We start from the raw sequence: 57,604 nt of genomic DNA, 5'->3' as shown, positions 1-57,604 counted from the left end.
GAACGTGACTCAGTCGTTGAGATGGCGTCGATCGGCGCAAATAAACAGCCTCTGGCTGCATGAGTGAGGCGACAACCTGCTTGACGCGCGCCGGACTGGCAGCGGCTCACTTTTTGCCGCTGGGACGGACGGGAGCCCACTATCGCCGTTGGCGGCATTGCGACCGGCTGGCTCGTCGGAGGCATCGCCTGAATGATTTCGCTGGCTGACACTCATCCCGTTCGCTGCTACGGAATCGGCGGAAACAGGTGAGGCGCTTTCCAGAGCGCTCGCGACACCCCTGCGCGGGCGTGAGCCGCGCACCTTTGCCTTCGCATCTGCCGCCTTTTCCCGCAGGATTTCGCTGGATGCGTTGGCGAGCGGCTCCTGTCGTTCAACAGGCTCGCGACCGCGCGAAGCAGGGGTCAGCAAACGCGACACCGATTCCGGAATCTCCGCTTCGGATCGCGGCGTATCCAGCCAGCCAGCGGGCAGGCCAAGCCGCTCATGGACATCACCACACCCAACCTTGCTTTCGATCCGTTGCGACCCGTGAGAACGTGGAGGTTAACCGGTCGAACTTTTGCGACCGTGGCCTCGTCTTCCAGCGCCAGCGGTTGCTGCTGGATTGGTCAGACGCTGCTTTCTGTTTCGATTGCGAAGCTTTGTGCGGTACAGCGAGCTGCAGGGTCGTTTCGCGTCTACTGCTCCTGGCGTTCCCCGGCGACCCGCCAGTTGCTTTCTTCGGCATTTCCGTTTCCTTGGACAGGTTATCTTCAGTAGATGATGGTTGGCCGCCGTCCGGTGCAAGCACCGTGTTGGATTCTTCAGTCACGATTTCCCGCTCATCATCCAGGCTCGCGAAATCAAGCGGCGACTTCAGGCGCGCTATGGTTTCGACCGAGAGAACCGGATGGGGCTGGTCAAAGAAGCCGTGCGGTAGCCCAAGCGTGGTTTCCATGTGAAATGCGGTCTCGGGCGTGAACCGTTCACCTTTTGTCAGTTCAGCCACTCGCGTCATGCTGGATTGAAGTCCTAACGCGATGTTCTCAGCGCCGACAGCATCGACGAGGAACTGGAAGGAACGTGTTTTGAAAATCGAAGCGGTTTGTGCGGAGTCTCGAGGCGGCGCTTTCGCGTACGGTTGCCCCTGCCGGTTGGCTGGAGATTTTTTCACGTGACGGGGCTGACGTTGCGCGCTGTCCCGAACTCCCGCATATCGTCCGCGGGTTTGACTCATATGGGCCTGTCTCGCGGTGATAACCGCGCGTCCCTGTCTTGTAGCACATCCACACTGAGCGATCACATTGCGGCGCAGCACGTCAGGGGCGTGAGACGAACGTCTCAGAGATGAGTGAGACGCTGGTCGCATCGAGCAAACCCTTGTCTGGCGCGGTACCGCGCAAGCGTCGCGACGTGCTGTGAGCCGCGCACCGCGTCGCGGGACGGGCCCGTGAGACACAGTGAACTGCGCAGCGCAGGTCTGATGAAAGCGGCCGCGAACGTCCGACTTCCGCGTCCACCCCGTGAATACGGCGCTTTCGGCGTGTGCGCACGGCGCGCAAGCAACTGGCCCGACCTTTGCGGTATCGCTGGCAGACAAGCAAACGCGAAAGCAAGCGCGCTTCATCACAGCAAGTCGCTTCGCTACTCGCGCACAGGAGACAAGCCAGTGTCATCAGCCATCACCGTCGGCGTGATCGCGAACCCGGCATCGGGCCGTGATATTCGACGCCTCACCACGCACGCTTCGGTGTTTCCCACCGCCGAGAAGGCGAACATGGTCGTGCGCCTGCTCGCGGGCCTCGGCATGCTCGGCGTCGCTCGCGTGCTGACCTTGCGCGACCGGACCGGTGTCGCTGCACCGGTACTGCGTGCGCTTGAATCGCACGCGGCCGTGGCCGAGCCGCAGCCTTGGCCGACCGTCGAATTTCTCGAACTGCCGATCACGGACAGCGCGGCCGACACCGGACCTTTGATGGCGCAATCCGATGAATACCTCCCCGTAACCGCGGCTTTTCGAACGATTGACCGCCGGGGAAGTGCTCGACAATTCGTAGGTATGCGAGGCGAGTCCCAGCGCGGGGCCGCCTCCCGAACGACGAAACGGTATTCGTCACCACGTGCACTTTGTCGAGGCAGGCATGTCAAGCAACATTACGATCACGGACGAGCTCGTCGCTGAAATCGCAAACCGGATGGCCGAAGAGGGCGAGAAGGTTTCTCCGGTAGCCATCTGGTCCGAAGTCCATACAGGCTCGGTGGTCGCGGTGGCAGCGGCATTGCGCAAGTGGCGTGAAACGCGCGCCCCGCGGGTGCCGCAGGTCGTCGAACGTCCTGCGTTGCCTGAAACCGTGACCGACACCATGCGCGATGCGCTCGACCGGCTGTGGAGCTCAGCGCAGGATGAAGCTGAACGCGCAGTGGCGCGACGCCTCGCCGCGATGCGCCAGCGTGTCGACGACGCCAGCAACGAGCGCGACGACGCGCTCGCGGAACTGCAAGCCACCGTCCAGGAACTCGATGCGCTGCAAGTCCAACTGGATAAGATGACGAGCGCCTACGACGAGAAAGTCGACGCAGTAGCCGGGCTCGAAGAGGACATTGCGCTCGCGGTGCAACGGACCGACGCGGCGGAGAAGCGCGCGCAGGAACTTGCAGAGCGCGTTTCGCTCCTCGAAGCGGAACTGCAGAGCGCGGAACTGGCCGCGGAGCGCGGAGCGGTTTCGCACGAGGAGACCGACGCCGTGGGCGAGGGCGAGGTGGCGAACGAGTCGGCTGGGTCAGTCGTCGAAACGCCGGCCGACGAAACGGAGCGTGCGACGCTGGAAGCGGCGCATTCCGAAGCGGTCGCTCGTCTTCAAAGCGAGCTCGAAGCGATTCGCGCGGAGCTGCAGGCCGAGCAGGAAGCGCACGCGGCCCGCCGGGAACAGGTCGCGGGCGCGCAGGCGGAACGGAATGCCGCCGCACTTGAATTGCAGAATGTCCAGACGCGGATCGCCAGCCTGACCGATGAGCGCGATGCGGGCGCCTCCGAAATCGCGAGACTGTCGGCCAGCTTGTCCGAAGCGCAGGAGCGTGCCGACGCGGAGCAGCAGCGCGCGGCCGAACTGGCCGAAAGCGCGATGGCGAGCGAGAACGTCGCGGGCCTGGAGTCGGCGTCGCCGGTCAGTGCCGACTCTCAGCAGCTCGAAGCATTGAAGGAGCAGATGACGCGCGACGCGGACACGCATGCCGCCGCAATTGCCGAAGCGCGGGAGACCGTCAGGAAATGGTCCGACTACTCGAACGCACTGAAGCAGCAACTGGCTCAGGCGAATGAAAAAATGGTGGTCGTCCTTGCCCGCGGCGCAGGCGAAGCGACATTGAGCCGCCGGCTTGCCGCTGAACTGGCCCAGCTCAAGCCGGAGCATGAATTGCTGCGCAAGGAGATTCAGCAGCAGGTGATCGTCGAAACGATCAGCGCTCAACTCGAGAAACAAGGCTACCGCTACGACGAGAAGACGGGTGCGGTGTCGAAGCTGAACACCGAAAGCTCGCCAGCGTGACGGGATCGTTGATGGGGTGGCGCGCGTCGCGAGCATGGCGACGCGCAATGGGCTCGTAGGGAGGGCCGGGATGTTGGGTCGTTCGCATCGGCGATACGGCTCGGCAGCGCCGATTGGCTTTCCATCGCCGCGAAATCGCGCCGTTTGGCGGCGTGAAGCAGTCGGGTCTCGGCAGGGAGGGCTCGCACTACGGGATCGATGATTACCTCGTGATCAAGTACCTGTGCATGGCGGTTTGACGCCGGTCCCATAGTCAGCGTGCGGCACGGCCAGGCGTAGAATCGCGGGCGCAGCGGCGAGTCCATTCGTCGCCGGACCGGAGACCGATGGCTGATGGAAATCAAGTGGATCGAAGACTTCATCGCGCTCGCCCGCTATCAGAGCTTTTCCCGGGCAGCGGAGTTTCGCAACGTCACGCAATCGGGTTTCAGCAGACGGATCCAGTCGCTCGAACAATGGGTCGGCGCCGATCTCGTCGATCGCAGCGGCTTTCCGCCGACCCTGACCCCGGCAGGGCAACTATTTCGTGACGCGGCCGAAGACATCCTCGACAAGCTGTTCGACACGCGCGCCATCATTCGCACCGAACGGCGCATCGCCGGCACGAGCCTGCAGATCGCAGCCGGCCACACGATCGCGCTCAACTTCCTGCCCCCGTGGCTGCGCACGCTATCGAAGCATGTCGGCGAAGTGCGCGCGCGCGTGATTCCGGCGAACGTGCACGATTCGATACTGATGCTGGTCAACGGCAACTGCGAGCTGATGTTCGCTTATCACCATCCGCAGCTGCCGTTGCATCTCGATCCGACCAGGTACGAATGCGTGACCGTGGGCGTCGATACTTTCATGCCGGTATGCAGGCCCAATCAGCGGCTTGCGCACGTGTACCGTCTGCCCGGCGTGATCGAACATCCGATGCCGTTCATCGCCTATACGGAGACGAGCTACTTTGGGCGCTGCTTCGCGTTGCTGATGGAGCAGAGCAAAGCGTCGCCCGCCTTGCATCTTCACTACGAATCCGACATGGCCGAGGTCGTGAAGAAGCTCGTGCTGGAAGGCGAGGGTGTCGCCTGGCTGCCGAAGAGCTCGATCGCCGCGGAACTCGACAGTGGCCAGCTTGTCTCGGCCGGCCGCTCAGAATGGCAACTGGAGCTGGAGTTGCGCGTGTATCGCGACCTCACGAACCGCACTGAACTGCTCGATACGCTGTGGCGGCATCTGCGGGCCTCGTCGGGGTCAGCCGAATAGCGCCGATAGGGTTATCCCGCGTTATGCGAAACTTGCATAGCCGTATGCAACACTAGCATTCACGTCTTTTCTGCCGTCTCTAGAATTCCGTCCAGTCACAAATAATCTCAGGACGGAGACACATGAAGAATCGGCTTACCCTCTACATCCTCGCCGGCATGCTGCTCGGCGTGGCCGTCGGTTATGTCTGCCATCGCACGGCGGCCGATGCCGCGCAGGCGAAGGAGATCGCCGGCTACTTTTCCATCGTCACCGATATCTTCCTGCGGCTCGTGAAGATGATCATTGCGCCGCTGGTGTTCGCCACGCTCGTGTCAGGTCTCGCCGGCATGGAGGGTACGAGCGACGTGCGCCGCATCGGTCTGCGCTCGATCGCGTGGTTCCTGTGCGCGTCGCTGTTCTCGCTCGCGCTCGGCCTCGTGCTCGCGAACCTGCTGCAACCGGGCGCGGGCTTGCACATGACCCAGACGAGCGCTGACGTGGCCACCGGCCTCAACACGTCGAGCCTGAACTTCAAGGACTTCGTCACACACGCGTTCCCCACCAGCATCGTCGATGCGATGGCGCGCAACGATATCCTGCAGATCCTCGTCTTCTCGGTGATGTTCGGCATCGTGCTCAGCGTGATCAAGTCCGACCCGCGCGTCGCGCCGCTGATCGCGGGCGTCGAAGGGCTCGTGCCCACCATGCTGAAACTGACCGACTATGTGATGCGTCTCGCGCCCGTCGGTGTGTTCGGCGCGCTGGCATCGGCGATCACGGTGCATGGCCTCGACGTGCTGACGACGTACGGCAAGCTCGTCGCCAGCTTCTATACGGGGCTCGCGCTGCTGTGGGCGGCGCTGATCCTCGCCGGCTACGCGTTTCTCGGCAAGCCGGTCTGGGCTTTGCTCAAGGCGATCCGCGAACCCGCGATGCTGGCGTTCTCCACCGCGAGCAGCGAGGCGGCGTATCCGCGCCTGACGGAGAAGCTGGAGGAATTCGGCGTCGACAAGAAAGTGGTCGGCTTCACGTTGCCGCTCGGCTATGCGTTCAATCTCGACGGCTCGATGATGTATCAGGCCTTCGCCGCGATCTTCATCGCGCAGGCGTTCGGCATCGACATGCCGATCGGCACGCAGATCGTGATGCTGCTCGTGCTGATGGTGAGCAGCAAAGGCATGGCGGGTGTCGCGCGCGGCTCGGTGGTGGTCGTCGCGGCCGTGGCGCCGATGTTCCATTTGCCGCCATCGGGCGTCGTGCTGGTGCTCGCGATCGACCAGATTCTCGACATGGGGCGCACGGCGACCAACGTGATCGGCAACAGCATCGCGACGGCAGCCATCGCGAAGTGGGAGGGCCGGCGCGTGACGCGGCAGGAACGCCGCACGGCGATGGCGACGGCTTCGTTCGGCCAGCTCGAAGGCGAGACGAAATGAGCGGCATGGACGCAACGGCTGCCACGAGCGCGCGCAAATTCGGCGTGGTGGGCGGGCTCGGCCCGCTCGCGAGCGCGGACGTGTTCTTCAAACTGATCAAATCGACGCCGGCCACGCGCGACGCCGAGCACTTCGATGCGATCTTCGAGCAGCAGCCGTTTCGCAGCGCCGATGCCGACAGCGAGACGTTGACGCAGCGCAAGCTGTACGTCTTCGATCTGATCAGCAGCTTCGAGAAGCGCGGCGTGACGACGGTCGTGCTGCCGTGCTTCCTGAGTCACACGTTCATCGACGAACTGAAAGCCAATTCGCCGCTGCAGATCGTCGACATGATCGATGCGGTGCGCAGCCACGTGCGCAGAAGATTTCCCGCGGTGCGCCGCGTGGGCGTGCTCGCGTCGGCGCATACGCGGCGCAGGCGCCTGTTCGAGCAGTACTTCGCGGCGCCCGAGTTCGAAGTGATCCACCCGCGCATCGGCGACGGCATCGATTTCGTCACCGAGGCCGTTTATGGCGAGGATGGCGTGAAGAGCGGCAATCTGCGTGGCCGTCCGGCCGAGTTGCTGCGGGCGGCGTGCGAGGACCTGATCGAACAGGGCGCCAACGTCATCGTGCCGGGGCTCACCGAGATCGCGCTGGTCGCGGACGAACTCGGTGCGTTGCGCGTGCCGCTCGTCGATTCGAACCTGGCTTATGCGCAGTACGTGGTGTGCGGCCAGTACCACACGCCCGAGACGATCTTCAAGGTCGGCGTGGTGGGCGGCGTGGGTCCGGCGGCCACCGTCGATTTCATTCACAAGATCGTGCGCGCGACGCCCGCGCGGCGCGATCAGGACCACATCAAGCTGCTCGTCGAGCAGAACCCGCAGATCCCGGATCGCACGGAGAATCTGATCGGCGATGGACCCGACCCGACCATCTCGCTCTATGCGACCTGCAAGAAACTCGAAACGGGCGGCGCGGATCTGATCGCGATCCCGTGCAATACGGCGCATGCCTTCGTCGAGCGGATACAGCCTTATCTCGGCGTGCCGATCGTCAATATGCTGACGGTGACGGTGCGTTATCTGCGCGAGTCGTTTCCCGCGCTGCGCTCGGTCGGCGTGCTCGCGACTTGCGGCACGCTCGCGAGCGGCGTCTACGAAAAGGCGCTCGAATCGCACGGCTTGCGGCAGGTCGTGCCGGCACCCGCGCTGCAGGCGCGCGTGATGGACGCGATCTACGGCAAGGAAGGCGTGAAGGCCGGATTCACGGCGGGGCGGTGCCAGCAAGACCTCGCCGCGGCGATCGACGGGCTTGTCGCCGACGGCGTCGAAGTGATCGTTCTCGGCTGCACGGAACTGCCGCTGCTGATTCGCGAGCCGTATGTGATCGGCGCGAACGGCGCGCGCGTGAGCGTGGTCGATCCGACCGACGTGCTCGCGAAGCAGTGTGTCGCCTGCGCGACAGTGCCGCCTCGATAACCCAACCGCATCACCCAGTCAATGCGACGGACCTGCACACGAGGTGTGCCGGATGACCCCGCTCGCCTGTCGATTTCAGAACCTGAGAGGTAATCATGCTTGCACCGACCGAACGTATCGAACACGACCTTCTCGGCGATCTCGCCGTGCCCGCGACCGCGTACTACGGCGTACACACGCTGCGCGCGCTGCAAAACTTTCCCATCACGGGTATTCCGATCTCCGTGTATCCGAACCTCGTCAACGCACTGGCGAGCGTGAAACAAGCCGCCGCGCTCGCGAATTACGATCTCGGCCTGTTGAGCGCAGTGAAGATGCAGGCCATCGTGCACGCATGCAGGCAAGTGCGCTCAGGCACCGCGCACGAGCATTTCGTCGTCGACGTGATTCAGGGCGGCGCGGGCACGTCGACCAACATGAACGCGAACGAGGTCATCGCCAATCTCGCGCTCGAACATCTCGGGCAACAGCGCGGCGAATATGCGGTTCTCCATCCGAACGAGGACGTGAATCTCGGCCAGAGCACCAACGACGTCTATCCGACCGCGCTCAAGATCGCCGCATACGCGGGCATCATGCAACTGGTCGACGCGATGGGCGTGTTGCGCGCATCGTTCGAACGCAAGGCGGTGGAATTCGGCAACGACCTGAAGATGGGCCGCACGCAGCTTCAGGACGCCGTACCGATGACGCTCGGCCAGGAGTTCAGCACCTTCGCTGTGATGCTCGGCGAAGACGAAGAGCGGCTGAAGGAAGCGGCCCAGCTCATCTGCGAGATCAATCTCGGCGCGACGGCGATCGGCACCGGCATCAATACACATCCGGAATACGCGCAGCTTGCATGCAGGCACTTGAGCGAAATAACCGGTATCGCGTTGACCACGTCGCCTAATCTGATCGAAGCGACGCAGGATGTCGGTTCGTTCGTGCAGCTCTCCGGCGTACTGAAGCGCGTCGCCGTAAAACTCTCCAAGACCTGCAACGATCTTCGCCTGCTTTCGAGCGGTCCTCGCGCGGGCCTCGGCGAAATCAACCTGCCGCCGGTGCAGGCGGGTTCGAGCATCATGCCGGGCAAGGTGAATCCGGTGATTCCGGAGGTCGTCAACCAGATCGCGTTCGAAGTCATCGGCAACGATGTGACGGTGAGCTTCGCCGCCGAAGCGGGGCAGCTCCAGCTCAACGCGTTCGAGCCGATCATCGCGCACAGCCTGTTCAAGAGCGTCGCCCATTTACGCGCAGGGTGCCTCACGCTCGCGTCGAAATGCGTCGACGGCATTACCGCGAATCGCGAGCGGCTGCGCGCGATCGTCGAGAGCTCGATCGGCATCGTGACCGCGCTGAACCCGTACATCGGCTATACGCACTCGACCGAAGTCGCGAAGGAAGCGCTTGCGTCGGGCAAAAGCGTCGCGCAGATCGTGATCGACAAAGGGCTGTTGAGTCAGGCGCAGCTCGACGAGATTCTTCAACCCGCCATGCTGACGCAACCAAGAAAGATGTCGTCGGCGGCGTGAGCGACGAAGGTTGTTCCGGTCACAGGTCGCGTGCATACGCACGCGACTCTTTTAAACGATGGAGGAGAGCAAGATGAACGGCAACACGATCGATAGAAAAGCAAGGCGGCTGTGCGGTTCGGCGGCACTGCTGATCGCGGCACTTGCCGCGGGTACCTGCGCACAGGCTGCCGACGCGCCATCGCAACAGGCCAACGCCGTCACGGCAACGCCGCGTGTTCTGGTGCTGGCCACCGGCGGCACGATCTCGGGAACGGCCGATCCCCGTTCGGCGATCGGCTACAACTCGGGCAACGTGAAGGGGCAGGAACTGGTGCGCGGCGTGCCGGGCATCGAGAAGCTCGCGAGCATCAGCGCGGAGCAGATCTCGAACGTCGGCTCGCAGGACATGAACGACAGGATCTGGTTGCAGCTTGCGCGGCGGATCGACGAGGTCTTCGAGCGGAACGAGGCCGACGCCATCGTGATTACGCACGGCACCGATACGATCGAGGAAACGGCGTTCTTCCTGAGCAACGTGCTGCGCTCCGACAAGCCGGTGGTGCTGGTCGGCTCGATGCGACCGGGCGGTTCCGCGAGCGCCGACGGCCCCGGCAATCTGTACGAAGCCGTCGAAGTGGCGGCGAGCCCGCAGTCGAGTGGCCGAAGCGTGATGGTCGTGATGAACGACCAGATTCACGCGCCGCGCTGGATCACCAAGACCAATACCACGGCGGTACAGGCGTTCGCGTCGCCGAATGCCGGCGCGATCGGTTATGTCGATCCGGCCAGCGTGCGCTTCGTGATGCCGGCGGTGCAATCGAGGCGCGCTGCGCTGAGCCTGCCCGCGAGTGGGCAATTGCCGCGCGTCGATATCGTCTACGCGCATAGCAACATGGATGGCCGCCAGATCGATCATGCGATCGCCGATGGCGCGAAGGGCATCGTCGTCGCCGGCGAAGGCGATGGTGACATGTCGAAGGAAGCCCTCGCGGCGCTCGACCGCGCGGCGGCAAAAGGCATCGTGGTGGTTCGCTCGACGCGCCTGGTGTCGGGGTTCGTGAACCGCAACGTCGAGGTGGACGACGACAAGCGCGGTTTCGTCGCATCGCTCGATCTGAATCCGCAGAAGGCGCGATTGCTGACGCAATTGCTGGTGGCCAACGGCGTGACCGATCCCGTCAAGGTACAGCAGGCATTTCGCGGGACGTGGTGACGGGTTGGGGGCGCCGCCGGTCAGGGGCGCTGCCGCTTATAAGGCCGCGCGTAATGCCTCGTCGGCAACGGCAAGACGCAACGCAATGGTCTTCACGAGAAACCGATGCAACTGTTGCGCTGTCGCCGGATCCTGCTGTTCGAGTTCGAGCAGCCGGGAGATCGACAGGCGGTACACGCGCGTCGGTGCCTCGGCAATCACATCCGCGCTGCGCTGTTGCTGCGTGTACACCGCCATTTCCCCCACGACCGTGCCCGGGCCGAACGAGCGCAGACGCGCCGAGCGGCCGTCGGCGAGCGGCAGCGAGATCGCGACACGTCCTTGCTCGACGAAATACAGCGCGTCGCCCGGCTCGCGATGACGAAACAGCGCCTGCCCCGAAAGCAGATCCTGCACCTCCAGACACGCGATCAAGCCGTTCAACGCGCCGGCCGTGAAATGCGGCTCGAGCATCGCCCGCAAATCGCCGCCATGCGCGATCGCGAGCGAGTTCGACGCGAGCAGTTTGTCTTCGATCCATTCGAGACCCGCATCGAGCGTATCGAATTCATGAATCTTCAGATTGAGCGTGCCGGTCTTCACGAGCAGATCGCGCGAGCGCGGCGGCAGCGCTGTCAACACGAGGTCCACGCTTCTTGCGGCGCAGAGCTGCCTGAGTTTGACGAAGCTGATGGATACGGATGCATCCATGCCATGTGTCGCCGCAAAGTCGAGCACGACGAAGCGGACCTGCGACGGATTCCCGGCGCCGAATCGCTCGCGAAGGCGCTGCAGAATCGAATTGGCCGTGCCGAAGAACAGAAACCCTTGCAGGCACATTCCGCATACCTGGGGGCCGATTGCGCGCAGAGCCTGGGTGTCTTCGATGCTGCGCTCGACATTCGAGGTCCGCGCGCGCAGGTCGAACTCCATGCGTATGCAGCCGACCCGACCGTAGAGCAGCGTGAACATCACACATGCTGCAACGACGCCCACCCCTACGCCGACGATCACGCCATACGCCGCGATAGTGCCGAGAATCACGGGCACGAGCAGATACTCATACCAGTTGAGCTTGGTCCAGGCGCCCGCGAGCCAATGCACGAGCAAGCGCAGCCCCATGAAGAGCTGAAGGCCGACCAGCACCGGCACCGGAAAGAGCGCCACGATGCCCGGCGAAGTGGCGAGCACGACCACACACGCCAGCGAGGCGAACACGCCCGCCACCCGGCTCGTCGCGCCCACCCGCGCGTTGAGCATCGAGCGGTTGAACGACTGGTAGCCGACCATGCCGCCCAGCAGTCCGCTCGCGAGATTGGCGAGGCCGGCGGCGCGCATTTCGCGATTGAGGTCGACGTCCTCCCCGGTGGCCGCGCCGATCGCCGTCGAATTCATCAGGATCGTCACGGCCGACACCGAGGTCACCACCAGACTCTCGGGAAGATGCGCGCCGACCGCCGACCAGTCGATGCCGCCCCGTCCGAGACTCGCGGCCAGGTGCAACTCCGGCAGCCCGGATAGGTGTAGCTTGACGCGCGGCAGCAGCAGACCCATGCCGCGCGCGTCGTCGATCGAAACTCCGGCAACCTGCAACAGAACGTAGAAAAGCACGACGCCGAAGGCCAGCGTGAGCGGCAGCGCGGCAATGTGCTGCCACGTGCGCATCAATACCGTGGCCAGCACGCCGACGACCAGCGCCGGAACCCATGTGAGCCAGTGAAGGTGCGCGAGCAACGCGAGCGTGTGCCACTGCAGCGGCTGGCCCGTCAGCACGCGGAACGCCCCGGCGAGCAGCAGGTAGCCCGTGCCTGCGAGAAATCCGCCGAGCACCGGATAGGGCAGGAACTGCAACGAGCGGCTGCGCTTCGACGAGCCGATCGCATAGAGCACGATGCCCGTCATGAGCGAACAGAGCGCGATGGCGATCAGCACAGTGAGGATCAGCGTCTGCGGTGAACCGCCGTCCGCGCGCACGCTGCTGGCCACCCCCGCCGCCACGCCGGCGAGAAAGGCGGCGGCGTTGCTGTCGGGACCGCCAATATTGACGCGCATCGAACTCGTCAGGGCGATCACGAGCGCCGTGACGACGCAGCTCACGAGCGCGGTGGGCACGCCCAGCATCGCGTAGCGGGCAAGATCGGCGCTAAAGATCATCGTGCCGAGGCTCATCGCATAGCACAGCATGACGAGCGCCGAAACGGCGCCCGCCGCCACGTCGCCTGGCAGACCCGCCAAACGCGAGCGCAGCGGGATCTCGGAGACGGAAACGGTCTTGCCCGGCTTCACGTGGATTCCCGGTCGAATGCAAGGGCGCCGTGGGGCGCGCCAGCCAGTATCCTGCGCGGCTCGAACGGCTGTCAAACGCGATGCAGCGTGCTTATCGGACACCTACACTGGTTATTCATCGGCCCCGTACCTGGCGAGCTCCATGCAAAGGCCGTGCAACTCCGGGCCGTTCACGCCAGCGGCCGGCACGCGCGCTATTCGTCTGAGCTTTTGCCCGCGGGGCCACGCATCGGAGGCGGGGCGACGAACATGGATATCGAGAAATGGCTGCGGGACCTCGGGCTCGAGCAGTACGCCCACGCGTTCGCGGCAAACGACATCGACATGTCGCTGGTCGGGCAGCTGACCGACGTCGACCTGAAAGAGCTGGGGGTACAGTCGCTCGGCCACCGTAAACGCATTCTGGCCGCGGCGGCAGGCGCGCTAACGGCGGCCGCGCCGCTACCGCCCCGGACGTTCGCCGACAACGACGTGCCCGCGGACGAGCGCAGGCAGGTCACGATTCTGTTCGCCGATCTCTGCGGCTACACGACGCTGTCGCGCTCGCTCGATCCCGAAGACTTGCGCGCGCTGATCGGACGCTACACGGCGCTGGTCGACGGGATCGTGCTCGCCTATGGCGGCACGATCGACAAGCACATCGGCGACGCGGTGATGGCGCTGTTCGGCGCGCCCCGCTCGCACGAGACGGACACGCTGCGCGCCGCCCGTGCCGCTCTCGACATTCACGACGGCCTGGCGCGGCTGGCCGCGCAGACCGGGCGGCCGTTGCAGGCGCATATCGGCATTGCGAGTGGCGAGGTCATCGCGGGCGCGCTGGGCCGCGCCGACGCGCAGGACTACACCGTGCATGGCGATCCGGTGAACCTGGCCGCCCGGCTCGTGGCAGCCGCGGCCGCCGGCGAAACCTGGATATCCGACGACGCGGCGCGCACGCTCGGCGACGCCGCCAGTTGCGAAGCAATCGGCGAGCGGCGCTTCAAGGGCATCGACACGCCGGTGCGGGCATGGCGGCTCGTCGCGCTTGGCAGCGAGCCCGTCAGGACGAGCCGCAGCCGCTTCGTCGGACGCGAAGCCGAGCTCGAACAGTTTCACGGCATCCTTCACGCGTGCATGGCAAGGCGCGCAGGGCATGTCGTTCATGTGCGAGGCGAAGCCGGGATCGGCAAGACGCGGCTCGTCGACGAGATGCGCCGCCATGCGCAGGCACAGGGCTTCACGCTCCATCGGAGCCTCGTGCTCGATTTCGGCGTCGGCAAGGGCCAGGATCCGGTGCGGACCATCATTGGAAGCCTGCTCGGCTTACCGGCCGGTGCATCGAGTGAAGCGCGGCAGGCCGCCGCCGCGCAGGTCGCGACCCAAGGTATCGTCAAGGCCGAGCAGATCGTGTTTCTGTACGACTTCCTCGACCTCCCGCAGGCCGCCGAATGGCAAACCATCTACGAGGCCATGGACCACGGCGCGCGCAAGCGCGGCAAGCAGGCGCTCGCCGTGAGGCTGACCGAGGACGCTTGCGCCCATGCGGCGACGCTCATCGTCGTCGAAGACCTGCATTGGGCCGATTCCGAAGTCATCGGCTACCTGTCGGCGTTCGCGTCAGGCATTGCCGACGGCACAGGCCTGCTGGTCACGACTTCGCGCGTGGAAGGCGATCCGATCGATGCAGGCTGGCGCGCACGTTGCCGCGACACCCCGTTCGCCACGATCGATCTCGGACCGCTTCGCAAGGACGAGGCTTTGAGCCTGGCGGGCAATTTCATCGATGCGACCCAGCGCGTCGCGCTCGCCTGCATCGAGCGCGCGGGCGGCAACCCGTTGTTTCTCGAACAACTGCTGCGCAACGCTGAAGAAGGCAGCGGCGGCAACGTGCCCGCGTCGATCCGCAGTCTCGTGCTCGCGCGGATGGACCGGCTCGCGCCCCGTGACCGCCTGGCGTTCCAGGCGGCCGCCGTGATCGGCCAGCGTTTCGACCTCGCGCTGCTGCGACAGCTGGTGGACGATCCAGGCTACGTCTGCGACGGCCTGCTCGTCAATGCACTCGTGCTGCCGGAAGGCGAGGACTTCCTGTTCGCCCACGCGTTGATCCAGGAGAGCGCCTACTCGACGTTGTTGCGCGCGCGCCGCCGTGAACTTCATCTGCGCGCGGCCGAATGGTTCGCACAGAGCGATGTCACGCTGCACGCCCAGCATCTCGACCGCGCCGAAGACGAGCACGCGCCGCACGCCTACCTGGGCGCGGCGGCCGCGCAGCGTGCCGCCCATCGTTTCGAAGCCGCGCTGCGGCTGGCCGAGCGCGGCATCGAAATCGCGCAGTCGGACGCGGACCGCCATGCACTGAGCTGCTGCAAGGGCGAACTTCAGCGCGACCTGGGCGACATCGCAGGATCGATCCTGACGTATCGCACCGCACTCGCCGCCGCGGCCGACGACGCCGCCCGTTGCGACTGCCAACTCGGGCTCGCGGAAGGTCTGCGTGTCAGCGAGGGGCTCGACGAAGCACTCGGCTTACTCGCGCAAGCGCAAAAGATCGCAGAGCGAGACAACCGGCTGACCGAGCTTGCAAGCCTCCACTATCTGCGCGGCAACATTCTCTTTCCGCTCGGCAAGATCGACGCTTGCAGCGCCGAGCATGAGCGCGGTCTTGGCTACGCGCGGCGCCTCGGTCTGCCCGAGGCAGAGGCTCGCGCGCTCGGCGGCCTGGCGGATGCGGCGTATGCGCAGGGGCGCATGCGGACCGCGTTCCATCATTTCAGCGAATGCGTAGCGATGAGCCGCGAACACGGGTTCGGCCGCATCGAGGTTGCCAATCTGTCGATGCAGGGCTTCAGCCGCATTTATCTGAACGACGCAAGTCAGGCTCGCGAGGACGCAATCGCCGCCGCCCGCGCCGCCGAGTTGATCGGGCAGCCTCGCGCCCAATTGCTGGGGGAGACGCTGGGGGTGTTCGCCTGCCAGGAACTGGGCGATGCGCAGGCGGCCAGCAAGCATCTGGTGCAGGAAATGCGTGTGATCCGGCAATTGGGTGCGCGCCGCTTCGAAGCGCAGAATCTGGAGATGCAGGGTCGCCTGTTACTGGACGAAGGATGCCGTAGTGAAGCGGTGAAGGCGCTGCGCGAAGCACTCGCCATCTCACGCGAGGTAGGGACTCAGTTTTCCGGGCCAAAGGCCTTGAGCGCACTGAGCCGTGCGGTTGACGACGAAGACGAGCGTACGCGGCTACTGGCTGAAGGCGAGGCGCTGTTGCGCCTCGGCGCGGTCGGCCACAATCACCTGTGGTTTTACCGCGACGCCGTCGAAGCGATGCTGGGGGCGGGCGATCCCGCTGGCATGCTGCACTACGTGGACGCACTCGAGGCCTATACACAGCGCGAACCGTTGCCGTGGTCCGAGCTTTTCGCGGCGCGTGGCCGTGCGCTTGCACTCGCGCTTCAGGCGCCGCTCAGCGAAGCCACGCGACATGAACTCCTGCGACTGCGAGAGGCGCTGCAGCAGGCCGGCTTTCGCAATTACGTGAGCGCCGTCGAAGCGGCCCTTGCGGCTTGAGGCACGCGCGTAGCCGATCCTCAGCGTGGCGCGGAATCGTCGTCGGGCGGGTCCTTGTGGACGACCTCCATGTCGATGGTGCGGGCGTCGTCGCCATACGCGACCGTCTGCCGGCGCAACGCGCGCATCTTCCACCACAGATACCCGACGACGATCGTGCCGACCGCGAACAGCACGGCGAACAGCACGATCGACAGCATCGCGGCCACCACGAACAGGATCGCGCTCAGGGCGACGGCCAGCAACCGGCCGAACCAGCCGGGGCCGCCGATCCGGATCCCTTTCTCATATGTCACCCGCCGCGGCGGCGGTCTGTCGTTTTGCATCGCTCGTCTCCCGGCCGCCGTCCGGCGGATGATGCGGGTAAATCCTCATGCGTGGTCATTATGCAGGATGCGAACCGCTAACGTCGTCGGCGCGGCTCAGCGTATAGTCGACTGACGTCGTTAAGAAGCCCGCGCGTTGGCTCGTTTAACTTCGGTAGTAAGTTGCCGCTCGCGAAGGCTGACAGGCGTGGTGTTTAGCGTGCAGGCCTTCTCTGTCTACCCGGTTGCACACTGCCAGGGCACGTTATGAAATCCGCCGGTTTTCAGTTACCTCGGTTGCCCGCGTGATCATGCGGCGCCTGCATCTGCTCGAAATCGAAGACCAGCCGTGGTGCCCACGGGCGATCCGTGACGGCGGGACGGACTGGCTGCATTTCCTGGCGAATACCCTCAAGGGCTTCAACGTCATCGCGGACAAGCTGCGCGAAGCGATGCGGCGGGTCGGCAACGACCGGATCGTCGATCTGTGTTCGGGCGGGGGCGGCCCGTGGCAGACGCTTGCACCGTTGCTCGCGCAGTCCGGACGCGTGACGGTGCAGCTGACCGACTTCTATCCCAATCGCGCCGCGTACGAGCGCGTATCCGCCGGGGCAACCGGCCGCGTCGCCTATGTGAGCGAACCGGTGGACGCGACGGACGTGCCATCGAGATTCGACGGCGTGCGCACGATGTTCAACGCTTTCCACCATTTCCGGCCGGACGATGCGCGGGCGATCCTCGCCGACGCGGTGACGAAGCGCCGCGCGATCGTCATCGTCGAAGGTGCCGACCACCGGCTGCTCGGTGTCGTGTTCATCCTGCTGATGCCGCTGATGATGCTCGCGCTGACTCCGCTGATCCGACCGTTTCGCTGGTCGCGACTAGCGCTCACTTATGTGCTGCCCGCTATCCCGCTGCTGTGTCTGTTCGACGGCATCGTGTCGATGCTGCGCATCTACAACCCCGACGAATTGCGTGAGATGGTGGCGAGTATCCCGGACCAGCAGAGCTTCGAATGGGACATCGGCACACTGCCGGTGCACGGTTCGCCGATCGGTCTGACCTACCTTGTGGGCGTTCCGCGGGGACGCGCCGGCTGAACGCAAGCGGGCGCCGTCGGCAGCGGCGGGCCGATCACTTGCCGGCCAGATGGTCAGGTGTCTGGTTGCTGCCCGCCGGCAGTTCGCCCATCGCGTGAAACAGCGTCGCCGTATCGGCCAGGCGCCGGCCGATCAGGCGGATTTCTTCGAGCCTCGCTGCTTCGTACTGCTGCTCGCCGCCGCGGGCGGATGCAGCGGGCAGCGCGCCGAGCCGGTGACGTGACGTGGTATCGTCGAACGCCTCGCGTGCCTCACGGGCAGCGCCGCTCGCGGCGTCGAGCGCCTGCGCGTCGTGTTCGAGCGACGCAAGCGTGTCCGCGACGTTTTCGAACGCCGCCAGCACGGTCTGCTTGTACTCGAACACGGCGGCCTCGTAGGCGTCGATTGCCGCGCGCCGCTGCGCGACGAGCGCGCCGCCATGAAAAAGCGCTTGCGACATCGTCGCGGCGATGCTCCAGATCGCGCCTGCGCCCGACAGCGCGAGCGGCCAGTTGAACCCCCCTTGTCCCATCGAAGCGTTCAGCGTCAGGCTCGGAAACAGCTGTGCCGTCGCGACGCCGACGTCGTCTGCCGCGGCTCTCAGCGCCGACTCGGCGGCCGCGATATCGGGCCGCGCGCGCAACAGGTCCGATGGCAGCACGACCGGCAGGTCCCGCGGCAAGTGCAGGCTCGCCAGCTCGGGCTCGGGCGGCGCCGCGTCGGGCGTGCGGCCGAGCAGCACCGCAAGCGCATGTCTCGTCACGGTCAGCCGTTGCCGCAGATCGGCCCCGCTGACCTCGAGCGCGGCGATGCTTTGCCGGGCAGTCGACACGTCGACGCGCGTCAGCGATCCGAGTTCGTAATGCCGTTCGGTATCGTGAGCCTGATCGCCCGCAAGCGCGATCAATCGCTCGGTCGCGTCGATCTCGGCGCGCAACATCGCCGCCGCGATCGTCGCCGTGACGATGTTGGTGGCCAGTGCGCGGCGCGCGGCTTCGCGTTGATATGCGTCGATCTCGACACGCGCTGATCGGGCCGCGTTGGCTTTACGCACCGCGCCGAACAGGTCGAACGTATATTGCGCCTGGACTACGCCGATGAACTCGTTGTAAAGCAGCGTGTTCGGGCCGCCGGGGACCGGAATGCCGAGATCGCGCCCGCGCGAGGCCTGCCCCACCAGATCGACCGACGGCAGCAGCGAGGCGCCGATCTGCGCCCGCAGTTGTTCGTGCGCGGCGGCCAGGTGCCTGTCGGCGGCAGCGAGGGTTGGGCTGTTGCGCAAACCTTCTTCGACGAGGTCATTCAACGCTGTCGATTCGAACAGCCGCCACCATTGCGGCACAGGCTGCGCGCCGGTGCTGAAGTGCTGCGCGACACCGAGCGCGGCGACCGTTTGCGCGGGCTGAGGCTCGACGCCGTAATGGGCGGGAGAGGGCATCGCGGGCGGCTCGCCGCCCGGACCGAACGAGCATGCGCCTAGCGCGATCGTCGCGGCCGCGCCGAACGCCGCGCGCCAACCGTGGATCGCCGCTGCCCGCGCTCGACCCGGCGCGCCGGCGAAATGCGGCACGCTCGCGAGCGCCGGCCCGTCGACGGGGTTGCAGTCTGTGCCCACGATCAGCTCCACGTAGATTCGATTGTCGGGGTCGCGGTTCGCACACCGCGTTCGAAGTGCCGCACCTTGAACGCGGTCGCGTACAGCGCGGGAACGAAGAACAGCGTCAGCACGGTGGCGCCCGTGATGCCGCCCATCAGTGCGGTCGCCATCGGTCCGAAGAAGGCCGATTGCAGCAGCGGGATCAGCGCGAGCACGGCCGCCGCGGCGGTCAGCATGATCGGGCGGAAGCGCCGGACCGTGGCACCGACGATCGCATCGAAGCGCCCCTGGCCCGCGGCGATATTGCGTTCGATCTGATCGACCAGAATCACTGAGTTGCGCATGATGATGCCGGACATCGCAATGACGCCGAGCATCGCCACGAAGCCGAACGGCTTGCCGAACAGCAGCAGTGCGGCGACCACGCCGATGAGCCCCAGCGGCGCGGTGAGCAAGACCATCAGCACGCGCGCGAAGCTGCGCAGTTGAATCATCAGCAGCGTCAGCACCACGACGAGCATCAGCGGAAGCTGCGCGATCACCGACGCCTGCGCCTTGCCGCTGATCTCGCCGGCGCCGCCGGTCTCGATCCGGTAGCCGATCGGCAGCGACGCGCGTAGCGGCGCGAGCGTGCGATCGATCGCCTGGGTCACGTCGATATCCAACGCGTTGCCGCGCACGTCGGCCTGGACCGTGATCGTCGGTTGACGGTCGCGGTCCCAGATCACCGCGTATTCGAGTTCGTTGTTCAGGTGGGCGAGCGCACCGAGCGGCACCGGGCCGTTCGGCGTCGGCATCGCGAGGTTCACGATCTCGTCGGGGTCGACCCGCTCGCGCTGGGGCGCGCGCAGATCGACGCTGATCAAGCGGTCGCGGACCCGGTACTGCGTGAACGTATAGCCCGACAGCGTCATTGCGAGGAAGCTCGCCACGTCTTCCGAGGTGACGCCGAGCTCGCGCGCCTTCTGCTGGTCGATCTCGAAGCGCACCGAGCGTTCGCCGGGTTCGTCCCAGTCGAAATGGACGCCCGTTGTGCGGGCATCGGCTTTCATCGTAGCCGCGACCTTTTCCGCGATCTCCCGCACGGTGGCGAGGTCGCTTCCGCTGACGCGAAACTGCACCGGATAGCCGACCGAGGGGCCCGTCTGGAGCGGCGAAACGCGCGCGCGCACGGCGGGAAAGCTGTTTTGCAGCGTGCTCGCGAGCCAGCGTTCGAGCTTTGCGCGGTCGTCGACGGACTTCGCGGTGATCACGAGCTGGGCGAAGTTGGGCTGGGGCAACTGCACGTCGAGCGGCAGATAGAAGCGCGGTGCGCCCGCGCCGACGAAGTCGACCAGATGATCGATCTCGGGCCGGCCGGCCAGCGTCTTTTCGAGGCGCGCGGCTTCGCGCAGCGTCGCTTCGAACGACGCGCCTTCGGGCAGCCGCATGTCGACGAGCAGTTCGGGCCGCTCGGAGCTCGGGAAGAACTGTTGCGGCACGAGCGCGAAGCCGGCCAACGCGGCAACGAACAAGGCGGCCGTGACGCCGAGCACGACGAGGCGCCGCTTCACGCACCACGCGATGCAGTCGCGCAGACGGTCATGAAAGCGGCTGGCGCGCGGCGCCGCGACCGGGGTCCGGCGCGTCTGCGCGTCGTCGCGCCGGCGGAGCTTGCGAAGCGCGCGCCGAGGCGTCTCGCGTGCGGTCGTGTCCTTGCGTTCGGGTAGCAGGTGATAGCCGAGCAACGGAATCAGCATGACCGCCGCGAACCACGAAGCGATCAGCGCAATCGCGGACACCTGAAAGATCGAGCGCGTGTATTCGCCGGTGGCCGATTTTGCCAGCGCGATCGGCAGGAATCCCGCCACCGTGACGAGGGTTCCCGTCAGCATCGGAAATGCGGTACTGCTGTAGGCGAACGCCGCGGCCCTCGCGCGGCCCCAGCCCTGCTCGAGCTTCACGGCCATCATCTCGACCGCGATGATCGCATCGTCGACGAGCAGGCCCAGCGCGAGGACCAGCGTGCCGAGCGAGATCTTGTGCAGGCCGATGTCGAAGCCGTTCATGCATAGCGCGGTGACCGCGAGCACGACCGGGATCGAGATCGCCACCACCACGCCGGCGCGCCAGCCCAGTGAGATGAGGCTCACGGCCAGCACGATCACGATGGCTTCGGCGGCGGCCCGCAGAAAGCCGTTGACCGAATGCGAGACCGCGTGCGGCATGCTCGACACCTCGACGAGTTCGAGCCCCGCGGGCAGACGCGCACGCAATTCCGCTGTCTGCGCATCGAGCCGCTTGCCGAGCTGAATCACATCGCCGCCAGCCTGCATCGTGATGCCGATGGCGAGCACCGCACGGCCGTCGGTGCGAACCTGCGAGACCGGCGGATCGTCGTAGCCGCGCCTGATCGTGGCAATGTCACCGAGACGAACCAGGCGGTGATTGATGTCGATCAACGTGTCGGCCATCGCCTTCAGGTCGGTGAACTGGCCGCTCGGACGCACGTACACGCGGTCGAACGCGGTGGTCAGCGTGCCGCTCGGCGTGACCGCGTTTTGCGCGTTGATCGCCCGCGCGAGCTGTTGCGGCGTGATACTGAGCCGCGTCAATTGCGCGTTGGGAATCTCGATCGTGATGTGCTCGTCGGGGTCGCCGAAATAATCGACTTTTGCGACCCCGGGCACGCGCAGCAGCACGCCGCGCAGTTCGTCGGCATAGTCGTGCAATTGCGCCGGCGAGAATCCGTCGCCGGCGAGCGTATAGATGTTCGTGTAGACGTCGCCGAACTCGTCGTCGAAGTACGGCCCCCGCACGCCGGGTGGAAGCGTATCCGCGATGTCGGCCATCTTCTTGCGTACCTGGTACCACGTCTCGCGCACTTCGTTCACCGGCGCGGAGTCTTTCATCGTGAAGACGATCAGCGATTCGCCGGGACGCGAGTAGCTGCGCAGATAGTCGAGATGAGGCGTTTCCTGCAGCTTGCGGCCGATCCGGTCGGTCACCTGCTCCTCGACCTGGCGTGCGGTCGCGCCGGGCCAGAAGGTCCGGATCACCATCGCTCGGAACGTGAACGGCGGGTCCTCGGATTGTCCGAGCCGGGAATAGGCGAGCACACCGAACAGCGTCGCGAGCACGACGGCGAAGATGACGAGCGCCTGGTTACGGATCGCCCACGCGGACAGATTGAAGCGGCCGGTATCGTCCGCTGCCGGCCGCCGCGGTCCGCCCGCTCCACCGGGTCCGCCCGCTCCGTCGGGCCCCTGGCCGAACGGCGCTCTCATGATGCGAAGTCCTCGGGATGCAACGGCGCTACCGCGCGCACGGTTTCGCCGGCGCTGACGGTATGCACCCCTTGCAGCACGACGCGCTCGCCGTCGGTGAGGCCTCGCGCGACCGAGATCGTGCGGTCGTCGTAGCGGCCAACCTGGACCCGGCGCAGTTCCAGCGCTTGGTCGCCCGGCCGAACGACCCAGACGGCCGGCGCGTTGCCGTCGTGAAAGAGCGCGCTGGCGGGCAGCGTGATCGGGTCGTCCGCTTGCGCCTCGCCGGCCGCGGCGAACGTGACGGTGGCCGTCATGCCGAGGCGGACCTCGGGGCCTGGCGCATCGAGCGTCAGTTTCGCGCGATAGGTGCGGCTGCCGGGGTCCGCGGCCGGCGACAGCTCCCGCACGTGTGCCGTGAAGCGTCTGCCCGTGGCGGCCGGCAGCGAGACGCTGGCCGCGCTGCCGATCGCCAGCGCGTTCAGCAGACTCTCGGGCACGTCGCACAGAATATCGACCTCGCCGGACCAGGCGAGATGGTAGACCGCTTGTCCCGCCGCGACGTTCTGCCCGGTATCGGCGTCTTCGGCGGTGATGACGCCGGCATGGTCCGCCGTGAGGACCGTGTACTGCGTCTGATTCTTCAGCAGCGCGAACTGTTGAAGCGCCTGATCGCGCTGCGCGGCGGCCGCCACATACGCATCCTGGGTCTGCTCGAGCTGCGCTGTCGAGATCAACTGTTCCTGCGCCTGCGCCCGGTCGCGATCGAGTTGCTGCTCGGCGAAGGTGAGCCGATGCTGCGCCGCCATCAATTGGGCTTGCGCGCTCGCGAGGCTGCGTTGCGCGTCGTCGGCATCGAGCCGCGCGATCGCCTGGCCGGCCGTGACCGTATCGCCGAGCCGCACCTTCCGCTCGATCAGCTTGCCCGCGATGCGAAACGACAGCGGCGTCGCATAGCGTGCGTTGACTTCGCCCGGCAGCGTCGCGAGCACGGGCTTGCTGTCCCGATGCACGACCACGGCGATGACCGGGCGCGGCAGCGTCACCTCGGCTTCTTTCGCGTGACAGGCGGCGAGCGTGAGCGCGCCCGACAGCGTCAGCATGATCTCGCGCCAGCGCTTGCTCACGAGTGTTCCTCCAACTCGCCGGCTTCGAACTGTGCCTTGGTCCGGCGGCGCTGCACCTTGCCGCTCGAGGTCCGCGGCAAGCTGCCCGCCTGCACGATCGCAACGTGACCGACCTGCAGGCCCGCGCATTCGGCGACCTTATGCGCGATCGCACGCCGCAGCGCCGTGGCCTCCGCCGGCTTGCCCTCGGCACAGACGACCAGTGTCTCGTCGCCGTCGCGCATCACGCTGAACGCGATGACACCGCGGCTTTGCACGCTCGGCAACTCGGCCACCGCCCATTCGATGTCCTGCGGATAGAGGTTCGAGCCGTGAATGACGATCAGGTCCTTGCTGCGGCCGCAGATATACAGCTGGTCGCCGGCGAGGTAGCCGAGATCGCCGGTCTGCAGCCAGCCGTCGCGGTACGCGTCGGCGCTCGCGTCGGCCTGGCCGTAATAGCCCACGGTGATGCTGGGCCCGCGCGTGACGATTTCGCCGACGCAGCGTTCGGGCAACGCGCGCCCGGATTCGTCGACGATCCGCAACTCGTGGCCGGGAAAGCAATGGCCGCAGCCGACCAGTTCGATCGTCCGTAAGCCGTTATCACGCGCAGCCGGTATCGCTCGACCAAGCCCCAGCGCGGCCGCATAGACGACGTCGGTGACGAGCGGCTGGCCGTGGTCGTGAAACGTGATCGCGAGGGTTGCTTCGGCCATCCCGTAGCACGGCAGCAGCGCTTCGGCACGAAAACCGGCCGGCTCGAAGCGCGCGCAGAACTGGCGCAGCGCTTGCGCGTTGATCGGCTCGGCACCGCAGCCGGCGACGCGCAGTCGCCGCAGATCGAGGCCTTCGAGGTCCTGGTCGCGGGTACGGCGAGCGGCGAGCGCGTACGCGAAGTTCGGCGCGAAGCTGATGGTGCCGCGGTATTTCGTGATCGCCTCCATCCAGAGGCCGGGCCGGCGCACGAACGCTTCGGTTGCCAGCAGCACGCACGGCAAGTCGCAGATCAGCGCGCCGAGCACGCTGATGAGCCCCATGTCGTGGTGCAGCGGCAGCCAGCTGACATAGACGTCCTGCTCGCGCAGATCGATGCCGCGGGGTCCGAGGAACGCTGTCGCATTCGCGACCAGATTGCGATGCGTGACCATCACGCCTTTCGGCAGCGACGTGCTGCCCGACGTGTATTGCAGGAAGCACAGGTCATCGGGACGCAGCGTGGGCAAATCGCACGCGGGCGGCTCGCCGTCGAGCAGCGCTTCAATGGTCACGATACGTTCGAGGCCGGTGTCGACGGCGAGCACGTCCTCGATGGTCTCTCTTGTCGAGTTCGACGTGAGCAGCATCCGGGCGCCTGCCGAGCGCACGATGTGACTGACGGTTTCGGCGTAACGTGTGCGGGTCCTGAAGTTCAGGCTTCCGCGCGGAAATATCGGTACCGGGACGAGACCGGCGAACGAGGCGCCGAGGAAGCTCAGGATGAACGCTTCCGGATCGAGGACCACGAGCGCGACGCGGTCGCCCTTGTTCAGCCCCAGTGCCACGAGCTTTTTCGCGTGGTTGCGCGCCTCGCGTTCGAGCGCCTCGTAAGGATAGTAGTGCTCGTCGCCGTGCGTGGAGACGAAGCGAAGGCCTCGAGCGTCGCCGCGCGGCAGCGCTGCAACGGCATCGACTAGCGTCTGGTTCATGGTGACGGGTCCCCGGTCAATTAATCGAGATTCAGCGATCGAGCGAAGCAACGGGCGTCCAGTCGCGGATCGGCTGCAGACGGCGACGCAGCAGCGCGATCACCTCGTCGTCGCTGCGCACCGGCGCGCCCGGCAAGCGCACGAAATGCGTGGCGAGCTTGCGGTGCTGGCGCGTGACGAGCAGCAGCCAGATCTGCGCGATGTCGATGCGATCGAACACGGCCGCGTCCTCGCGACCGTACTTCTCGAGGTTCGCTGCGAATTCCTTCGTGAGCTCGCTGAAGTGCGTGCCTTTGCGGACGTGGTGGTAGATGTGATAACCGGCGTTGAAGACGCGCGCATTGAAACGCAAGTCGATCGTATTGGTACTGCTCGTGTACGGGTTGTCAGGCTGATCGGGGTCGATGAACGCGTGCTGGACCCAGTTCCCGATCATCATCATCAGCCGCACGAACACGAACGGAAACACGAACACGACGAGCGTCGCCCGCAGGTTCCAGTACGCGGCGGCGGCAACCGCCGCGTAGAACGCGACCTCACCCACGAGCAGTTGCCTGATCAGCTTCGTATTGCGCGAGCGCCACAGATAGACGGACAGATCGAGCGGCACCAGCGCGGCGAAGCGCAGGTAGTAGTGCAGAAAGCCGATGACGCTATCGCGCTGAAACCGCATCGTGGAGCTCAGGTCGCGTGGCAGGTTGTCGTCGATGTGATGCATGCCCATGTGATGGACATAGAACGTCCCCGGCGTCTGACCGAAGAACGGACACAGCACCCAGTCGAGCAGGATCTCGAGCGCGCGGTACTGCTTCCTGAAGAGCCGCCGATGCAGCGTGCAGTGGTAGCTCATCGTGAAACGGTCGCCGAACGCGTTCCAGACGACCACGTATGCAACGCCCAGCCACCAGGGAAAGCGGCCGAGCCCAAACAGCACGGCTGCGGCGGGAATGAATATCAGCGCGCACTGGAGGTAGAGCCGCAGATGCGGCAGGTCGCGACGATCGTTGAGCAGGCGGTACATGGTGGTTTCCTTCAGGGGCGGTTTCAATGGTCAGCGGGCGGTCAATTCATGTCAGGTCGGCTCGGGCAGTTCGATCACGCCGCTATGGCCATCGACCTTGAGCTGCATGCCCGACTGCACGCGCGTGGTGAGGCCCGGAATCTGGACGACGGTCGGGATGCCGATTTCGCGGGCGACGATCGCGGCGTGGGTCAACGGACTGCCACGCTCGATCAGCAGCCCGGTCGCCGACGCGAATACCGGAACCCAGCCGGGGTCGGTCCGATAGGTGACGAGGATGCCGCCGTCGAACTCGTTCGCTTCGCGCACGACCTTCGCCCGTCCTTCGGCGAAGCCCGGCGAGCAGGGCGTGCCGCGCAGCGTCGCGCCGGCCGCGTGGGCAGGCGCCGCGCGCAACGCGGCGAGGTTCGCCGGGTTGCTGAGCCAGGTCGCCACCGGGCCATGCGTGACGAAGCGTGGCGGCAGGTCAGCCATGTCGCGATAGCTGGCATCGTCGCGCTTGCGCTGCTCGATGAGCGGGCGCAGTTCGCGGTGGGAGACGGTGCCTTCGAAGCACCCGCGAATTTCCTCGAGGCGCAGATGGAAGATGTCGCGGCCCGTCGCCAGCACGCCGTCGGCGGCGAGACCCTCGCCGATTGCGCGGAACATCCGGCGCGCGACCCCGAACGCGCGCGAACGGCAAAAGCGCACGGTCTCGCGCGCCCGGATCGCGGCGCGCACGCGGCCGCGCGCGCGTGCAAAAATCCAGCGCTGTAGCGGATTGAGCCGCTCACGCAGCAACGCGTCGATGCGCGCTTCGGTGGCGCTGCGATCGATCGACGCGGCACCATGCGCGAGCGTGGCCTTCAACATATCGAACAGCACGCCCGGGTCTTCGCGCAGATCGGGCTCTTCGAGCTTCAGTTCGTTGTTGCTGCGGTACGCGAAGTCGGCGAGGTAGCGCTCGACGTCGGCGACGATCTCGGGCGCGCCGCATCCGCGCAGCGCCGCATACGCAACGGCAGACGGCGTGTTGCGGATCAGCGCTTCGACCTGAGGCTTCGCCCGCACGGCTTGCGCAAGCGCGGTCAGCCTGCGGACCGGCTCGATCGACTCGATGTCGTCCATGCCGCCGATCACCGCCACTTCGAGCCAGTCGGGCGCACCGGGCATCCACCGCTTGATCAGCCGCCGGACGACGCCGTAACTGAGACCGATCGCCGATTCGAGCACGATCATCATGCCCCAGCGTGCTAGCAGCGCCTGCTCGAAGCGGCAGTAGTGGGCATAGACGGCGTCGGCAGGAAGCGAGCGATAGTCGAGCGCGTTGAACTCGTCGTAGACCGGATAGAAAAACGCGCGGAAGCGCTCGACGTTGCGCTCGAGACGCGCGAAGTGCCACGCGAACTTCGTGCCGCTCAAGGCCCGGATGCAGGCGAGTCCGGCGCGCGAGCCGGTCTTGTACGGCGCGATCAGCGCGGCGAAGCTCGCCAGATCGAGCGGCTCGTCGACGCCCATCTGGACTTCCATCATCTTGCGTCCGAGGTCCTGGAACGGCGCAAGCCCGGAAAGCTTGTACCAGTGCAGCAGGTTGTAGTACATGCGCCCGTTCAGGAACGCGAGCGTCGAGCCGAGGAAGCCATCCATCTCGCGCCGCTGCTTGTGCGGAATCGCGAGCAGCCGGCAGAACTCGCGGAACACCTGCGCATAGACGTGCTGCGCGAAGGTGAAGGTCAGCTGCGTCGTCACGCCGGGATAGTTCTCGACGATGTTGGAGTTGTCCCACAGCTGAAATTCGCCGGTCCGCGATGGGGCCGGTGCGATCGGCGTGGTCACCGGGCGCGCCTGCAGAATCCACAGCTGGTGCTCCGCGATACACCATTCGATATCGAGCGGCTCGCCGAGCTCGCTTTCGAGCGTGCGCGCCGCCGCCACGACGCGCTCGATCTCGTCGCTAGAGAGGGCCGCTGCGTCGCGCAGCGCGGCCGGCACCTCGCGGATGTGGCGGCCGTCATGACGCTCGCGTTTTTCACCGATCACCACCTGCCTGGGCTGTCCGGTGTGGCGGTCCACGGTGATCGTGTCGGCGTCGACCGCGCCCGACACGAGTCCCTCGCCGAGCCCGTAGACGGCGCTCAGCACGAGCTCGTCGCGGTTGCCGTTGGCCGGGTTGATCGTGAACACGACGCCGCTCGTGTCCGCCTGAACGAGGCGCTGCAGGATCACGGCCATTCCGGCGCCGGCGATATCGAGTCCGTGCTGATGCCGGTAGCGCAGCGAGCGCTCGGAATACGCGGAAGCCCAGCACCGGCGTACGTGTTCGAGCGTCGAGTCGAGCCCGCGGACGTCGAGGAACGTGTCGAACTGGCCTGCGAACGAGAAGCTCGCGCTGTCTTCTTCGATGCCGGACGAGCGCACCGCGAGCGGTCCGTCTCCAATGATGTCGTGCGCGCGTGCGATGTCGGCGCGCAACGCGGCGCTGACGTCGCACGTCAGCACGGCCTCGCGGATCGCGCTCGCGATCGCGGCGGCGTTCTCAGGCGTGAAGTCGCGCAATAGCGCGGCGATGGTCTGATCGAGGCCGCCGTCGCGGCGGAACTCCGCGAAGCAGTCGGTGCCGAGAATCGCCCAGTGCGGCACCGCCACGCCGAGGTTCGCAAGCCGATGGAGCGATCGTCCCTTGTTGCCGGCGAGCCGCCCGATCGTTTCGGCCGGACTCGCCGCGGTCAGGATCAGGCGTGGCGATGCTGTCGGGGCGGCGCGGCTTTCGGCCGATTCGAATTCGCCGCGTGCGCGCGTAGTGGTGTCGAAAGTCATTGAGGTCCCCGTGGCTCAGGTGCTCGACGAAGCGAGCAGGTCTCTTGCTTCCTCGGCTGTACCGCGCCCGCCGTGAGCGGTCTGCGGGAAGCGCGCGTGCAGATGCGCGCCGAGGTTGATCCAGTCGTAGGCGGCGTGGATCGTTCCGCGCCAGCCCGACGCCGTATCGAAGCTCGCCGGAAACTGCGGGTCGCCGCCGAGGTCGCGCAGACGCTGCGCGAGTTCATCGGCGAGCGCGACGTAACGCTGTGCATCGCGAGCCGATCCGATCGAACACTGTTCGAGTTCGCGGATGCCGTCGATCAGCGCCGCATCGAGAGGTAGCAGCCGGATCGCGTCGAGCGTCGCTTCTTCCATCGTCGACTGCGGCGTCACGCCATGCGCGCCGAGCGTGACCATGCAGGCGGTCTGCATCATCCGTTGCAGCGCGTACTCGAGCACCTTCCATTGGCCGCGCTGGAGTGCGCCCTGGGCATCCTCTCGCGCGTTCTCGAGACCGATGTTGGCCCAGATCATCTCGAGACCCGCTTCGGCGAAGCGCCCGGCGGGCATCGGCAGCAACTGGGCACCGCTCGCGCGGCCGCCCGCGAGGCGCGCGCCGTCGATCGAAATCAACGGCGCGCGCGACACCGGCGTCGACGTCGCCTGCTGACGTGCGTGGATTTCTCCGCTGCCCTTCCAGCGCAGGCTGACGAGACCCAGCCGGCTGAAGTCCGCGATCAGCGCGCGCTGCCGGCTCGCCGCTTGCGCGTCGCCACGGCTGGCGATGGCCGTGCATGGCGTGTCGAAGGTGATCGCTCGCCAGGCCTGGGCCGCATCGTCGTCGAGCGCAAAGACGTCGCTACCTCGCAGCACGTGGACCCGTTCGCCGATCTGCCAGGTCGTCGTGTCCTTGCCGGGGCCAATCAGCACGTTGTCGGCCATGAGGCTCACACCGTTGACGCCGAACTCGCGGATCAGCGCGACCCCCGCCGCGAGGAACCCGCTTTCGGCGCCATGCTCGCGCGGCGCGTGCAGCAGGCTCCACAGACGGCCGACGCGGCCGGCGTCGACGGCCGCGCGTTCGAGTTGCAGCGACAGCCATTTCGGGCTCATGTAGCACTCGCCAAGGCGCGCCACGTGACTCTTCGCCGCATGAAACGCGGCGGTCCTGATCCAGGCGCGTGCGTAGTCGGGCTCGCCGAGCGCGAACATCGCCACCGCATAACGGCCGGTCTGACGCGCGAAATCCTCGAACCAGAGCGCCACCGCCTCGCAGAGCGCCTCGCGGCCAAGCTCCGCTTGCAGCGACTCGATCAACGCCGGGTTGTCGATCGGCAGCGCGCCGATAAAGCGCTGGCACCGTTCGAGCAGATTCCACGACATGCGCGCGACCGCGCGCCGGCCTTTGCCGAGCGCTGCGCGAACCTGCGCGAGTTCGCGGCGCAGCCGCGCCGGACTCAGCAACCTGACCTCGACGCGGTGGCCGTCGATGAACAGGATGTACGGCATCGTGGCTGGCTCTACCCCGCTATCGACGATCGCGACGAAGTCGACGTCGGAGCGCTCGTTGCCAAAGCCTTCGGCGATCGAGCCTTCGAGAAACACGGCGCTCGGTGCCCGCTGTTCGAACTGGGCGCCGAGCGCGTCCCGCGCTTTTTGCCAGAGCTCGGCGAGCATCGGATCAGTCATCAACATGGTTAGGCTCCCTGAGCGTCAAGCCGTGCGCGGCACGAAGTAGCCCGCCGCGATCCCGTAACGAAAGATCCTGCGCAGCAGCGTTTTGCCCGTCGCCCGAGGCAGGGCCGGCAGGATCGCGGCGGTCGCGTCGCGTGCAAAGCGCACCTGGCGCGTCAGGTACGACTCGTACAGTTTCACGACCTCGTCGTAGTAACGCCGCTCGAGCGGTTTCATCGCGGCGGCGTCGAAGACATGCCGCGGCACATAGCGAGGCACGTGAAACGAGGGAAACTCCGCGCAGACGTCGTTGATTTCGCGCAGCGTGGTCGGCGTGCCCGAGGTCAGATGCAGCGTGCGTCCGCGCACGAGCGGAAACTTCGCCAGCGCTTCGACGACGCAGTCCGCGACCCAGTCGATCGGCACGATGTTCAGCGTCGCGCCGTAGTCGCCCGGCATCGTGCGCACGAGTCCCGCGGCCGTCAGGCGCACGACGGTGTACAGCGTGTCGAACTTGCGGATCACGCCGCTTGCCGAGTCGCCGACGATGATCGACGGGCGCAGCACCGCCGCCGGCAGACCGCTGCGCATCGCCGCTCGCACCGACTGTTCCGCGCGGTACTTGCTCTGCTCATACGGGTTGCCCAGACGCTGACCGAGTTCGAGATCGTCCTCGCTGAACACGCCGGGGCGCTCGCCGCAGACATAGGCGGTGCTCACGTAGAGCAGCGGAATCGGCGCGTCGCCGCTACCTTGCGCGAACTCGACGATGCGCTCGGTGCCGCGAAAGTTGATCGCGTCGTAGACCTCGGGCTTGCGCCCGAAGCTGGTTAGCGCGGCACAGTGGACGATCGCGCCCGTTGCCGCGCGCAGTGCCTCGTAGGTGTGTGGATCGAGCCGTAGCCGGGGCTCGGCGACGTCGCCCCGCACACATGCGAAGGTTCCGGCAGCGGGTGTGTGGCCGCCGTACGGTGTCGCCGCGAGCGGTGTGCCGTCGTTGCGGACAACCGGTCCATCGGAGCGCAAGAATGCGACGACCGGGTACCCCATTGCCGTCAGCCGGGCGATCACTTCGGCGCCCAACAGACCTCGCGCACCGGTGACGAGAACGTGCTTATCCATCGTGGGTGACCATCCAGGGTTGCGTGTCATTTGAGGAGAAGCCCGGCCAGCAGTCCGAGCTCGACGGCGACGATGAAGCGGGTGCCAGCCCAGCGTGGCCGGCCCGGTCTGCTCGCGGGGCCCGGCCAGCTCGCGTTGAGCCAGACGAGCCATACGAGCGGCAGCGTTGCGGCATAGATCGAATACGTTTGCGACAGGCTTGCCAGGCGCGAGAGCGACACGTTGATGCCGAGCGCCAGAATCAGCAGGGCATTCAGCGTGACCCGAATGGCGCGCGCCGACAGGAGATAGGGCTGCAGTGCGGTGGTGCCGACCTTGCGCGAGAACTTCCAGAATTCGTAGCCGGTCCACATCGAACCTGCTACGCACACCACGACGTAGAAGCTCAGTTCGCGCCCAGCCATGTCGCGCCAAAAAAAATAGCCGTACGTGAAGATGGCGAAGGGCGCGCCCTCGAAAGCGGGTAGGCACAGCAGCGGGTGGGTCGGGAGCAGCCGCTTGAAGACGAACGGCGCAGCGAAGGCCAGTGCGGTAGCGGCAGCGGCGGCCGTCCTCGCGTGCCCCATGCCGGTGTTCAGCGCAACGAGCAGGATCGCGCTTGCCGCGATGCTGGCGACGAGGCGTGTGCGTCGCGCCTCGCGTCGCGCCAACAGCGCGTGCCCGGTGGGGTAGTCGCGTTCGAGGTCGTCGAGGTCGTCGATCAGGCGAAGCTGGACGAACAGCAGGAAGAATGACGCGAGGCCCGCCAGCACACGCCAGCCCGGTTCGATGGCGACGCCGGCTATCCGTCCGTATAGAAAAAGCGAGCAGACGAACGCGCCGGCGATCGGCACCGCCTCGGCCGCCAGCGGCATGCGGCCGAGCGTGTTGCCGAAAGTGGCTGCCGCGGCGGCAAGCCGGCCACGTCTCGCATGCGGGGTGACCAGCGAAAGGCGCGGGCTCATGTGCGCAACCCCTCATTGGCGTCTACACGGACGGCGGCGTGCCGGATGCACAGGTCCACTAGCGAGCCGACCGTGAAATACGTTTCGGCGCGTTCTTCGTTCAACGCTTCTAGAGGCAGACGCTCGATGCCAAACGCCTGCTCGATTGCGACCACGGCTTCGACGAGCGACAGCGAGTCGAGGCCAAGATCGGCGATCAGCGAACTGTCGAGGCGAATCTCAGTGTTGAAGTCACGCTGATGCTCGCGGCAGACGCGCAGTAACTGCGTGCGTACGACTCCGAATACGGTGTTGCGCGTCGACGCATTTTTCGATGTGCTGGCCATGCTGGGATCCTTTCTGTTCACGCGTTGCTCGACTCGGCGTAGCGCCACGGCAGTGTCTGGCCGCCGGCCAGGATGCCCTGCGGATGCGCGAGCGCGACAGGCTCGATCGCCAGCTCCAGGCGGACGGTTTCGAGTGGCCGCTGCAACGCTTCTTCCCAGCGGTAGGAAAGGGGAATGCGCGCGCGCTTGCCACGCAACCACGCGCGGCGCAGAAAACGATGGACCCAGAAGTTCGGCCACCACGGCGCAGTTAGCGCGGTGCCGAGCAGACCGACGATGCGCGCGCGCATCGGTTCGAGCCCGCAGTCGAATGCGAGAAGCGAGGTCTCGCCGGCCCAGTCCTGGCCATAGCCCGTCAACACGTGCAGGAGGTCATGAATGCAGCCGCTGCGCTCGATGAACCACTGACGGTCCGGGCCGGGGAGGATTTCTTCGAGGCCCGCGGCCAGCCGGCTCGCCTGCAGCAGACCATCGGCGCTGTAGCCGCTGTGCCCCATCATCGCCATGTAAGCGCGGCCGAACGAGCCCGGCGGCAAGCGCAGCAGCGTGTCGGAATCCGCGAGCGTGCCGAGCAGTGACGGCTGCTCGGCAATCAGCGCGCCGGCGCCGGGCTCGCCGAGAAAACGCTGGTACATCGTCTCCATCTGGCCGCCGTCGAGCGCGATCATCACTTCGTAGGCATGCTGAATATCGTCTACGTTCGCCCTCAACGCCTTGATCGCCCGCAAGGCGCGCGGCCAATCGATGTGGCGTCGCGCCAGCGCGTCGTCCTTCAAGGTTGCTGTCATCTGCGGCTCCAGGCAAAGGTCAAGAGGGCGAGTCACGAGTGGCAATCGACCGGTGCCTCGCGATTCGGGTTCGGATACGGCAAGAAGGAATCGAGCGAGGCCGGCCACCAACTGTGGATGCTTTTCGCAGGGTTCATGCCAGCCGTCAGTCGGCAGCACGACGGTCGTCCTCATTCCCTGCAAGAACGGAACGAAGTGCCCAGATCTCAAAAGGCGGCGCGGGTATCGCGCCGATTGAAGCGAAGTCTGCGATTTGTCGACGCGCGTTCGGGGCGAGCCCGTCGCAGCCTGCTGGATGTCGGTGCCGGGCCAACACGTGAAGCGCATCTGTTGGTTGCAGATCGACTGCGGGACATTCGATGCCGGGTCGGTTCACATGCCGACGTCCAAACGTCTAAACGTGCGAATGTTTCGCGCTGCCTTTTGAAATCTGCCGTCCTGCTTGCGTCATTGCTTCTGACGAGGACTCACGTCGCGCTGCAAGAGCGTGCCTGGCACGAACCGTGCGCCAGGAGCGCGAACAATGAGTGGTGCGTATTGATGGTCGCGAAACGTATCGCTTGGGAATACTCACTAGGATGGAGGTAGAGCAATGAATCAGGCATGGAAGGCGAAAGCGGGGCAGTTCCTGCCGGGCGCGAATCTGACTGTGTTGCCGCACTGGGAGCGCGACGCGGTACCGAGCTACGACCGTGCCGAGGTCTCGGTGCCAGGGCGCCTTCACTTCGCGGTATTCGACTTTATGCAAATGGCGCCTGGCTTCGGCGGCGGCGGACTCGGCGTATCGACGAGCACGGTCGGACACCGGATCACCGTCACGAAGACGACCAACGGCGAGGGCGGCTGCGACGTCCCGAGCGGGCGGCACATGCTCGAGTTGTTCAAGCGAGCCGTCGGCTACGCACGTGACGACATCCGCGTCGATCGGGTGCGCAGCATCCAGCACCAGCACAGCGGCTTCGGCTCGAATGTCTCGTTCAACACTGCGACGCTCGCCGGCTTGAACGCGTTGTTCGGCTCACCGTTTTCGCCGCACGACATGTGGGAAATGATCACCCGCAACTACGTCGAAACCGCAAAGGATGACGAGCACGTGTATTTCGGACTGGAGACCGGCGTCGGCGAGGCGTGCCTGTTCTTCGGCGGTCTGGTCTGGGTCGACGAGAAGCACGGCAACGGCCGTTTTCTCGGCAACCTGAGTTCGGAAAACCTGTGGGTGACCACCGCCGTTGGCAACTACGACACGCTATCGACCGAAGCGCTGCGCGCCCATGGCGAAGGCGCGGACATGTCCGGCACCACCGAGGCGGGCTTCGTGCCGACGCATTTTGTCGAGTGGCAGAAGCGCTACGGCCTCGCGTGGCGCAACTTCATCGAGCAGAAGTTGCGGCCGGCACTGCATCGCAATGACCTGTTCGCGTTTTTGAAGCACGGCTGGGAACTCAACAGCATGAGCAACATGAAGGTGCTCGAAGGCATTTTCCGGACCGACGTGATGCGTGAGTTCGACGAGACGATGCAACGCGAGGGCGCGGTGTACGCGGGGATGAGCAGCGCGGGTCCTGGCTTCTATGCATTCTCCGACTGCGAGGACAAGGCGAAGCACCTCGCGGCGGTCATGATGCATCGGTTCAGTGAATTCATGAGCGAGATGACGGTGGCCCGCGCGGGCCAGAAGATGTCCATCGACGTCGCCGTCTAGGCGCATTCCTGCGAGCCCTCGCGAACCTTTCCACCGAGACCGATCGAACATGGCCAAGCGCGTCACCTTCGTCAACACGAACCAGATCAAACCGGCGATTGCGCCGATTGCGTTCGACTACCTGTCGGCGCCGATGGAGCGAGCCGGGTTCGAGCTCGATTTGCTCGACCTGTGCTTCTCGGACGATTGCGAGGCGGCCATTGCCGCGCACTGCCGCACCGCCGCGCCGGATTACTGGGGGGTGACGCTGCGAAATACCGACGACGTCTATTTTTCCAGCGGCTACAGCTTTCTCGACAGAATCAGGGACATCGTCGCGTTGCTTCGGCGCGCGCGCGCGGTTCCGGTCGTGATGGGCGGCGCGGGCTACTCGGTAATGCCGGAAAAGCTGCTTGCTTACCTCGACGCCGACTTCGGCATCGTCAGGGAAGGCGAATTCAGCTTTCCCGAGCTGCTGACCTGCCTCGAAGAAGGCAGGAGTTTCACGCACATACCGGGCGTGGTCTACCGCGATACGGCCGGGGTGCGCGCTACGCCGCTCGCCCCGAACGCATGCGGACCGCTGGCCAGCATAGGGCCTCACAAACGCGAGCTGGTCGACAACCCCCACTACTTCGCCAAAGGCGGCCAGATCGGCATCGAAACGAAGCGCGGTTGCAATCGCTCCTGCATCTATTGCGTCGAGCCGCTGATCAAAGGCCGCACGGTGCGCATGCGCGAACCCGATGATGTCGTCGCCGAGATGGCATCGCTCGAAGAACGCGGGGTCAACGTCTTTCACATCAATGACTCGGAATTCAATCTGAGCGTCGCGCATCCTCTTGCGCTGTGCGCGGCCATCATCCGGCACGGGCTCGCCGGCAAAATCCAATGGTATGCGTACGGTATGCCGCGGCCGTTTCCCGATGAACTCGCGGCCGCGATGAAAGCAGCCGGTTGCGTCGGCATGAACTTCGGCGTCGACACCGCCAGCGAAACGATGCTGAAGATACTGCGCCGCACCTTTAGCGCCCACGACATCGAGCATGCGGTCAATACGGCGAAGCGCCACGGCCTCGAGCACATCATCGAGTTGCTGTTCGGCGCGCCCGGCGAGACGCAGGAAACCGCGCGCGAGACGATCGAGTTCATCAAGCGGATCGATCCCGAGCGCGTTTCGGTGACGGTCGGGCTGAGGATTTTCCCCGGCACCGAGCTCGAGCAGATGATTCGCCGCGAGGGCTTACATGTCGGAAATCCGAATCTTCACGGCCATATCGAAGGCAACGACCATCTGCTGCATCCGGTGTTCTATCTGCCGACCGCGTTGGGCCCGGACCCGCAGCGATTCATTGCCGATCTGATCGGCAATGATCGGCGGTTCTTCGGGACCAACGCGAGTCTGTTCAACTACAACGCGAACGACGCGCTGGTCGAAGCGATCGCGCAGGGCGAGCGGGGCGCGTATTGGTCGATCCTGAACCGGATCGAGAAACGCTTCGAAGCGGCCCGCGACGCTCGCGGTTGTCACCGCACGTCCGCGGCCGGCGGCGATGCGGATTGGACACCGATCGAGGTTGTGCCGATCGAGCAAAGTGCCTGATGCGGTGTGCGATGCCCGAAGCGGCCAGTCATCCAGTGGCCCGCGTACTTTCAACCCAGGAGGAGTGCATGCTTTTAGAAAACAGCCAGCCTGAGCCGTACAGGATCAAGATGGTCGAGCCGATCAGGTTGATCGACCGCGAGCAACGGCAGGCGCGGCTTGTCGCCGCCGGATACAACGTCTTTCGCCTCGAAGCAGACGACGTCTACATCGATCTGATGACGGACAGCGGCACCTCCGCGATGAGCGCGAACCAGTGGGCCGGCATCATGACCGGCGATGAATCATATGCCGGTTCCCGCAGTTTCACGAAGTTGACGCAGGCCGTGCGGGACATGCTCGGCTTCGACTACGTATTGCCAACCCATCAGGGCCGGCCGGCCGAGCACTTCCTGTTTCGGACCCTCGTGCGCCCAGGCCAGGTGGTGCCATTCAACGCGCCGTTCGATTCGACCGAGGCACACGTATCGATTGCCGGCGGGACCGCGATACCGTGCGTCGCCGAAATCGGCTACCAGCCGGCTGTCGAGCACCCGTTCAAGGGCGACGTGGATGTGCAAAAGCTGCGCAGCGTGATCGAGAGCGAAGGGCGCGACAATGTTCCGCTGATCATGGTCTCGCTGACGAACAACGCGGGCGGCGGCCAGCCGGTATCGATGGCGAACCTGTGCGCGGTGAGGGCGTTGGCCGATGAGTTTGCGATCCCGGTCTACTTCGATGCGGCGCGCTGCGCGGAGAATGCTTACTTCATCCAGCAGCGCGAGAGCGGCTATGCGAACCGGTCCGTGGCGGAAATTCTGAAGGAGCAGTTTTCCTATGCCGAGGGCTGCACGTTCAGCTGCAAAAAGGATGCGCTGGTCAACATCGGCGGCTTACTCGCGACACGGTCGCGCGCGCTCTATGAGCAGGTCGTGCCGCTGCTCGTGCTGTACGAAGGTTTCGTCACCTACGGAGGGATGGCGGGCCGCGATCTCGAGGCGCTCGCGATCGGTCTGCGCGAGATGGTCGACGACCGATACCTGCAGCACCGCGTAGGTCAGGTCGAACGGCTAGGGGACACACTGCTTGCCGGCGGCGTTCCGATACTGAGGCCGACTGGTGGACACGCGGTGTACGTGGATGCGGCCGCCTTCCTGCCGCACCTGCCGCGCTCGCAGTTCCCGGCCGAGGCGCTGGCTGCCGAGCTTTATCTGGAGGGCGGCGTGCGCGCCGTCGGTCTGGGCTCGTTGGCGTTCCTGAAAGAAGATCCGTCGACGGGCACTGTCAGCGCCCCGAGGCTGGAACTGCTGAGGCTGGCCATTCCTCGCCGCGTCTACACCGATAGCCACCTCGCGGCGGTTGCCGCCGCGTTGATCCGGGTCTACCAACGACGCGATGCGATCCGGGGAATGCGCATCGTCTCGGCACCGTCGATGCTCAAGCACTTCACCGCGGTCCTCGCGCCGATCGAGGCCCGTGACGAGATGCTCGCGGAGTCTCGGGAAGTTATGGTCTGAGGTGATTTCATGTCGAATGGTGTCTTCGAAACGCTCGAGCTCAAACCGCACGCTTATCCGGGGGTTCTGGTCACGTTGTGCGGTGTGGATGGGGCAGGGAAGTCGTCACTGATGGAAAGGCTCGAAAGCGCGTGCACGCGTGCGGGGCTCCACTGCGTGACGACGTTTACGCCGACCCGTCGGATCCGCAAAGATGCGCTGTTCAGGGATATGGTGGACAGCCACTGGCATACATCGGGCGCCGGTTCCGGACTCGACGTAAACCGGCGGCGCGTCGACATGCTGGGCATTCTGCTGTCCATCATGGGAGACCTCGTCCAGCATCTGACCGACACGGTCATCCCGGCACTGGAACGCGGCGACGTCGTTTTCTGCGACCGCTACGTGTTCACCTCTCAGGCTGAAATCGGCACGCGTTCCGATCCCGCTGAGACTGCGCCTGTGCTCCGCAGCATCGCTGGTCATTTGCTGCGTCCCGACGTCGCCTTTGGTCTGAACGTTTCCGGCGCGACTTCACACCGTCGCGTGCGGGCAAGGAACGACGAGAACGACCAGCCGCCGCCGATGAGCTTTCTGACGCGTCAGGTGGCGGCCTATCGCGCCGTGTTCGAGGTCAACGGCGTTGTCGCGCTGGATGCGGAGCGGAGTCTCGACGAGACGTTCTGTAAGGCACTCAGTCATCTCGTGGCTATCGACCGTGTTGCGGGGCGGTTGGGCTCTCTCGGGGCGGAACCTCCTACACGAAGCTTGGCGGCATGCTGAGGCTTCGACCTGCGCCCGAGAAGCCGGATTCGGGCATCGAGGTATGCGACAAAATGCGAGTCTGGATACGCGCGAGGGCGTGTGACCGCGCAAGGACGCTCGATATTGCGGTCGGTCGGGAAGGTGAACTAGTGCCTCGCTCTGCATCGCCTGGCAGCTTTGACCTTCAGGAGCAAAATGACCGTTGAACCGCACGCACGCATGCGGGGAATAGTGGGCACCGGAATGTGACGGGCGACGCTCGCGCTCAGCGGGCTAGGCCGCCAACGGGACAGCGCCCGTACATTTGATTTCATCGAGGCAAACGCTGGACTTGACTCCGCTCACGCCCGGAATGCGCATCAGCGTATCAAGCAGAAACTCCGACAGCGCTTTCAGGTCGTGTGCCACGACCTTGAGCATGTAATCGATATCACCCGTTACGACGAAGCATTCCTGAACCTGGGTGAGTTCCGAGATCATTTGCTTGAACTTGGACAGGTCGCGGACATGGCCTCGCTCCATCGTCACCTGGATGAAGGCCACTACACCAAAGCCCAGCAGCTGCGCGTCAAGCCGCGTCTCGTAGCATTTGATCACGCCCATTTCCTCGAGCCGACGATGCCGCCTCAGCGTTTGCGCGGGCGACAGTTTGATCGCCTCCGCAAGTTCGAGATTGGAGATGCGTCCCTGGGACTGAAGAATCTCCAGTAAACGCACGTCGATACGGTCGATGTCGATTGCCTGCACTTTTATTTCCTCGTTCTCCAGTGAAATGAAATATTAATGCACAAATCAGGGTTTGTCTGCGTCTGCAAGGAAATCCAATTGCGTCGATAAAAACTTACACTGAATTTCATTGTTCCGACACCCAGCACCACTCGGTGCCGGTTGCTCGCCACAAATCATTCACCCTCTGCTGAACCTGAGAGATCATGGCCGACCTGTTTGACAATCCAATGCAACTGATGGGCTTCGAATTCGTTGAATTCGCCTCGCCCGTACCCAATGTGCTCGAACCGCTGTTCGAGCAGATGGGCTTCACACTGGTGGCTCGCCACCGTTCGAAGGACGTGCTGCTTTACCGCCAGGGCGAAATCAACTTCATCGTCAATCGCGAGCGCAACAGTGCGGCCGCTTACTTTGCCGCCGAGCATGGCCCGAGTGCGTGCGGCATGGCATTTCGCGTGAAGGATTCGCACAAGGCCTACGCTCGCGCGCTGTCGTTGGGCGCTCAGCCGATCGAAATCGCAACCGGTCCCATGGAGTTGCGATTGCCGGCAATCAAAGGCATTGGCGGCGCACCGCTTTATCTGATCGACCGCTTCGAGGACGGCAAGTCGATCTACGACATCGATTTCGAGTTCATCGAAGGTGTCGAGCGGCGGCCGGCCGGTCATGGCTTGCGCCTCGTCGACCACCTCACGCACAACGTCTATCGCGGCCGCATGACGTATTGGGCCAACTTCTACGAGACGCTGTTCAACTTCCGTGAGCTGCGCTACTTCGACATCGAGGGCGAATACACGGGTCTCACGTCGAAGGCGATGACGGCGCCGGACGGCAAGATCCGCATTCCATTGAACGAGGAATCTGGCAAGGGGAGCGGGCAGATCGAGGAATTCCTGATGGCCTTCAATGGCGAGGGCATTCAACACATCGCGTTCCTGACGGACGATCTGATCACGGTTATCGACAATCTGCAGATGGCAGGCGTGCCACTGATGACGGGGCCGAACAGCTACTACTACGATGCGCTCGAGACGCGCTTGCCGGGCCACGGTCAACCGGTGGGCGAATTGCAATCGCGCGGCATTCTCCTCGACGGAACGACGGCAGACGGATCGCCGCGCCTGCTTCTGCAGATTTTTTCCAAGCCGCTGCTTGGCCCTGTCTTTTTCGAATTCATCCAGCGCAAGGGTGACGAAGGTTTCGGCGAAGGCAATTTCAAGGCGCTGTTCGAGTCGCTCGAACGCGATCAGATCGAGCGGGGCACGCTGAAGGTTTGACGCGCATGCAACCCCGTTGATAGCCGCTGCAACAATACCTATTCCAGCAAGACACGACACCGGCGCCACAAGCGTCGGCTGTGAGGCCTCGGCACGTTTCGCCTGCCCGACCAGAGCAGGCGAAAAGCAAGGCGTGGCGTCCAGAGCACCAACCGCAGGACACAGGAGACAACATCGTGGCTCACCAGCAACAGGGCACGCTACAGCGCGGCCTGAAGAATCGTCACATTCAGTTGATCGCGCTAGGAGGCGCAATCGGCACCGGCCTCTTTCTCGGCATCGCGCAGACCATCAAGACGGCAGGACCGTCCGTGTTGCTCGGGTACGCGATCGCGGGCATCGTCGCCTTCTTCATCATGCGGCAACTCGGCGAAATGGTCGTCGACGAGCCCGTTGCGGGATCCTTCAGCTACTTCGCAGGCAAATACTGCGGCCAATTCTCCGGCTTCGTGTCCGGCTGGAACTACTGGGTGCTGTACGTTCTCGTGTCAATGGCAGAACTGTCGGCCGTTGGCATCTACATGCAGTATTGGTGGCCCGGCCTGCCCACGTGGGTCTCCGCGCTCGTCTGCTTCTGCGTCATCAACGCGATCAACCTCACCAGCGTGAAGTCGTACGGCGAGCTCGAGTTCTGGTTCTCGATCGTCAAGGTCGCGGCGATCGTCGGCATGATCGGCTTCGGCGGCTACCTGTTGATTTCGGGCCACGCAGGCCCTGACGCGGGCGTGGCCAATCTCTGGCGCCACGGCGGCTTCTTTCCGAACGGCGTGTCGGGCCTCGTGATGGCGATGGCTGTCATCATGTTCTCGTTCGGTGGACTGGAACTCGTCGGCATTACGGCCGCCGAGGCGGAAGATCCTTCGCACACCATCCCGCGCGCGACCAACCAGGTGATCTACCGGATCCTGATTTTCTACGTCGGCGCACTCGGCGTGCTGCTGTCACTGTATCCGTGGGAAAAAGTCGTCGCGGGCGGTAGTCCGTTCGTGCTGATCTTTCACGCGATGAATAGTAACTTCGTCGCCAACGTGCTCAATGCGGTGGTGCTCACCGCCGCGCTGTCGGTGTACAACAGCGGCGTCTACTGCAACAGCCGCATGCTTTACGGCCTCGCAGGCCAGGGCAATGCGCCGCGCGCTCTGCTGAAGGTGAATGCCCGCGGGATTCCGCTCGTCGCGCTGGGTGTTTCCGCCATGGCGACGGCCACCTGCGTGGTGATCAACTACCTGATGCCCGGCAAGGCATTTGAACTGCTGATGGGGCTCGTCGTCTCGGCGCTCATCATCAACTGGGCAATGATCAGCATCATTCATTTGCGATTCCGCGCTGCGAAAGCGCGAGCCGGTGAGACGACCGTGTTCCGCAGCCTGGGTTATCCGCTCACCAACTATCTGTGTCTGGTGTTCCTTGGCGGCATTCTGGTGGTGATGTGGCTGATACCGGATCTGCGCATGTCGGTCTACCTGATCCCCGTTTGGCTCGTTGCGCTGGGCGTCGGCTATCGCTTGCGCAATCGACGCGCGGACGCCTCGGTACCAGTTGGTATGCCGATGCGCTAATCCAGGGAACCAGCATGTTTGAACACATCGATGCCTATGCGGGCGACCCGATCCTCACATTGAACGAGAACTTCGCGAAGGATTCGCGCGACCATAAGGTCAATCTGAGCATCGGCATCTATTACGACGATCAAGGCCGCTTACCGGTGATGCAAGCCATACGCGAGGCCGAAGGACAACTGCTCGCCGAGCTCGGTCCAAAGCCGGTCCTTTTCAGTTTCGTCGCGCGCTCGTGTTGCCGCTGTGCTTGAGCGTCGGATCGAGCAACGAACCCTTGACGTCGAGCGAAGACGCTTGCCCGAGCTTCGCGTAGTCGTTCTCGAGCCATACGTTCGCCACTTCGCGGCCACGCTCGAAGAGCGTTTTGAGCAATGACCAGGACGTGCTGCTCTTGGAAACAAAACCGAACTTCGCGAGAAAATCGTCGTCGCGAATCAGGTGGAACCTCACGGGCTTGAAGCGGCTTTTGCGCGCCGCTTCCTCGCCGACCGAGTCGAGCACACGGTTGACCGCTTCGATCGCGTTGATCTCCAGTACGACGGACGCGTTGAAACCGATTTCATTGAGCCGGTCGAGAATGCCGCGCGCGTCTTTAGGCGGCATGTCGTGGCGCACGAACGGATTCGCGAGGACGAGAATCAGGTCCTGGGCATGGGGGATCAACGGCGCCAATGGCGGGTTGCCCAGATAGCCGCCATCCCAGTACGGTATGCCGTCCACGCTCACGGTGCGAAACTCGCTCGGCAAGCATGCGGAAGCGCGCAACACGTCAATGGAAATCTCGGGGCGGGTGAAGATTGCGCGTTGGTTGGTTCGTACGTCGGTCGCGCAAATGAACAGTTGCGGGCCATCGCGCGTGGTATTGAGCGCGGCGAGATCCTGTGCGGGGAGGGCGGAACGAATCACCGGCCCGAGCGGATCGCGGTAAAACGGATTGCCGTATGGCGAGGCGACGAGTCCCACGGCCTCCAGCATGATGGCGGCGGGATTCCAGTCGATATTCCAGCCGCCGAATGGGCCGGGATCGGAAAAGCCGAGGAGCGCGTTGCCCGCCAGCGCGCCGGCGCGCGATACCGCTTCCCAGAAGGCGCGCAGCATCTCGCGTGCTTTCGTCGCTCCGCTGGTTGCGAGACCCGCCGCGCACAGCGTCGCATTGATTCCGCCCGCGCTTGCGCCGCTGATCGCCGCGATATCGAGTGGCATTGCCTGCGACGAAGCCTCCAGCAGACGGTCGAGCACACCCCACGTGAAGGCGCCGTGCGAACCGCCGCCTTGCAGGGCAATCGCGACCTTGGGGCCGTTCTGTCGCGTCGAGTTCCGGAGTTCCTCCATCGCCATGGCTCCTTCGCGTCTTCATCGCGTTCCCGGCAATCTTACGCGCACGCGACGATACTTGCGTCGGAAACGTCGAGCTTTTAGTGGTTCGTCCTGTCCCGCATGCCATGGCGGATCGCCTTGGATACTGCGATACTATTTATCGTCGCGCGCTGCGTAACCTACTAAAACGGTCCATGACAAAGAGGTTGACTGACACAAGCCGGTGGTCCAGGACGGCATCGCGGGCACACAGCTTTCGTCCGGGGGTACCTCGATGAATCGGGATCTCGATCTGGATTCCCGAGGCGCGATCACGCTAAACGGGCTGGCGCGCAGGCTGGGGCGTACCCGTGAGCAATTGATGCATCGCTGGATCGCCGAGACCTCGGAGCAGGGCGCGTACACCGATGCGGACAGCGGGCAGGGACTCAGTGGCTGTTTTGCCTATATGCTGGCCGAAGTATGCGCCGCCCTGCTGGTCGCCGAGAGCGACGCGTCACTATCCGCGCATGTGGCTGTCGCGCACCCCGGCAGGTTCTGGCCAAAGGGCTGGCGGGTCACGGATCTGTTTCGCAACATCGATCTGATGCAGCACTTTCTGAAAGACGAGATCCGCGCGTATTTCGGTCCGGTTGCGGCTTCCGTCGACGTTCACATGCGAGCACACGACATCGTCGAGCGAACGTTTCGCGCGATGATCGAAAACGCCATCGAGGCGCAAATGCAACGTCAGGCAGCCGAGGTGGCGGCGGCGCAGGACAGCCTGCACACGGCGCTGACCGCGCTGAAGCTCACGGAGGAGCGGCTGCGTGTCGCGACGAGCGCGGCCGGTATCGGCATCTTCGAGTGGTGTGGCGCCTCGCGACAAGGCGTGTGGGAAAACCGCCAGATGTACGAAATCACCGGGCAGCCCGAGGCGAGGGGGCCGTTGACGGAAACCGAGTTCATGACGTCGGTCGTTCATCCGGACGATGCCGAACTGCTGAAATGCCATTTTCAGTCCCGGCTGGTCTCCGGCGAGCCGGTGCATGTCGCGTTCCGGCTGCACCGCGTAAGCGACCGCGCGCTCAGGACCGTCGAAATGTTCGGGTATCTGCGTTCGCCCGTTCAGCAGGACGATTACACGTTCATTGGCAGCTTGTGCGACGTGACGGAGCGGACCGATGCGGAGGCGAAATTGCGGGACGCCGATCGCCGCAAGGACATCTTTCTGGCCACGCTCGCGCATGAGCTGCGCAACCCGTTGGCGCCCGTGCGTAACGCCGCGCATCTGCTAGGCAACAGCGCGGGAGCCGATCCCGCCAAACGTGAGTGGCTGCGGAATGTGATCGAACGCCAGACCGGCCACCTGTCGCATCTGATCGACGACCTGCTCGATGTATCGAGAATTACCACCGGCAAGATCGAGTTGAAGCGCGAGGTCTTCGATATCAGGCTGGCACTCGACCACGCTCTGGAGATCACGATGCCGGGGGCGTTGCAGCGGCATCACGACATCGTGCGTCTGCCGCTCGCGCACCCGGTGTACGTCCACGGTGACCCGGCGCGGATCACCCAGACATTTTCCAATCTGCTGGATAACGCGATCAAATACACCGACGATGGTGGCCGGATCGTGGTATGCGCGACGCTCGTCGGCCAGGAAGTATCCGTTACCGTGTCGGACACGGGCACGGGTATTTCGGGCGACGCACTGCCTCACGTGTTCGATCTGTTCGTACAGGGCTCCTGCCACGGCGAGCCGTCCAGGGGCGGTCTTGGGATCGGGCTCTCGGTGTGCAAGACGCTGACCGAGATGCACGCCGGGACCATTGTCGCCAGGAGCGAAGGCAAGAACAGAGGCAGTGAATTCGAAATACGTCTACCCGTTTGCCAGGGCAGCAACCAGCAGGCGAAGGACGGTGCCGAAGCAGGTCGACCGCCGTCCGATCCATTGCGTGTTCTGATCGTCGACGATAACAGCGATGCCGCGCTGTCGCTCGCAATGATTCTCGACGCGCACGATGTGCGCACCGCGCACAGCGGGGAAGAAGCGCTTCAGATTGCCGCTGCCTTCGACCCGCAGATCGTTTTCCTTGATCTTGGTCTGCCGGGAATCAGCGGCTATGAGGTTGCGCGTCGGCTGAGGGATCGTCAGGCAGCCGGCAAGCCCCTTGAAATCGTCGCCGTGTCGGGATACGGACAGCCCGAGGACGTGACTCGCTCTGCGGGGGCGGGGTGTGATAGTCATCTCGTCAAACCCGTCGATATCGAAGAACTGCTCGCGATCATCAGGCGAATGTTTTCGCAGTGCTCTACCATCAGTCCATCCAGGAGGTAGTGATGTCACGGACTGTCAGGTTTGCCGAGGCCGGTGGGCCCGAAGTGCTTCGATTCGTCGACGAATCGGTCCGCGGCCCCGGCCGCGGTGAAGTTCGCATCAACGTGAAAGCGATCGGTCTCAATCGCGCGGAATCGATGTGGCGCACCGACCGGTACATCGAGCCCGTCCGCTTTCCGGCCGGGCTCGGGTACGAGGCGGCCGGCATCGTCGACGCGGTGGGCGAGGGCGTCGGCGGTTTCGCGCCCGGAGACGAGGTCAATGTGATCCCGTCGTTCTCGATGAATCGGTACTTCACCTACGGCGAAGTCATCATCGTGCCGGACCATGCAGTCGTCAGGCACCCGAAATCTCTTTCCTTCGCCGAGGCCGCGTCGGTGTGGATGATGTTCGTCACCGCATATGGCGCGCTGATCGAAGATGCAAAGGTGGGCACCGGCGACTATGTCGTCATACCGGCCGCTTCGAGCAGCGTTGGACTGGCAGCGATCCAGCTAGCGAATTACGCGAGGGCGACGTCGATCGCGGTCACGCGCCATGCTGGCAAGCGACAGCAGTTGCTCGACGCCGGTGCCGCACACGTGGTCGTGACGGACGAGTCGGACCTTGTCGAAGCGATCATGCGGATCACGGATGGAAAGGGGGCTCGCGTCGCATTCGATCCAGTCGGCGGCCCGAACTTCGCGAAACTGGTCTCGGCGCTGTCCTTCCAGGGGATCGCGTACCTGTATGGCGCGCTAGACGAACGTGCCACGACGCTGCCCGTGCTGCAGATGATCGCCAAAATGATTTCCGTGAAGGCGCACAACATCTGGCTGACGAGTGGCGACCCGACGCGCCGAAAGGCCGCGGTGGAGTTCGTGCTCAAGGGGCTCGAAAGCGGCTCGCTGAAGCCGGTCATCGATCGCACCTTTGCGTTCGGCGACATCGTCGACGCGCACCGCTACCTCGAAACCAACGGGCAGTTCGGAAAGATCGTGGTAACGGTGTAGCCCGCGAACCGACATTGAGGTGAGGCAACGCGCTGCTTTTCCGCTTGAATATTGCTGCTGGCCGCGTTCGCTCAAGCGCGGCCATCGCGAAGTGCTGAGTTCCAGTGCATGCAGCATGTGGCGGCGTTGGGGTAGCGCATGACATGGCGATTCTTCTGACGGATCGCGCATGCCGGCGTCGTATGCCTGTCGCGCGACCTTCATCACGGGCCCATCGGTACAGTTTCCACGCGTGTCAGGACACCACATCGGCCAGCGGCCGCCTCGGCGCATGACTGACGCGCGGGCCGCGGCCGACGCGGAGCAGAAGCTGCGGAATCGCCTCCGTTCCCAGCAGCGTCCGGAGCCGCTCGCGCAGCGGGTCCACTTCGATCGGCTGGTTCAGGTAGGAAGCGGTCAGTCCCACGGATGCCGCGACCAGCAGCATCCGCTCGAGCGCCTGTCCCGCGGCGAGCCATGCCTCTCGGTCGTCGCGCATCGTGGCGATGCCGACCATCAGCGGCGAGCCTTGCACGAGGTGCTGATGCGTAGCGGGTTGTCCCGCGCCCACATCGAATACGCGGACGGCCAGGCTGACGAGCGGCGCCGCGAAGTCGAGCAATGCTCCGACGGCGGTACCGTAAGCCGGCATGCCATCGTCGCGCCGGCGCGGGTGGATCCAGCTGGCGAGCTCGCGCCGGAAGCGTGGGTCCGCGAACTGCGCGTGATCGGCGTCGGCGATCAGTTGCGCAAGCGCCTCGCGCGCGGTCGTTTGCTCCACGCAACAGGCAATCGCGCCCTCGTCGTCGCAGGCGTCGCTGAGCTTGCGTTGCAGTACCGCCGGAACGGCTTCGTCGACGAACGGCGCACGCGTGGTCACGCGCGCCGTCAGCGCTTCGAAGAGTTCGTGCAGGTGGGGATCGCGAGGCCCGTCGCGCGACACGCTCACGAGCGCCACGATGTCGGGGTCGGCTTCCGATGGAAACAGCGTGATCGCATAAGCGAGACCGAGACGGCACAGCGCCACGCGAAGATTGAGCAACGCCGCGCCGCAGCTCATCAGAAGTTCGCGATCGAAAGGATCGACCACGGGAAGCGCGCGCATGCGGTCGGCGCAGATCTGTACGGTCTCGCCGTCGACGATGAACCGCCACGGTTGCGTGTTGTGATTCGACGGCGCGAGCACCGCATAATGCAGCGCAAAGCGCAGCTGCTGTTCCAGTGGCGTGGAGGCGTGGAAGTGCGGTTCGCCGATTTCCCACGCGTCATATTGGGCGGCATCGTTCATCTCGAAGTCTCCTTTCGGATCGTTCCCGCGAGCACGCGGTTCGTGTCGTCATCGTATCGCCGGGTACCGTGGCCGGTTTGTGGCAGGTCGACGTTTCAGATGTCTCGCGTACGCTTTGCGCGGGTCTCGCAGCGGGGAAGCGCTACAGGTCGTTTTCGTCGTCGAACAGCTTATGGCGGATCGCATAGCGAACCAGCCCGTTCTCGTTCGGCATCTGCATTTTTTCGAGGATGCGCGTCTTGTGCGTGCTGATCGTCTTCACGCTGACGCATAGTTCGTTGGCGATCTCGGTGATGCTCTGGCCTTCGACCAGGCGCCGGAACACGTCGAATTCGCGATCGGACAGCCGCTGGTGCGGCAGCGCGTCGGCAGGCTCGTTCAGGTTCTGGGCAAAGCGTTCGGCCATCGCGAGGCTGACATAAACGCCCCCTGACGCGACTTTCGTCACCGCGCCGACCAGTTCCGCGCTCGCGCTTTCCTTGGTCAGATAGCCGGACGCGCCCGCCTTGAACGCGCGCACCGCGTATTGCTGCTCGGCGTGCATCGTCAGCACCAGAATCCGCAGGCCGGGTTTTTCCTCCTTGATCTGCTTGATCAGTTCAATGCCATTGCGCCCCGGCATCGATAGGTCGAGCACGAGCACGTGGGCCAGCGTCGCGCGAATTAGCGCGATCGTCGTCGCGCTGTCGCAAGCTTCGCCGGCCACTTCGAAGCCGCTCGCCTGCTGCAGGATATGGCGCAGTCCGTCGCGTACTAGCGTGTGGTCGTCGGCCAGCAACACCTTGATCATGGGGTGATCTCTCCCGGTTGCATCCATTGCCAGGGGAAACCTGACCGCAATCGCGAAGTCCGCGCTTTGCGCGGTATCGATCCGCATGGAGTCGCCGAGCATCGGCGCGTGTTCGCGCACGCCGATCAATCCGAACGGCATTTCGTGACCGCTGGTTCCGACTGTCTTGCGATCGGCGTCTCGTTCTCGATCCATTATCCGCCATCCGCGGCGGGCAGTCGGGCCGTTTGTGTGAGATGTCACTTCGGCCGTGTTTCGCCTTCGCATGGCGGCGACCTTATTCAGCGTTTCCTGAACGAGGCGGAAGGACGAGGCTTGGCCGGTAATCATTAAAAATCCGCCACATCTCAATCTAAGCTGCTGATTTGAATGCAAAATCAATCGATGGATCGAGCGGTGGGGCGGAGCGCAAGAGATCCAGCAGATAGTCGCCGAACCGGTTGATGTGCTCGCGCTGGTACGGCGACAGCACCTTGAGGACCTCGGCATCGACCGGATGCCCCTTCTGCTGCAGTTCCTTCAACTTGCGCGACATCCACTGCACGTTGTACAGGATCACCATGTTCGCGACGAGGTGGTTGTACTTGATCACCTTGCGCTGCTCGTGTCGGACGTTTTCGGCGATCACGCCCTCGCCACCGAACATCAGCCATTGAGCGAAGTCATTGAACTGCTCGCTCTTGTTGGTCGCCGCGTGAATCGTGCGCCGCAGGTCCGGTTCGTTGAGATATTTCAGCAGGAACAGCGTCCGGATCACGCGCCCCAGCTCCCGGAATGCGAAGTAGAGCTTGTTTTTCGTGCTCTCCGATCCTAGGCGGCGCAGGATCGTCGACGGCGTCATCTTGCCTGCCTTGATCGACACTGCAACGCGCATCATGTCGGTACAGTGACGTTCGATCAGTGCCCAGTCAATCGCCTGACGGCACAAGCTGTCGATGTGCTTGTATTTGCGCCGCCGGTCAGCGTTGTACAGCACGAGATCCTTGATGTTGCGCATGCGCGGCATCAGGTTGATACCCACCACGTACGACAGACCGAAGACCGGACCGCTTTGCGATGGGCCAGCAGGTAAAGTTGATGCCGGCGAAGTTCGTCAAGGCGTTCGATATAAGGACAGATGCAATGTGCTCGCGGACCCATTCGTCCGCCGCTGAAAAATTCTACGATCTCGCAATATAAGTACGTCGCATATCTATTCCGCTCGCTCGTTGAGTCTTACTGCAACAAAGCCATCAGAGTTTCTTGATGCACCTGTCAATTGAAATGCGCTTTTCCTGAATTTGATCTGACGTCGGGCCGGGAGCGATGACGATGATCCCCAGCCTCTGAAGCAGCCAGTAGAATTGCTTCATCGGATCGATTTCGCGGTCGATCGCCGGCGACAGTACACGCGGAAAAGCATGATGATTGTGATGCAGCGTGGCGCCAAGGGTCAGCGGAGACAGGAACGGCAAATTGGTCGACGCCCCCCCGGTCCGGAATTTGGCGGATCCGACTGCGTGACACAGACCATTGACCACAAATTCCGTGAAGAAGTACCCGATGAAAACGCGTAGTGCCCCGAAGTAGGCAAACCATTTCACCCCGAGGTCGACCCCGCCAAGGATGCATCCGAGTAGGAACGGCAAAACGAAGCCGCCATATGACAGGGCAACGAAGTGCTTGTCGTACCAGCGCACGAGCGGGTCGTCCAGCAAGTCGCTCGCATAGAACCGTTTTGCCGTCAGCACTCGGTCGAACTTCCATCCCATCGACGCCCACCATAATCCGATGGTTAGCACCGTCACACGCCCGCGGCCAAATCGTCTAGGCGTATGGGGATCTTTGCCAGGAATATCGACATGACGATGGTGCCGCTTGTGATTGGCTACCCATTGCACGATCGAGTCTTGGCAAAGGAGCGTGCCGACCATGGCCAGAAAACCGCGAACGAACGGCGTTGTCGTGAACGACCGATGCACGAAGTACATGTGATAGCCCGTGTTCGCACCGAGCGCGGTGGCGATAAACGCAATCGGTAACACGTATAGAGCGTCCCATGGCGACAGGGCGAGGCGTTGAATGGCAACGCCGGTGCCGGCCAGGACGAGTGCAATAGTCAGCCCAAAGTAGGCGATACGTCCCAGATAAGCGCGTCCACGCAGGACAATGACTTCGCCATGATCGAAGGTTGTGTCATTTGTCACAGCACGCTCCAGATCAACATGGGTAAGGTGACGGACACGGCAATGACGGACAAGATCGAAGCAGCGATCTGTAGCCAATAGACTGGCGCGGTGCCAGGTTCACTGCGGTCGTCATCCCAGGATTTGTTGAGCCATCCGCTTAGCGTGCACGCGATGAAAAAGCAGTACGCCGACAGGGCGAACGGCGCCAAGATGTAGCCGGCGTCGCCGCCGAAAAGCCGTGGTAGCGCCATCGCCAACGCAAGCACGGAAACGCCACCGACACAGGTGGACAGATGCGCGATTCGCCAAAGCTCGGTGTTCTTTGCGTCACCCCGGCGTTTCGAGCGCCCGTGGGGAATGCCCAGCAGCGTGCCTGCGCAAAAAAGCACCAGACCCGAGCTCAGGTAGATCTGTTCCGATTGAGTTATTGTCATCGAGTTGCCTAGACTGTCACGAAGTTTGGCAGACCGGCTGGGCGACAAAATCGGCGACCCGTTGCACGACACGCTCGTCCTGCAAAATGCGCATATGTCCCAAGGTTCGGGTGCGGACCAACTCGGCACCGGCGATGCTGCGTGTGACTTTCTCGCCATCGGTGATGGGGATGTACTTGTCGGATTCATCGTGGATCAGCAGGCAGGGCGTCCGCAAGTCGGGGCCAATAGTATCGAAGGACAGTTCGGTCTCCGCGCAGTGATGGAGGCCTTGCATAATCGGGTACATCTTCTCGTGCGAGCGTCCCGGCAATCGGACGAATCGGGCAAAGCCGCCAACCACGTGCCGCAGCGAAAACGGGCACGAGATCAGCACGGCCCGCTGCGCCTGAACGCCTTTTCGCATGGCGATCGCAACGGCTGCCGCGCCGAACGAATGTCCGACGATGCCATGAAGCGGACCGTATCCGCGGGCTGCGTGCTCGACGGCCTCGGAAAATTCGACTAGGGTCGTCCGCTTCTTGGCTGACGAGCCATGCGCCGGCCCGTCGAAAGTCACGACCCGGTAGCCCCTATCTAGCAGTTCGAGTGCGATTTTTCCGAGCTGGCCGCGCCGTCCTTGCCAGCCGTGAACCAGTAGCACTGTGGGACCCTTGCCTTCCCAGATCGTGGCGTCCAGATGTTCGCCGTCGAACCGGAGACTATCCGGCTTGCCAGATGCGCTCGCCGTACTCTCCCACTTCGCTGCTGGATAACGTCGCGGCGTGTAGAAGACGGAAACAGCCAAGCGCGCGGCTAAGCGCGGAGAAAGCGCGTCGAGAAGAGCGAAAAGCAATCGGAAGAATTTGAGTTGCATTAGCGTCTCCGAAGAAACCTGGTGAATGAGTCCAGCGCGAACAGCGTCACGTTCCAAGGGCCGCCTTCCGCAGCGCAGGCCAGCGCGCAGTTGGTCGGGGGAGGCAGCGAAACCACCAGCCAACGAGCATGTTCCACATGCACAATGTTCTCGTCGGAAGGAAGGGGCGGTAGCGTCGCCAGCCCTTGGAGCCCGGTTCCGAGCGCTTTCAGGAGCGCCTCTTTGCGCGTCCAGCACTCCCAGACTTGAAGCGGCGAAGTCAGCGCACGTTCTGACGCCTGGAAATGACGAGTCAACGCCAACGAGAAGGCAGGTGAATCTCTGATCGAATCGATATCGACGCCAATGCGCGCGGTGCGAGAAAACGCCAGCGCCACGCTGTGCACGCAATGTGAAACGCTGACATGAACGGGGTAACGGCGTTTTCCGCGCGGTCGTACCAGCCGTGGCTGGCCCGTTTCGTTCTTGCGCAGTTCGATATCGCGCCCCCGCTCGCCGGTATAGTGCGATGCCAGCTTTCGACCGGCGAAGCGGGACGCCAGATATCCGGTCCGGGCGGCGGCATCCACGTAGCTGCGCGCTGTCCGTCGCTCGCTATGCGTCAGGCCATCCCTGAACATTCCCGGAAGAATGCGGCCGCGCAGCGGGACGACCCAGACATGGACATGCCCGGGCCGCATAGGACCGAGTGATGAATGGCATTTCATCGCAGCTATCGTGCCACGCTCGGGGACGCGATCTTGCGCGCGGTCAGGCGAGCGAGATTGACTGTTCCCGTGTGAAATCCCACGACAAATATGCCCAGATACTTTTCGTACTTCTTGTAGACCGCTTCGCCGACCTGCGCAATCGCCTCGTCGCGGTGCTTGCGCAGGTTCGCGTACCACACCTGGAGCGTTCTTGCGTAGTGGTGCCGATCATTGCGCATCCGGGTGACTTCAAACAGGCCCTCGCACGCAGCCAGGATTTCCGACAGGCGCGGAAGCTCAGATTCCGGAAATATCTCTTCGACAAACGGATTCGGATTTTGCTCGTCGTAGTTTTCGTAAACGATGGACTGCAGGGACAGCGTGCAGTTGTCGCTCGCGTGTTCGTGGCACCACTTGAAGAAGCGTCGGTACGCTTCGATTTTTTGGGCCTTGGGTAGCCCGATTTTGGCGAAGTGCTCGAAGGCGCCGATCGAGACGATTGCGTCGTAGGACGCCTCGGGCGCATGATCGGCCCAACTCTCCAGCAGCACCGACACACGCTCGGACGCCGACTGAGCAACCCAATCCGCCTGCGCACGGCTCAGTGTCAGGCCGACCGCGTGTCCAACGCCGTAATGCGTGACGGCGCGTTCGAGCAGTGCCCCCCAGCCCGATCCGACGTCCAGTAAACGCGCCTTGCCGTGGGCTTGCGCTTCACTCAGGTGATAGTCGAACTTGCGCAATTGGGCGAGATGCAGCGTGTCGCCGGCGTCTTCGTCGTCCCACAGCGCGCAGGAATACGCCATCGATGAATCAAGCCATAGCGCATAGAAATCGTTGCTGACGTCATAGTGGGCTTGGATGGCTTGCTCGGAGGCGCCCGCAGAAGACGGGACAATGGAGCACAGGTTGTCAGCCACGGCGAGCCTCCGAATGTCGTTCCATTAGGTAAGCGGCCGCTTTTTCGATCGTCGGATACTCGTAAAGCAACGTGGGATCAACGTCGCACTTCAGCCAATCCATCAAGTCTCCGCTCAACGCGACCGCCGAGGCCGAATCGAGGCCGTACTTGCTCAGGACAACTGTGCGGGAAATCTTCTCCCGTTTCATGCCGCGCAGGTCGGCGATGTATGACACAAACCATTCTTCCAGCTGGGCTTGCGTGATGCTCTCGTTCGGAATAGCTGGTCCGATGGATGCGTTGGTATCGTGCATAGTAAATCTTAGTTAACGTTGGAAAAGGAGGCGGCTTGCTTTTTTGCTAGTGCATTGCGATCGGGCAGACAGACGTCGGTACACAGGCCGCAGAGCTGGAGCAAGCGAATCAAGCCGTAGCCGATATCCAGCTCCCACCATGCGTGTCCAAACCGTGCCGAACCAGGGTACGCATGATGATTGTTATGCCAGCCTTCGCCCATCGTGATCAGCGCGAGCCAGCCGATGTTGCGGCTGTTGTCTTCGCTCTTGTACCTGCGGCGCCCGAACACGTGATTGAGGGAGTTCAAGCCCCAAGTGATCTGATGAACGAAGCAAATCCTGAACAGCCCACCCCAGAGAATGCCCTCCATGGCGCCTTCCCAACCGCCGGGGCTGATCGCTCCCACGCCAGCCGGTATCGCCAAGCCAAGCAAGACCCACAGAAGGTAGTAGCGGTTCAGCAACATGACCAGGTCGTCCTGCAATATGTCCCTTGCAAACATCGGGACATTGGTCACCTCCGTCTTAAGCATCCATCCGAAGTGCGCATGCCACAGTCCCCTGATCGTTCCCGAGAGCCCGGCGCCGTGTGTACAGGGGGAGTGGCAATCGTCCCTGGTATCGCTGAACGCGTGATGGCGGCGGTGACTCGCGACCCAGAATAGCAACGGACCTTGCGCAGCCATCATTCCCAGTATCGCCAGTACGGCTTTGACGGGAACGTTCGGCTTGAACGACTTGTGAGTGAACAGACGGTGGAACCCGACCGTCAATCCGGCTGTAGTCAGTAGATAGAGTGGAACGCAGACAGCGACGGTAGTAACGCTGATTCCGCGCGTTAATGCCCAGTAGAGAGCCGCAACCGCGCCAAGCATCGGCACGGTGACCGTCATCAACGCGACACGTTGCTGTGAGCGCGCCAGAACGGGGTTGTCGATGAGTATCTTCGCCATGATCTTTGATTTCCCTCAGTCGAGTTTTGACGTTGTCAATGGTTGAAGCTTTCTGGCCATGTACAACTGCCGAGTTGCGGAGCGGCTGATCTTTCCGCTGCTTGTGCGCGCAAGGCTTCCAGTCTTCACAGGGACAAAATCCGACAGGCAGACGCCGTGGTGTTGTAGAACCAAGTGCGAAACGAGCTCTCGTGTCTCGCGCAAGTCCACGGAACGCAAGGTCCGGGCGCTGATTTCCTGCACCAACACCACTTCCTCGCCCGAATCGCCTTCGACGCAAAAGGCCACTGCGCATTCGTGAGCGAGCCTCTGCTCGGCCTGTTCGGCGGTCGCCTCAATATCTTCCGGGAAAATGTTTCTGCCTCTGATGACGATCAGATCGACCAATCGGCCCGTGACAAAAAGCTGGTAGTCCAGCAGGAATCCCAAATCGCCGGTGCGGATAGAGAGTGGATGACCCCCGTGCGGCGCATCGGTACGCCGGTTCCAGTAACCACTTGAAACACTGGGACTCCGGACTACGATTTCACCGACCTCTCCGTCCTCGCTCAGATCGTCCGAGTCGATACGTGCAATACGCACATCGGTGCCCTCCGCCGCAACGCCGGACGAAACAAGACGATCTTTCGCGGTAAGCGCGAACCTCTGCGTGCGGGAAATACGGGCGTCGGTGGATTCGATGATCTCTGCGGGCCGCTCTCGATTCGCCGAGGCGACCAATAACGTCGCTTCTGCTAGTCCATAGCAGGGCACGAAGGCGGATCGCCTGAAGCCAGCATCGGAAAAGGCAGCTGCGAATGTATCCAGAGTGTCGGCCTTGACCGGCTCGGCCCCGATGAAGGCGACAGCCCAACTACTCAAATCCAGTCCCAAGCTCTTCGCGCTGTCCGCCTTAGCGAGACAGAGGTCATAGGCAAAATTCGGCCCCCCACTCGTCGTTGAACGGTATTTGTGAATGGCCTGAAGCCATCGCAAAGGACGCTGGACGAATGAAATGGGGCTGAACAGCGTGACGGGGAAACCGACGAAAAGCGGCTGCAGTATGCCGCCGATCAGTCCCATGTCGTGATAGTGCGGCAACCAGATAACGCCCGAGCTATCGCGCGTATGACCGAACGCGCGTTCGATCTGCTTCAGATTGGCGAGCAGGTTGTCATGACCGACAATAACGCCTTTCGGATTTCCGGTGCTGCCTGATGTGTATTGCAGAAATGCGACCTCAAGATCTGCGTTACACGGCGAGACAATTGTCTGCTCGCATTCAAATGCGATATCCGTGGCGACAACGGTTGCCTGCATCGGATCAGGAAGTAACGCGCGAACTTGATCAAGAGTCGCCGTTTGCGACAATATGGCCGCTGGCGCGCAGTCGCGGATGACATGCGCGAGCCGTTGCATTTTGTCGTCCGCCTTCGGCAGCGGCAGCGGCACGGCAACCACATCCGCCAAGACGCAGGCGTAGAAGGCGCAAATGAACTCGAGGCCCGCAGGGTAGATTAGCAATACGCGCTGACCAGCCGGAATGTGGCGTTTTATATCTGACGCCAATTGCTGCACGCGGCGAAACAGCTGTCCATAAGTCAGGCAGAGTTCGGCGCGCGTCAAGCAGGTTGTCGCCTCACTCATGCAGCCAGAGGCTGTTTATTTGCGCCGATCGACGCCATCTCAACGACTGAGTCACGTTCG

General features: G+C 63.9%; 43 protein-coding genes and 3 pseudogenes. 19 read left to right on the top strand and 27 right to left on the bottom strand.

The genetic code is table 11. The features are described 5' to 3' along the window. Positions 1 to 493 precede the first annotated feature (493 nt). Positions 494 to 1,219: a hypothetical protein gene (locus HDG39_RS31990; RefSeq protein WP_184011901.1), complete on the bottom strand. Its 726-nt coding sequence runs from the start codon at positions 1,217 to 1,219 to the stop codon at positions 494 to 496. 432 nt (positions 1,220 to 1,651) lie between these two features. On the opposite strand from HDG39_RS31990, the gene HDG39_RS35980 reads away from it, so the two are divergent. From HDG39_RS35980 to HDG39_RS31950, 8 genes and pseudogenes are all read left to right on the top strand, one after another. After that, the gene (locus HDG39_RS35980) at positions 1,652 to 2,164 is read left to right on the top strand and encodes a hypothetical protein (protein WP_409259228.1); all 513 of its coding nucleotides are present in this window, start codon (positions 1,652 to 1,654) and stop codon (positions 2,162 to 2,164) included. Next, positions 2,124 to 3,527: a DNA-binding protein gene (locus HDG39_RS31980; protein WP_184011899.1), complete on the top strand. Its 1,404-nt coding sequence runs from the start codon at positions 2,124 to 2,126 to the stop codon at positions 3,525 to 3,527. Before HDG39_RS35980 ends, HDG39_RS31980 begins: the two co-directional genes overlap by 41 nt. 131 nt (positions 3,528 to 3,658) lie before the next feature. After that, positions 3,659 to 3,766 (top strand): annotated as a pseudogene (locus HDG39_RS31975) (aldehyde dehydrogenase family protein); the annotation flags it as partial. A gap of 94 nt (positions 3,767 to 3,860) precedes the next feature. Beyond that, positions 3,861 to 4,775 (top strand): LysR substrate-binding domain-containing protein, encoded by a 915-nt coding sequence (locus HDG39_RS31970; RefSeq protein WP_184011897.1) that lies wholly within the window; start codon positions 3,861 to 3,863, stop codon positions 4,773 to 4,775. A 122-nt stretch (positions 4,776 to 4,897) separates the two neighbouring features. Beyond that, positions 4,898 to 6,193, top strand: coding sequence for a dicarboxylate/amino acid:cation symporter (locus HDG39_RS31965; RefSeq protein WP_184011895.1), 1,296 nt, complete (start codon positions 4,898 to 4,900; stop codon positions 6,191 to 6,193). Then, complete coding sequence (gene cuyB / locus HDG39_RS31960; protein WP_184011893.1) at positions 6,190 to 7,656, top strand: cysteate racemase; 1,467 nt, start codon at positions 6,190 to 6,192, stop codon at positions 7,654 to 7,656. The genes HDG39_RS31965 and cuyB overlap by 4 nt, the downstream gene beginning before the upstream one ends. 95 nt (positions 7,657 to 7,751) lie before the next feature. Next, entirely contained in the window at positions 7,752 to 9,170 is a 1,419-nt protein-coding gene (gene aspA, locus HDG39_RS31955) for an aspartate ammonia-lyase (RefSeq protein WP_184011891.1), read from the top strand. 73 nt (positions 9,171 to 9,243) lie between these two features. Next, positions 9,244 to 10,365, top strand: a complete 1,122-nt coding sequence (locus tag HDG39_RS31950) for an asparaginase (protein ID WP_184011889.1) — start codon at positions 9,244 to 9,246, stop codon at positions 10,363 to 10,365. A gap of 36 nt (positions 10,366 to 10,401) precedes the next feature. Here the strand turns inward: HDG39_RS31950 and HDG39_RS31945 are convergent, their stop codons facing one another. Next, positions 10,402 to 12,630 (bottom strand): SulP family inorganic anion transporter, encoded by a 2,229-nt coding sequence (locus HDG39_RS31945; protein ID WP_184011887.1) that lies wholly within the window; start codon positions 12,628 to 12,630, stop codon positions 10,402 to 10,404. Between the two features lie 249 nt (positions 12,631 to 12,879). Here HDG39_RS31945 and HDG39_RS31940 point away from each other — a divergent pair, with 249 nt between their 5' ends. Then, the gene (locus HDG39_RS31940; RefSeq protein WP_184011885.1) at positions 12,880 to 16,173 is read left to right on the top strand and encodes an adenylate/guanylate cyclase domain-containing protein; all 3,294 of its coding nucleotides are present in this window, start codon (positions 12,880 to 12,882) and stop codon (positions 16,171 to 16,173) included. A 20-nt stretch (positions 16,174 to 16,193) separates the two neighbouring features. On the opposite strand, the gene HDG39_RS31935 is transcribed toward HDG39_RS31940, so the two are convergent. Then, the gene (locus HDG39_RS31935; RefSeq protein WP_184011883.1) at positions 16,194 to 16,499 is read right to left on the bottom strand and encodes a hypothetical protein; all 306 of its coding nucleotides are present in this window, start codon (positions 16,497 to 16,499) and stop codon (positions 16,194 to 16,196) included. A 290-nt stretch (positions 16,500 to 16,789) separates the two neighbouring features. Between HDG39_RS31935 and HDG39_RS31930 the strand changes: the two genes are divergently transcribed. Then, positions 16,790 to 17,578, top strand: a complete 789-nt coding sequence (locus tag HDG39_RS31930; RefSeq protein ID WP_260328415.1) for a class I SAM-dependent methyltransferase — start codon at positions 16,790 to 16,792, stop codon at positions 17,576 to 17,578. 34 nt (positions 17,579 to 17,612) lie between these two features. Here the strand turns inward: HDG39_RS31930 and HDG39_RS31925 are convergent, their stop codons facing one another. The 11 genes from HDG39_RS31925 to HDG39_RS31875 are packed head-to-tail and all read right to left on the bottom strand — an operon-like array spanning position 17,613 to position 33,846. Then, complete coding sequence (locus HDG39_RS31925) at positions 17,613 to 19,172, bottom strand: efflux transporter outer membrane subunit (protein WP_409259229.1); 1,560 nt, start codon at positions 19,170 to 19,172, stop codon at positions 17,613 to 17,615. 2 nt (positions 19,173 to 19,174) lie between these two features. Then, a complete protein-coding gene (locus tag HDG39_RS31920; protein WP_260328414.1) occupies positions 19,175 to 22,420 on the bottom strand; it encodes an efflux RND transporter permease subunit in 3,246 nt (1,081 codons plus the stop codon). Further along, on the bottom strand, positions 22,417 to 23,502 hold the full coding sequence (locus tag HDG39_RS31915) for an efflux RND transporter periplasmic adaptor subunit (protein WP_184011914.1): 1,086 nt from the start codon (positions 23,500 to 23,502) through the stop codon (positions 22,417 to 22,419). Before HDG39_RS31915 ends, HDG39_RS31920 begins: the two co-directional genes overlap by 4 nt. A gap of 20 nt (positions 23,503 to 23,522) precedes the next feature. Next, entirely contained in the window at positions 23,523 to 25,193 is a 1,671-nt protein-coding gene (locus HDG39_RS31910; RefSeq protein WP_184011879.1) for a fatty acyl-AMP ligase, read from the bottom strand. A gap of 31 nt (positions 25,194 to 25,224) precedes the next feature. Then, a complete protein-coding gene (locus tag HDG39_RS31905; protein ID WP_184011877.1) occupies positions 25,225 to 26,214 on the bottom strand; it encodes a fatty acid desaturase in 990 nt (329 codons plus the stop codon). A 51-nt stretch (positions 26,215 to 26,265) separates the two neighbouring features. After that, the gene (locus tag HDG39_RS31900) at positions 26,266 to 29,010 is read right to left on the bottom strand and encodes a phosphoenolpyruvate synthase (protein WP_184011875.1); all 2,745 of its coding nucleotides are present in this window, start codon (positions 29,008 to 29,010) and stop codon (positions 26,266 to 26,268) included. Positions 29,011 to 29,025: 15 nt separating this feature from the next. Next, positions 29,026 to 30,687 carry a nucleotidyltransferase domain-containing protein gene (locus HDG39_RS31895; protein WP_184011873.1) on the bottom strand — a complete coding sequence of 554 codons (1,662 nt, stop codon included), beginning with the start codon at positions 30,685 to 30,687 and terminating at the stop codon, positions 29,026 to 29,028. Positions 30,688 to 30,705: 18 nt separating this feature from the next. Beyond that, positions 30,706 to 31,788, bottom strand: a complete 1,083-nt coding sequence (locus HDG39_RS31890) for an SDR family oxidoreductase (RefSeq protein WP_184011871.1) — start codon at positions 31,786 to 31,788, stop codon at positions 30,706 to 30,708. Positions 31,789 to 31,814: 26 nt separating this feature from the next. Then, on the bottom strand, positions 31,815 to 32,732 hold the full coding sequence (locus HDG39_RS31885; RefSeq protein WP_184011869.1) for a hypothetical protein: 918 nt from the start codon (positions 32,730 to 32,732) through the stop codon (positions 31,815 to 31,817). Then, positions 32,729 to 33,058, bottom strand: a complete 330-nt coding sequence (locus HDG39_RS31880; protein WP_184011866.1) for an acyl carrier protein — start codon at positions 33,056 to 33,058, stop codon at positions 32,729 to 32,731. Before HDG39_RS31880 ends, HDG39_RS31885 begins: the two co-directional genes overlap by 4 nt. Positions 33,059 to 33,075: 17 nt before the next feature. After that, positions 33,076 to 33,846, bottom strand: a complete 771-nt coding sequence (locus HDG39_RS31875) for a Coq4 family protein (protein WP_184011864.1) — start codon at positions 33,844 to 33,846, stop codon at positions 33,076 to 33,078. A 592-nt stretch (positions 33,847 to 34,438) separates the two neighbouring features. On the opposite strand from HDG39_RS31875, the gene HDG39_RS31870 reads away from it, so the two are divergent. From HDG39_RS31870 to HDG39_RS31855, 4 genes are read left to right on the top strand one after another with little or no spacing between them, the layout of a single operon-like run. After that, positions 34,439 to 35,548, top strand: coding sequence for a hypothetical protein (locus tag HDG39_RS31870; RefSeq protein WP_184011862.1), 1,110 nt, complete (start codon positions 34,439 to 34,441; stop codon positions 35,546 to 35,548). A gap of 49 nt (positions 35,549 to 35,597) precedes the next feature. Continuing rightward, positions 35,598 to 37,130 carry a B12-binding domain-containing radical SAM protein gene (locus HDG39_RS31865; RefSeq protein WP_184011860.1) on the top strand — a complete coding sequence of 511 codons (1,533 nt, stop codon included), beginning with the start codon at positions 35,598 to 35,600 and terminating at the stop codon, positions 37,128 to 37,130. 11 nt (positions 37,131 to 37,141) lie between these two features. Next, positions 37,142 to 38,626: a tryptophanase gene (locus HDG39_RS31860; RefSeq protein WP_311735903.1), complete on the top strand. Its 1,485-nt coding sequence runs from the start codon at positions 37,142 to 37,144 to the stop codon at positions 38,624 to 38,626. Positions 38,627 to 38,635: 9 nt separating this feature from the next. Continuing rightward, a complete protein-coding gene (locus HDG39_RS31855) occupies positions 38,636 to 39,388 on the top strand; it encodes a dTMP kinase (RefSeq protein ID WP_184011858.1) in 753 nt (250 codons plus the stop codon). Between the two features lie 255 nt (positions 39,389 to 39,643). Here HDG39_RS31855 and HDG39_RS31850 read toward each other — a convergent pair whose 3' ends face one another. Further along, entirely contained in the window at positions 39,644 to 40,117 is a 474-nt protein-coding gene (locus HDG39_RS31850; protein WP_184011856.1) for an Lrp/AsnC family transcriptional regulator, read from the bottom strand. A 185-nt stretch (positions 40,118 to 40,302) separates the two neighbouring features. Here HDG39_RS31850 and hppD point away from each other — a divergent pair, with 185 nt between their 5' ends. The 3 genes and pseudogenes from hppD to HDG39_RS31835 all read left to right on the top strand — a co-directional run. Next, positions 40,303 to 41,376, top strand: a complete 1,074-nt coding sequence (hppD, locus tag HDG39_RS31845; protein ID WP_184011854.1) for a 4-hydroxyphenylpyruvate dioxygenase — start codon at positions 40,303 to 40,305, stop codon at positions 41,374 to 41,376. A gap of 176 nt (positions 41,377 to 41,552) precedes the next feature. After that, positions 41,553 to 42,935: an amino acid permease gene (locus HDG39_RS31840; protein ID WP_409259230.1), complete on the top strand. Its 1,383-nt coding sequence runs from the start codon at positions 41,553 to 41,555 to the stop codon at positions 42,933 to 42,935. A gap of 14 nt (positions 42,936 to 42,949) precedes the next feature. Beyond that, positions 42,950 to 43,147, top strand: a pseudogene (locus HDG39_RS31835) (aromatic amino acid aminotransferase); the annotation flags it as partial. Position 43,148: 1 nt separating this feature from the next. Here HDG39_RS31835 and HDG39_RS31830 read toward each other — a convergent pair. Then, positions 43,149 to 44,267: a patatin-like phospholipase family protein gene (locus HDG39_RS31830; protein ID WP_184011852.1), complete on the bottom strand. Its 1,119-nt coding sequence runs from the start codon at positions 44,265 to 44,267 to the stop codon at positions 43,149 to 43,151. Between the two features lie 208 nt (positions 44,268 to 44,475). Between HDG39_RS31830 and HDG39_RS31825 the strand changes: the two genes are divergently transcribed. Continuing rightward, positions 44,476 to 46,572 (top strand): hybrid sensor histidine kinase/response regulator, encoded by a 2,097-nt coding sequence (locus HDG39_RS31825; RefSeq protein WP_311667895.1) that lies wholly within the window; start codon positions 44,476 to 44,478, stop codon positions 46,570 to 46,572. A 2-nt stretch (positions 46,573 to 46,574) separates the two neighbouring features. After that, a complete protein-coding gene (locus tag HDG39_RS31820) occupies positions 46,575 to 47,564 on the top strand; it encodes a zinc-dependent alcohol dehydrogenase family protein (protein ID WP_184011850.1) in 990 nt (329 codons plus the stop codon). A gap of 235 nt (positions 47,565 to 47,799) precedes the next feature. Here the strand turns inward: HDG39_RS31820 and HDG39_RS31815 are convergent, their stop codons facing one another. The 11 genes and pseudogenes from HDG39_RS31815 to HDG39_RS31765 form a co-directional block, all read right to left on the bottom strand. Beyond that, complete coding sequence (locus tag HDG39_RS31815; protein ID WP_184011848.1) at positions 47,800 to 48,831, bottom strand: Acg family FMN-binding oxidoreductase; 1,032 nt, start codon at positions 48,829 to 48,831, stop codon at positions 47,800 to 47,802. 142 nt (positions 48,832 to 48,973) lie between these two features. Continuing rightward, entirely contained in the window at positions 48,974 to 49,621 is a 648-nt protein-coding gene (locus tag HDG39_RS31810) for a response regulator (RefSeq protein WP_184011905.1), read from the bottom strand. Positions 49,622 to 49,973: 352 nt separating this feature from the next. Further along, a pseudogene (locus HDG39_RS31805) lies at positions 49,974 to 50,678 on the bottom strand (Tn3 family transposase); the annotation flags it as partial. A 175-nt stretch (positions 50,679 to 50,853) separates the two neighbouring features. Next, positions 50,854 to 51,807 (bottom strand): fatty acid desaturase, encoded by a 954-nt coding sequence (locus tag HDG39_RS31800; protein WP_184011846.1) that lies wholly within the window; start codon positions 51,805 to 51,807, stop codon positions 50,854 to 50,856. Further along, on the bottom strand, positions 51,804 to 52,223 hold the full coding sequence (locus tag HDG39_RS31795; RefSeq protein WP_184011844.1) for a styrene oxide isomerase: 420 nt from the start codon (positions 52,221 to 52,223) through the stop codon (positions 51,804 to 51,806). Before HDG39_RS31795 ends, HDG39_RS31800 begins: the two co-directional genes overlap by 4 nt. A gap of 16 nt (positions 52,224 to 52,239) precedes the next feature. After that, positions 52,240 to 53,079 (bottom strand): alpha/beta hydrolase, encoded by an 840-nt coding sequence (locus HDG39_RS31790; protein WP_184011842.1) that lies wholly within the window; start codon positions 53,077 to 53,079, stop codon positions 52,240 to 52,242. Next, the gene (locus tag HDG39_RS31785; RefSeq protein ID WP_184011841.1) at positions 53,079 to 53,786 is read right to left on the bottom strand and encodes a 4'-phosphopantetheinyl transferase family protein; all 708 of its coding nucleotides are present in this window, start codon (positions 53,784 to 53,786) and stop codon (positions 53,079 to 53,081) included. The genes HDG39_RS31790 and HDG39_RS31785 overlap by 1 nt, the downstream gene beginning before the upstream one ends. 5 nt (positions 53,787 to 53,791) lie before the next feature. After that, on the bottom strand, positions 53,792 to 54,688 hold the full coding sequence (locus HDG39_RS31780) for a class I SAM-dependent methyltransferase (protein WP_311667900.1): 897 nt from the start codon (positions 54,686 to 54,688) through the stop codon (positions 53,792 to 53,794). Beyond that, positions 54,681 to 54,983 carry an acyl carrier protein gene (locus HDG39_RS31775; RefSeq protein WP_184011839.1) on the bottom strand — a complete coding sequence of 101 codons (303 nt, stop codon included), beginning with the start codon at positions 54,981 to 54,983 and terminating at the stop codon, positions 54,681 to 54,683. Before HDG39_RS31775 ends, HDG39_RS31780 begins: the two co-directional genes overlap by 8 nt. Before the next feature lie 8 nt (positions 54,984 to 54,991). Continuing rightward, positions 54,992 to 55,918 carry an acyl-CoA desaturase gene (locus HDG39_RS31770; RefSeq protein ID WP_184011836.1) on the bottom strand — a complete coding sequence of 309 codons (927 nt, stop codon included), beginning with the start codon at positions 55,916 to 55,918 and terminating at the stop codon, positions 54,992 to 54,994. A gap of 15 nt (positions 55,919 to 55,933) precedes the next feature. Next, positions 55,934 to 57,523 carry a fatty acyl-AMP ligase gene (locus HDG39_RS31765; RefSeq protein WP_184011834.1) on the bottom strand — a complete coding sequence of 530 codons (1,590 nt, stop codon included), beginning with the start codon at positions 57,521 to 57,523 and terminating at the stop codon, positions 55,934 to 55,936. Between the last annotated feature and the right edge of the window lie 81 nt (positions 57,524 to 57,604).

This window comes from Paraburkholderia lebeckiae (genome assembly GCF_014201005.1).
GTDB lineage: Bacteria > Pseudomonadota > Gammaproteobacteria > Burkholderiales > Burkholderiaceae > Paraburkholderia > Paraburkholderia tuberum.
This window is presented reverse-complemented; position numbering and strand designations above follow the sequence as displayed.

What these genes read in the sequence shown, in the direction of transcription:
- HDG39_RS31990 (WP_184011901.1), bottom strand. Translation starts at nt 1,219, where the DNA reads ATGAGTCAAACCCGCGGACGATATGCGGGAGTTCGGGACAGCGCGCAA.
- HDG39_RS31980 (WP_184011899.1), top strand. Translation starts at nt 2,124, where the DNA reads ATGTCAAGCAACATTACGATCACGGACGAGCTCGTCGCTGAAATCGCA.
- HDG39_RS31970 (WP_184011897.1), top strand. Translation starts at nt 3,861, where the DNA reads ATGGAAATCAAGTGGATCGAAGACTTCATCGCGCTCGCCCGCTATCAG.
- HDG39_RS31965 (WP_184011895.1), top strand. Translation starts at nt 4,898, where the DNA reads ATGAAGAATCGGCTTACCCTCTACATCCTCGCCGGCATGCTGCTCGGC.
- cuyB (WP_184011893.1), top strand. Translation starts at nt 6,190, where the DNA reads ATGAGCGGCATGGACGCAACGGCTGCCACGAGCGCGCGCAAATTCGGC.
- aspA (WP_184011891.1), top strand. Translation starts at nt 7,752, where the DNA reads ATGCTTGCACCGACCGAACGTATCGAACACGACCTTCTCGGCGATCTC.
- HDG39_RS31950 (WP_184011889.1), top strand. Translation starts at nt 9,244, where the DNA reads ATGAACGGCAACACGATCGATAGAAAAGCAAGGCGGCTGTGCGGTTCG.
- HDG39_RS31940 (WP_184011885.1), top strand. Translation starts at nt 12,880, where the DNA reads ATGGATATCGAGAAATGGCTGCGGGACCTCGGGCTCGAGCAGTACGCC.
- HDG39_RS31935 (WP_184011883.1), bottom strand. Translation starts at nt 16,499, where the DNA reads ATGCAAAACGACAGACCGCCGCCGCGGCGGGTGACATATGAGAAAGGG.
- HDG39_RS31930 (WP_260328415.1), top strand. Translation starts at nt 16,790, where the DNA reads ATGCGGCGCCTGCATCTGCTCGAAATCGAAGACCAGCCGTGGTGCCCA.
- HDG39_RS31920 (WP_260328414.1), bottom strand. Translation starts at nt 22,420, where the DNA reads ATGAGAGCGCCGTTCGGCCAGGGGCCCGACGGAGCGGGCGGACCCGGT.
- HDG39_RS31915 (WP_184011914.1), bottom strand. Translation starts at nt 23,502, where the DNA reads ATGCTGACGCTGTCGGGCGCGCTCACGCTCGCCGCCTGTCACGCGAAA.
- HDG39_RS31910 (WP_184011879.1), bottom strand. Translation starts at nt 25,193, where the DNA reads ATGAACCAGACGCTAGTCGATGCCGTTGCAGCGCTGCCGCGCGGCGAC.
- HDG39_RS31905 (WP_184011877.1), bottom strand. Translation starts at nt 26,214, where the DNA reads ATGTACCGCCTGCTCAACGATCGTCGCGACCTGCCGCATCTGCGGCTC.
- HDG39_RS31900 (WP_184011875.1), bottom strand. Translation starts at nt 29,010, where the DNA reads ATGACTTTCGACACCACTACGCGCGCACGCGGCGAATTCGAATCGGCC.
- HDG39_RS31895 (WP_184011873.1), bottom strand. Translation starts at nt 30,687, where the DNA reads ATGTTGATGACTGATCCGATGCTCGCCGAGCTCTGGCAAAAAGCGCGG.
- HDG39_RS31890 (WP_184011871.1), bottom strand. Translation starts at nt 31,788, where the DNA reads ATGGATAAGCACGTTCTCGTCACCGGTGCGCGAGGTCTGTTGGGCGCC.
- HDG39_RS31885 (WP_184011869.1), bottom strand. Translation starts at nt 32,732, where the DNA reads ATGAGCCCGCGCCTTTCGCTGGTCACCCCGCATGCGAGACGTGGCCGG.
- HDG39_RS31880 (WP_184011866.1), bottom strand. Translation starts at nt 33,058, where the DNA reads ATGGCCAGCACATCGAAAAATGCGTCGACGCGCAACACCGTATTCGGA.
- HDG39_RS31875 (WP_184011864.1), bottom strand. Translation starts at nt 33,846, where the DNA reads ATGACAGCAACCTTGAAGGACGACGCGCTGGCGCGACGCCACATCGAT.
- HDG39_RS31870 (WP_184011862.1), top strand. Translation starts at nt 34,439, where the DNA reads ATGAATCAGGCATGGAAGGCGAAAGCGGGGCAGTTCCTGCCGGGCGCG.
- HDG39_RS31865 (WP_184011860.1), top strand. Translation starts at nt 35,598, where the DNA reads ATGGCCAAGCGCGTCACCTTCGTCAACACGAACCAGATCAAACCGGCG.
- HDG39_RS31860 (WP_311735903.1), top strand. Translation starts at nt 37,142, where the DNA reads ATGCCCGAAGCGGCCAGTCATCCAGTGGCCCGCGTACTTTCAACCCAG.
- HDG39_RS31855 (WP_184011858.1), top strand. Translation starts at nt 38,636, where the DNA reads ATGTCGAATGGTGTCTTCGAAACGCTCGAGCTCAAACCGCACGCTTAT.
- hppD (WP_184011854.1), top strand. Translation starts at nt 40,303, where the DNA reads ATGGCCGACCTGTTTGACAATCCAATGCAACTGATGGGCTTCGAATTC.
- HDG39_RS31830 (WP_184011852.1), bottom strand. Translation starts at nt 44,267, where the DNA reads ATGGAGGAACTCCGGAACTCGACGCGACAGAACGGCCCCAAGGTCGCG.
- HDG39_RS31820 (WP_184011850.1), top strand. Translation starts at nt 46,575, where the DNA reads ATGTCACGGACTGTCAGGTTTGCCGAGGCCGGTGGGCCCGAAGTGCTT.
- HDG39_RS31815 (WP_184011848.1), bottom strand. Translation starts at nt 48,831, where the DNA reads ATGAACGATGCCGCCCAATATGACGCGTGGGAAATCGGCGAACCGCAC.
- HDG39_RS31810 (WP_184011905.1), bottom strand. Translation starts at nt 49,621, where the DNA reads ATGATCAAGGTGTTGCTGGCCGACGACCACACGCTAGTACGCGACGGA.
- HDG39_RS31795 (WP_184011844.1), bottom strand. Translation starts at nt 52,223, where the DNA reads ATGACAATAACTCAATCGGAACAGATCTACCTGAGCTCGGGTCTGGTG.
- HDG39_RS31790 (WP_184011842.1), bottom strand. Translation starts at nt 53,079, where the DNA reads ATGCAACTCAAATTCTTCCGATTGCTTTTCGCTCTTCTCGACGCGCTT.
- HDG39_RS31785 (WP_184011841.1), bottom strand. Translation starts at nt 53,786, where the DNA reads ATGAAATGCCATTCATCACTCGGTCCTATGCGGCCCGGGCATGTCCAT.
- HDG39_RS31775 (WP_184011839.1), bottom strand. Translation starts at nt 54,983, where the DNA reads ATGCACGATACCAACGCATCCATCGGACCAGCTATTCCGAACGAGAGC.
- HDG39_RS31770 (WP_184011836.1), bottom strand. Translation starts at nt 55,918, where the DNA reads ATGGCGAAGATACTCATCGACAACCCCGTTCTGGCGCGCTCACAGCAA.